Here is a 54,231-nt window from a genome sequence, read left to right on the forward strand (position 1 = left end):
ATTAAAGATAGTGTACTCGCCCTGCTTTCTCCTTCCTCCTCCTCCTCAGTCTTCGTCGTCGTGCGTCCGTCGGCATTGGGCGAAATCCGACACTGTCTGATATGAATAAAGGTACACCTTATAGATATAAGAAGGCAGCTGACGCGCTTCGCTTGTCTACTCATTTTCTCTCTACACGCGAGCGTATAGCAGAGAAAATCGAGCTCAGACTTTATCTATTGAGGGTCTGGTATAACGTAATTTTAAACCCCACTCACAAACATTTTCTTGTTATGGGAATTCGGCTATCCAAAGCATAAGATATTGATCTAACAGCAGCAATTGACGTTAATTCACATCACTATAAAAAAATACTTATGATTATTTCGAAAAAAGAAACCCTAGTACAAAAGCACTAGGGTTTGCATATAGAACCAGTTAAGGAGGTAAACATGACTGACTTGTTAACGGCACTATTCCAGTTGCTAACAACAATCATTAAAGCATTCTTCATGTAATGCATCAAAGCCCAGTCTCGTACACTGGGCTTTTTAACAAATCCATATAGGTGGTTATCATCATGATATTAGAATTAAGACTTAAAAATAAATTGCGCATTATACAAATTATATTACGGGCTTCGATGGTAAAGCGATTCTCTATCCTAGTCATCACGGCCAGCGTTGCACTGACCGGATATTGCCAAGTCTTTCGCCCACCCTTGACGGCTCTCAGGCCAAAGGCAAACCCTCAACATAATTTATTGTCCATAATACGCACTTTAGTATTATTAATTTCATTAAATTCAATGGGATAAAAATCACCATAAGTATTATCCCATACCATCAATTGCATCAGCTTGCCGTTTTTTATGATTAATATAGTCAGTTTTATCTAAGTACAGCCGCGAATGAAATTGGCAAACGTTTCTAACGTGACTATTGTCTACCTCAAACTTACGGGCTATCTCGCAGAAATTTAAACCCGCCTCGGCTAGCTCTCTAATGAGCTCAATATCCTCGTTAGAAAGCTTAACTGTTGGTGCCGTCTCTGCGATTTTTCGAAATGACACGCCAAGTTTACCAGCGCGAACCTTAACCGATTCTCGACTACGGCCAAGAACCTGAGCAACTTCAGCAAATGACATTTTGTCTTGCGTCGTCGTCATTCCGTCGCTTGGTCGTCATGGAATGTCACGCAGTGGCGTGAAAGTCGCACACTGAGGCGCGAGATAGTCCCAAAATGCGTTGAGTGAAACTGCCGCGCGGTGTCGGCATGATGAGAACGGCTTAGCGTTCTTTCCGCTTGGCTGCTCATTTTCTCTCTACACGCGAACGTAGCGTATAGCAGAGAAAATCGAGCCTATTAAAAACAAAGTCTTGTTGATGACATTCGACATACATCCACTAACATCTTGTTTTTATTACAGCAACTGGCGTTATTTTTAGTCGAGATAAGAAAAGCAATATAGTCACCACTAAGCCCTGAAAAGGTTTCAGGGCTTAGTGGTCAACGTGATAAAGGAGAACGGTATGTTAAAGTTGCTAACAGCAATAGTTAAATTGCTTACAGTCATCATCGAAGCATTTTTAAGCAGTAGGGAAAACACCTGAATTCGTATTATCCGACATTATATTACGGGTTCATTTTTGCAGAACGACTCAGCAAGCTGCCCACGTTCTGCTGCAAATGAAGTCGCCAGTGCTGACGCAATGGTACTGACGACTGCCCCTCAACATAATGACGCGCCACATAATGCGCACTCTAATTTATTAACCATCATAGCAATTGAAACCATACATCCAAATTTCCATTTCACAGTGAAATCACACCTTACTCATAACTCTGCTGCATTGATTTGTATCCGTATGTATTTCTCTGGAACTTTATATTTAAATTTTTTGCCTATCTTGATTTTAGATTTTGCTTTCGCGCAGATTTGGTAATCACCGTTTGTCCCAACGCCTACAATTTCTGCATAACTTTGAACATGCTTCATTTCGATCATCACGTCACAATATCCATCAAGCTTAGATCTATATTTTTTAAGAGCTTTAAGCGTTTGCTGTTTTATTGATTTCGCGACAGGATTACTTTCTGAATCGTCGGCATAACCCTTTGAACAGAAAACTACTATCACTAACGAAATGATAACTACACAGATTTTTTTCATCGTCGAGAACCTTTACAGAGATTTCCATCATGATATCAGCGAGTTATAAATGGACGATGTGTAAAGTTAATCGTTTCGACGATGTTCGTTTTTTAATGAAAACAATCTGTAACTTAAGAATGGCAGACTCAATGTGACTTCTTGGTTCGTTGCTCTTTTGTATGAAATCCCTGATGAGGAAAAACATTGCGAATACGCTGTTGAATTTTTTTAGGTACGTCTTTAGAAAAAACCAACTTAACACCCGTTCTCTGCTGGTAAACTTTTAGTTCGCCGCTCAAGTCTGTCTTTTCAGCAATCTCAGTCACATTATGTTTAAAACTTGGAGGGAAATGACCTTTAACTTGTGCTACGACACCATCTTTGAATTTAACTCTCAATATAGGCCGATCAACAGCGACTAACCAAAAGATAACTGCAGCAGCAGCCAGAATGACATACAACATTTTTATCTCCTTTCTTATTCAGACAGTAATTTACTTAAATCTTCTTTTAAACTTGAGACGGTTCTACTCGCTTTTTCGCTACGAGATGCTTCACTTAACAGGTATTCAATCGCGTCAGACAAAGTGCAACCAAGCTCATTGGCTCGATATGATAGTTTTTCCCACACTCGATAATCGAGATCGATAGATTTCTTTCTGGTGTGTAGTTGCTCGGCATTAAAGTGGCGTTTGCGTTTGGCTCTAATTGCTTGCTTGAGTTTATTACTCAGTTCAAGTGACATGTGCTGATCAATCCACCCAAGAACCAGATTGGGTTCATGCTCTATTTTTTTTAACTGTGCAATTGCAGCTAGAGCTTCACTTTTGTCTACATAACGAGTGATTGTTTCGCCATCCTTCCACTTATTAATTAAGTATTGCCACTTCCAACCCGATTCCAAATTTTCAAGCTGTTGATATTTCATAACGTAAAATCCATGCCAAGTTAGGGTGACAGCGTAACCCACCATCGTTCAGAGTTCAATTTTGGGATTCAAAAAAGCGAACAAGATCAAGCATAATAATGGAGCTGTTAGACATTGCTATTTTTCTATATAATCTGGCTTCTTTTAATAAACACTAGATTTCAATGACTCAAAATATTTGGCGTTCAGTCACACCTCAGTATGATCAATTCCACTCGCAACTAGCTCAGTACCCTAGTCTATCTCCGGTAACATTACTCGACACACAGCCCAGACTAGCAACCGCTATTCAGCAGTTTGTTCAATTGAAAGGTTTTACACGAGTGATGTTGATCAACGCGCCAGATAACTCAATCTATCGTCAATTAGTCAGTCAAAAACTTCAAGTAATAAAGCCCAACTCGCACGTTATTTGCACAGAGTCCCTCGATATGGGGACTATCTTTGGCCAATACCGCGCTGAAAATGGGCTTATCACCAGCGAAATTCCTGGTTTATTGGATAAAGCCAATGGTGGTTATCTTCTGATCTCCGCTAATATGCTGTTGGCTAATCCTAAAATGTGGCCATTATTAAAAGCGGCAGTATTAGGCGAAGATGTAAGCCCCATTAATTGTGATGCTAAATCACCACACCCCTCACCAATCTCTAAAAGATATGAGGTCAAACTGATCATTTTAGGTGATAGGAACCAGTTAGCCGATGTCGACTATTTGGATGCAGACGTCCACTCAAGCTTTTGTTTCTACACCGAATTAGAGTTGGACCTGAAAATTGATGAACAATCGATATTGACCTATCTCGCTTATTTACGTTGGATATCTGAAGAATACCAACTCCCTACACTGACTGAAGATGCCATTCCTGCTCTTATGACCGCAGGTGCCCGTTTCACGGAAGATCAACATTACACGCCGTTATGTGTAATATGGCACAGAACACTCATAGAAGAAGCGGCCTTAGAGTCAAATCAGTATCCGATTACTAAATCTCATATCGAAAGTGCCTTAGACAAACGCTATTATCGAGAGTCTTATCTGCAGCAACGAGCACTCGACGATATACTTGATGGACAAGTCATTATCGAAACTCAAGGCGAACAAGTCGGCCAAGTCAATGGATTAACGGTGATCGATGTTGCTGGCCATCCTCTTTCCTATGGTGAACCAGCTCGTATCTCATGCGTTGTGCACTTTGGTGACGGTGATATTACCGATGTCGAACGCAAAGCCGAGCTCGGTGGTAATTTGCATGCAAAAGGCATGATGATAATGCAAGCCTTTGTAAGCAGTTCAATGAACCTTGACGCACCGCTTCCCTATTCTGCTTCGGTTGTCTTCGAACAATCATACAGCGAAGTGGATGGCGACAGTGCATCACTAGCCGAGTTATGTTCTTTAGTAAGCGCTTTATCTGAACATCCCATTAACCAACAAATCGCTGTGACAGGTGCGGTTGATCAATTCGGGCGAGTCCAAGCTGTTGGCGGGCTAAACGAAAAAATTGAAGGCTTCTACCATGTGTGTAAGCATCAGGGATTCACGGGTGGACAAGGCGTCATTCTACCAAGAACAAATCTAAAACATCTTGCGCTTCATAAAGATGTAGTCAATAGCATTAAAAATGATGAATTTCATATTTGGCCAGTCGCTACAGTTGATGAAGCCGTACCGATCCTTATGGGTGCGTCATTCAGAGGCGATGACGAAGAAAGCATCATTAATAAAATTGCTCAACGTATTGAAAACTTTGAAAGGCATGACCAATCACACAGTATTGCAGAGCGCATTAAAAACTGGTTTGTGTAGCACTGATCGGAGTTGTTTAGCGTACACGTGTTCCCTAATATGCACCCTATCAAAAATTGGAGTAACTGATAATGCAGAATAAACGAGATTCATATAATCGTGAAGACTTACTAGCCTCTAGCCAAGGTGAGCTTTTTGGGCCTGGCTACCCTCAATTGCCAGCGCCAAATATGTTGATGATGGACCGCATCACCAAAATGTCAGAAACCGAGGGCGAGTATGGTAAAGGCCTTATTCTTGCTGAGTTAGATATTACTCCTGATCTATGGTTCTTCGATTGCCATTTCCCTGGCGATCCTGTAATGCCTGGCTGTTTAGGTTTAGATGCGATGTGGCAATTGGTTGGTTTCTTCCTTGGCTGGGTTGGTGGCAAAGGAAAAGGCCGAGCATTAGGTGTTGGTGAAGTTAAGTTCACAGGTCAGATCCTACCAACAGCAAAAAAAGTAACTTACGAAATCACGATGAAACGGGTTGTTAACCGTAAACTTGTAATGGGCCTAGCTGATGGTCGCGTTCTTGTCGATGGCAAAGAGATTTACGTTGCAAAGGATTTAAAAGTAGGTCTTTTCCAAGATACTTCTGCTTTTTAATGACGTTAAACTATTCATAAGCGACTCTATGAGTCGCTTTTTTCTCATTAAAATACTTAGTTATAGTGCTTTAGAGTGGCTTAAATACTAAAAAGCCCCTTCCGGGGCTTAAATCCTTTTGCATGTATGTGGGAGTTTATTTGTAGAGACCAGCTTGTTTGTCATCTCTGGCATCGCGCCAACCACCTAGCCAATATGAACGAGCGTCCGTTTGTTGATAAGGGCAAGCCTCTACGGAACGTCCGTTTAAGCCAGCTTTATACCCATGAGACTGTGCTCTTTCAAGGCGATCACGCTTTTGTCTCTTCATCATAGTGTAGTCCTCATACAGTAACTTGTGTCTTACATACAACTATTAAATCTACATGGCATATCTGTTACGCCACAATTAAGAATTGCTCAAAAATTCGACTTTCTCAAGTTACAAAAAAGGCGCAGATTCTAAATTGTGAACTTGCGCCATTCTTTACACTATTTAATTATTTTCTGCGGAACCCAAAGAGAGCAAGTAGTGTCAGAGTAATCCACCCCATACTACCGCCTTTACGTTCAACGGGTGGAAGTGCCGTGCTGCGGACTTCAATATCGCTAGCCGCCGCGCCAGCAATCGGGATCAGTTTAATCGCGACAACGCTTTCACTTCCAGAAGTACAGTATGAGTTATGGGAGAAATCGTCATAGCCACCAGTACATTTAAATGCACTTGCTGCAATCACACCATCATCATTGATATCTGAGGCTTCAAAAATACGGAACTGGTTATTATGTTGTGAGTAAGCCCCACCATTGGTTAGATCATCTAACCACCAACCTTGGTTCTGGAACAACGCCATTCTTGCTGCATTACTCCCTGTACCGTTGAAAGGATAGATAAAGCCACGATGACGACGTTGTTTGCCTCCATCTTCACGACCTTTTTCTGCATCGATTTGACCGACAATTTCATTGAAATTGTTGATCGCTTTCACTTCACCGCCAGCACCAGTAAAGAAAATTCCACCTGATAGATAGTTAGCTACAGGCGTTCCGCTATTGGCATCCGACACAAAAATACGGTTTGCTGCTGCGCCGCTTTCAGGTTTATCGCCTCGACGTTTTGTTTCACCGATCACGATTAAATGGTTATTAATATCTGTCGCTAATGAGTTGGAGTAAATCACATCTCCATCCACTTTCAGTTCTGTACCAGTAATAACCTTACTACTCCACATATCATGCTTAGGAGTTGTTACGTCGTAACTTGCATTAGGATAGAATACTGTTGCTTGCATTCTAAACACATTATCATCGCGATAGGTATTAAAACCAGCCATAACTGGCTTGTTAGCGTAACTGCCAGATGTAGGAACAGCAGCGCCTCTTACACTTGCTTGTGCAGAGTATCCGCTACGGTTTGCTTCAACATCACCGACCCACCCTGTTACACGGTAACCCGTCGAGATAGATGCTGTATCCCACATATAAGCTTGCGTTGCAAATGCAAAATTTTGACACTGACGAGTTAACTGTGGATCGAGACCATCACTCACACAAGTGTTAACATCGCCATTGTAGTCTTTGTTATCATCATCACCATTACCCGTTAAATAAGGGCTAACTGATGCACTACCAACCACAAACTTATGGGTACCGTCACTGAATACATCATAAGCGAACGTCCGGCCCATTTTTTCAACAATTTTATTATTTGTGTCTTTGACAATTGTGGTGTCTGTTGGTGGATTTAAAATATTGCCATGATAAAAACCACGTTGACGGTAGCCTAGAGCGTAATTACTCCCAGACTGGGTGTAACCGCTGCTCGTAATACCAAAAGCAGAAGTACCGTCTAACCCAGTTAAAACGGTATTCTGAGTATTTGCAATAGAGCCAAAAGTCAAAACAACTTGCGATGAATTAACAAAGGCCGCTGCATTTTGTAGATAACTACCATTATCCCAAGCATCACGCTCACGTTTCAAACCGCCAGTTTCAACATTGTTGTACTCAAAACCATGCCATTGCTTATCAGCCCATGCCTCACAAGTAGAATAACCGAGTTCGTTAGAGCAATAGTTTTTGAGATCATCAATATCCTGATAAACAAAACGATTATCCATTTTGAATGGCACTTCATCACGATAGGAAATGCCATCAGAACCATTGAGCGTATCGCCACCAAACGCAAAAGTATTACAGCTATTTTCGGCCGTAAAACATCCAAGAGGATTTGCTGAAAGGTTATCTTTTTGTATTGCCCTTCCATAATATTCATTAGCGACTAAGTTACCGGGTGTCACTTCTACAATTTGGTAAAGTGCAGCATGAGCTTGAGTGGCAGCCAGAATGCTGGCCGCAATTACGGTGATTTTAAATGTTTTACTACTCATTAATAATCTCTAACTTTCCTGTTGCATTGCTTCGAGCTCTTCCCAGCGCTCGAAAGCAATTTCAAGCTCCTGCTCTTTCGCAGTTAACTTATCTAAAACGGGCTGTGTTTTGTCTGCTGATTGCATGAAAAACTCAGGATCGTTCACTTGCTGTTGAAGCATTTCAATATCATTCTCAAGTTGCTCTAACATTGCGGGCAACTCATCCATTTCTCGCTGCAGTTTATAAGATAACTTTTTAGGTTTTGTCTTAATTGGCGCTGTTTTGAGAGTTTCCTCAACCACTTTTTCTTTATTGCTGACATTTTCAGCAACTCGTGACTGCAAAACCTGAGCTCTTTGTTGCTGAGCATCGTGATAGCCTCCAACAAATTCTTCAATTTTGCCATCACCTTCAAAAATCCAACTCGTTGTTACAGTATTATCAACAAATTGACGATCGTGGCTGACAAGCAGCAATGTGCCTTGGTAGTTGGCAAGCAAATCTTCTAAAAGTTCCAAAGTTTCGATATCTAAATCGTTGGTTGGTTCATCTAAAATCAATAAATTATTCGGTTTGAGGAAAATACGAGCAAGCAACAGTCTGTTTTTCTCACCACCAGATAGCGCTTTTACTGGCGTTCTCGCACGTTTAGGGGCAAACAAGAAATCTTGTAAGTAGCTTAATGCGTGCCGTGGGCGCCCAGCCACCATCACTTCTTGTTTTCCGTCAGCTAAGTTGTCAATTACCGACTTCTCAGGATCGAGGATCTCACGGTACTGATCAAAATAAGCAACTTCAAGTTTGGTACCGCAATGTAATTTGCCACTCTGAGGTTGTAAATCACCCAACAGCAGTTTCAGCAGCGTACTTTTACCGCATCCGTTAGGGCCAATAAGTGCAATGCGATCACCACGCATGATATTGAAACTGAAGTTCGAGACAATGTTTTTGCCATCAATGCTATAGCTAATATCCTTCGCTTCGAAGACAATTTTTCCTGAACGCGCAGCGTCATCGATTTGCAAGTTTGCTTTGCCCTGTACCTCACGGCGATCATTACGCTCTTCTCTTAGCTTCTTGAGTGCTCTTACGCGCCCTTCGTTACGAGTACGACGCGCTTTGATGCCTTGGCGAATCCAAACTTCTTCTTGGGCCAATTTCTTATCAAACTCGGCATTTTGCATCTCTTCTACGCGCAAGGCTTCTTCCTTGGCGACAAGGTACTGATCATAATCACCAGGAAACGAGCTGAGTTTACCGCGGTCAAGATCAACAATGCGTGTCGCCATTGAGTGGATGAACGTCCGGTCATGCGATACAAAGATGATCGAGCCTCTAAAATCTTTCAAAAAGCCTTCGAGCCATTCGATGGTGGTTACATCAAGGTGGTTAGTCGGTTCATCAAGCAAAAGGACATCAGGATCACACACTAGTGCTCTTGCAAGAGCCGCTTTACGCTGCCATCCACCGGATAAATCCGTTAGTTTGGTGTGACCATCCAGTTTCAACGCCGCCAGAACATTTTGGATACGTTCTTCAAAACGCCATGCCCCTGTATGCTCTAGCTGCTCTTGAATACGAGATAACTTATTGATATTACTTTCACTTGGATCGATAACGATGAGATCTAAAAGATCTTGATAGATCTTTAGATACTCACCAACTTCCGCTAATCCACCAGCAACATAATCAAAAACGGTGCCAGCTTCATCTCTAGGCGGATCTTGTTCTAATCGAGAAACAACAACATCTTGTTCTATCTGCATTTTTCCGTCGTCCATGATGATTTCTCTCGCAAGAACTTTCATCATAGTCGACTTGCCTGCACCGTTTCGGCCGACGAGACAAACTCGTTCATTTTCTTGTAATGCGAAATCTGCATGATCGAGTAATGGGTGGTCACCAAATGCTAATTGACCGTTATGGATGGTAATTAATGCCATTATTTTCTAACCAATGAAGTAATGTTTGTTGGTCAAAGGGCCAGCTCAGTTCGGATTCTTGGTATTTAAGAACCGGAATGGTGACCCCGTAACGAGAGAAGAGCGCATCATCAAATGCAATATCAACAAGTTGTACTTGTTCAGCAATGTTTGCCTGCTGAACAAGCTGAAATGCCATCTCACAGAGATGGCATCCTTCAGTACTGTAAAGCGTGAACAACTTCATTCCCTATTCACTGCGTGCATGGGAAATGGTCCAGCAGTTGTGGATCTGCTTATTGCGTTCAAAATCCAGTGGCAATGTTTGCGCTGAAATATTTTGAGCAACTAAACCAAGCTCAGCTAACGCTTCTAAATCCATTTTAAAATGTCGTTTATTGTTTGAAAACACAATCGTACCTTCTGAACGTAGGATACGTTTTAAATTTTCCATCAACTTAATATGATCGCGTTGTACATCAAATGTGTGTTCCATACGTTTGGAATTTGAGAATGTCGGCGGATCGATAAATATCAAATCAAATTGTTCTTTTGCAGTCTCTAGCCATTGCACACAGTCAGCTTGTTCAAAGCGATGCTGGTGTCCAACTTGATCGTTGAGCTTTAAGTTGTCTTTAGCCCATTCTAAATAGGTTTTAGACATATCAACCGTCATGGTTGATTTTGCTCCACCGCAAGCGGCATGAACGGTTGCAGAGCCAGTGTAAGCAAATAGATTGAGGAAGTCTTTACCCTTTGCCATTTGCCCTAAGCGACGACGCGTCAATTTATGATCAAGGAATAAACCCGTATCGAGATAATCATGTAAATTGACAATCAGTTTAACGCCATACTCGTTCACTTCCATTGTCTCAGAAATTTGCCCTAATTTTTGATATTGAGAGCGCCCTTTCTGTTTTTCACGAACTTTGAGTACCACTTTATTTGCTTCTGTTCCGGTGACTTGAATCGCGGCACGAATGATATCTGTTAAACGGCGTTTCGCCTTTTCTTCTGGAATATCCTTAGGTGCGGCGTATTCTTGGATCACTAGGTGGTCGAGATAAACATCGATCGCAACATTGTATTCAGGCAAATCAGCGTCATAAATACGATAGCAATCGAGTGATTCACGTTTCGCCCACTTACCAATTTTCGCAATATTTTTCTTTAAACGATTCGAAAAATCAGGAGCAATCACCGATTCTTGAGAAATAGACGCTCCCGGCTCTACCGTGCGCAATGAAATTGAGTAGTTCTTTTGGTGACAAGGTAACGCACCGTTATTTAACTTAAACTGCTTTTCAGCGCGCATACGCAAACAACTGAGTAATTCGTCAGAGCTTGAGAAAATCGACGCTTGGCAACCGCCAAATTCAGCCTTTAATTGCCCACCAAATGCCGTGTATAAAGCAATCAAACCAGGATGTGTACCTAAACGTTCACCATAGGGTGGATTACAGATAACTACACCATCCTCAAACCCTTCAGGACGTTTGATCAGTGCCGCATCACCTAGCTGGAAGGTAATCAGTTCTTCAACCCCTGCGCGGCGAGCGTTATCTTTCGCGGTTTGCAGCACTCGTGCATCGTTATCAAAACCAAAGAACTTACAGTCAACTTTCTTGACACCACGTCTTGCTTGAACATTGGCCTCTGATTTTATTTGCGCCCACAGTTCTGCATCAAAATCCTCTAAAGCTTCGAAACTCCACTTTGGACGCTTGAGACTGGGGGCCATACCAGCAGCTATCATGGCCGCCTCAATGAGCAAAGTACCAGAACCACACATTGGGTCGAGCAGTGGCTTCGCTTCACTCCATCCACTACGCAAAATAATAGCCGCTGCTAATGTTTCACGAAGTGGTGCTCGCCCCGCTTCGGTACGGTAACCGCGCTGATGTAAACCACCGCCCACCATATCAATCCCTAAAATGGCTTTATCTTTATGCAAGCGCACATGGACACGAAGATCTGCATGATCTTTATCGATCGAAGGGCGCGGTAAGTTCTTTTTGGTGAAACAGTCGACAACCGCATCCTTTACTTTCATCGCGCCGTACTGACTGTTGCGGATTTCGTTATTTGTGCCGTTGAAGTCGACAACAAACTTTTTCGAACTATGAAAATGATTAACCCAGTTCACTGAACTTGCTGACAAGTAAAGATCCATATCATTTTGGCAGGTAAATTCAGAGAGGACGCGAACAAATCTTGATGCTAGACGGCTCCACAAACAACAGCGATAAATCTGCTCTTTCGACGCTTTAAATTTTACCCCGGCCTGCACGGGTTTTGCGTCCGTAATCCCTAATTTGGTTAGTTCTTCAACTAATAGGTTCTCAAGACCGTTTGAGGTAACCGCTAGATATTGATTCATACTGCTCTTTTACTGATAAAAATGACCACGCATTATACCTGACAATCCCACGCTTGAGTAAAACAAAGTGTCTCTTTCACCTTCTCAACCATTCAATTGCTTAACTACTCGCCAATTTTACAAATAGACAAGCTTCGAGCATTGCAAAAACATCTCACTAGATATAGCAAGACCTACGGGATAAGTGAGTATTTATTCACTGCATAATTGGACTATACCAGATTGATTTTTGTAGTGTAAATTAATTACAAATGAGCTAAAAATGGGAATATGTCGGCCATTTCTAGCAATGTAGACACTGTTTATAACGTCACTTTTGAAGAAAAAAACATCAGAATTCTGAACAAATCTCACATTTAAGATCGAATTCAGACGGATAGGATTGAGTTGGGGAAAAGCTCTAGGCAAAAAAAAATCGGCTATTAAGCCGATGGGAAATGAAACAAAGGAACGAAACGTTGTGCTATTAGGGAAAAGTTAACTCACAAGAGCAACGTGCTCTTCGAGCAAAATATGATTGGCGCAAGCCATACGGTCATGCATAACCTTAATGACCTGTCCGAATTCCAGCTGTTTGGAACCATTCAGTATGAACGCATCCAAATCGACTAAGGCGCAAAGACTAGCGCAGTCCCCTACCTCAAGTACGATGAAATAACCTTGGCTGTAGCCGTTGACCAACCGAACAATGTCACCTTCACTCGGTTCAAAACCGTAGCCTTGATGATCAAAAAACCAACTTTTAGGCTGGACAGGTTTATGAAAACGCTTAGCGGCAACACAATAGAGTGCTAATTCGGCTTGTCTTGGCTCACTTAAACCTAAATAGGCAATTTGCTCTTTGTAGGTTTGGAAAGCACTCGCATCATCGACTGAAAAATGATTCTCAGCAAAAGCACAATCGACGAGCAGATTACGGTAAAGATTGGTCTTAAAAACCATCTCATCACCAAGGTACAACATCAGGCAGCTTTCGCTATCTGAATAATACCAACTCCATTTGTCACTTGGTTTAAGCATCGTTCCACTCTCTAATTTTAATGAATTATCAAACTATTAGGTAAAACGCTTAATTACCTTTGCCAGCTAGTGAATGTAATTTTAAGAACAGAAATATAAAAAAAAAGAGGAAATGAATAACTCATTCCCTCTTACTTTGACCCAGTCACTTTTTATTTTTCTGAGTAAATACCTTTAAATCGCACTTATTTACAGGTTCTTGACAATATCTCTCACTAAACCTGGGCCGTGGTAAATGAATCCTGAATAGACTTGTACTAGTTTCGCGCCCGCCAACATTTTTTCTTTTGCAGCGATACAAGAATCAATACCACCCACTCCAATAATGGGCAGCTTATCACCCAACTCTTGGTACAAGCACTTAATCACTTCAGTACTTCTTGATTGAACAGGACGGCCACTTAACCCACCCGCTTCATTCGCGAATTTCATACCTTCCACCAGCGACCGATCCAATGTGGTATTAGTCGCGATAACGCCATCAATATTATGCTTGAGTAACGATTGGCAAATTTGTTTAAGTTCGTCATCAGAAAGATCGGGAGCGATCTTTAATGTTAACGGAACGTATTTATTATGCAGCTTAGCCAATTCAGATTGCTTCGCTTTCAGTACGGCAAGCAAATCATCCAATGCCTCACCATATTGTAACGTTCGTAACCCAGGAGTGTTGGGGGATGAAATGTTCACTGCTATGTAACCAGCATATGGGTAGACTTTCTCCATACAAATAAGATAGTCATCTGCCCCATTTTCAATCGGTGTATCTTTATTCTTTCCAATGTTGATACCGATAATGCCGTCATATTTAGCTTTCTTAACGTTCTCAACTAGGTTGTCGACACCTAAGTTGTTAAAGCCCATTCGATTGATAATACCTTCCGCTTGGATCAAACGGAATAAACGCGGTTTATCGTTACCAGATTGAGGACGTGGAGTCACGGTACCAACTTCGACAAAACCAAACCCCATTGCACCAAAAGCTTCTATGCATTCCCCATTTTTATCTAGGCCAGCGGCCAAACCTACAGGGTTTTTAAAAGTTAAACCCATGCATTCGACTGGGCGATTGGGTAAGTGTTGACGATAGAAGAGATCAAGAGGAGTGCCTGTGAAACGTTTAAAGTTTTCAATGGCGAGATCATGTGCCTTTTCGGCATCAAGTTGAAAAAAGCCAGTCCTGGCTAAGCGGTAGAGCATTGTGCCTCCGAAATAAAAAGCCCCGTATAAACGGGGCGTTATTATTTACTCATTTGCCGCACAATTCAAATTTAAAAGTACTAATTCTCTTAATGCTACTGAGAATTTTGCAAATTCATGTACTGCACCAACTTTAAATTCGTTGAGGATACTCTCCCAGCGCATTAAGGATACTTCATTACTAGCAATCCATTCATCCAGTGCTTTTATTACATCGAGTTCTTCTGGCGCACAAGTACAATTCAATACTTGCGCAGTAAGTTGACGCTGCTGCCAGTCTAAATCTTCACGGAATGCAGCGCGAGCTAGTGCTTGCCAGTTGTTATCCACCGCTTGACCGTTAATCTGTTTCAAGAACCAGTGCAGTGATAAACGATCACCCAAGTTAAAGTAAAGCTTAGCTGTCTGAGCAACGGTCTTACCTTTATCACGAGCCACTGTGGATATATCCAGTGCTGAGTACAGGCTTGATAAACGAGCAACGTAATTCGCCAGTTCGGAGTTAATGCCTTTATCAATCCAGACTTGAGCCATGGCATTATGCTCTGCAACCTCTTCAGCAACGAGCATATTGTCTAGTTCAGCGGAAACGGCATTGACGTCAGTTTGATAAAGCGCAATCAAATCTTTGACCGATTGTTTGCCTGAGCGATTACGCAGCAACCAACGAGATAAGCGGCGTAAGGTTCGGCGTACTAAGAAAATCACATCGTACTGTGCATCGGCTTCTGCTTTATTGTCGAGTAAACGAACCTGCTCAAGAACACGGCCTAAGCCATAGATTTCTCTTGCCGCAGTGTAAGCATTGGCAATATCGACAACATTCGCACCAGTCTCTTCTTGAAGACGGGTCACGAAATTACATCCCATTTCGTTCACCATCTGATTGGCCAGAGCCGTAGCAATGATCTCTGCACGAAGTGGATGCTGTTGCATGTGCTGAGAATAGTTACGACGTAACTCCGTAGGGAAATAGTTGATCAACTGCTGCGAATGGAATTCATCGTGTGAAATCTCTTCACAAGCCAATTCCTCTTTCAACACCATTTTGCCGTATGCCACTAATACAGATAGCTCCGGACGGGTTAATGCAAATCCCTGCTTCTCACGCTCAAGCAAAGTTTCATCATCTGGAATGTATTCCAATGCTCGGTCAAGGTGCCCTGCTTTTTCCATAGCATGGATGAAACGAATCTGCTCTTTAACTAACGATACACCCTGTTGCTCAGTGACAGAAATAGCTTCAGATTGAGCGTAAGCATCTTCAATAACGATGCCTCCTACTTCGTCTTCCATCGACTCTAAGATCTGATTACGTTGTTTGACGGTAAGATCACCATTCGCCACCAAGCCATTCAAGAAGATCTTAATATTAACTTCATTATCCGAGCAATCGACGCCGCCAACGTTATCAACAAAGTCGGTATTAACACGACCACCAGTTAATGCATACTCAACACGTCCAAGTTGAGTCATACCTAAGTTACCACCTTCACCGATCACTTTTGTACGAAGATCGCGTCCATCAATTCTTAGAGCATCGTTAGCACGGTCACCTACATCAGAATGGCTCTCTTTCGATGATTTAACATAGGTGCCGATGCCGCCGTTCCACAAAAGATCCACTTCCATTTTCAAGATCATTTTAATCAGCTCATTAGGCGCAACAGAAGCCTTCTTAGTGCCGATCATTTTTTGAATTTCAGGCGTTAAGGTGATCGATTTCGCTTTGCGAGAGAAGATGCCACCACCTTTTGAGATCAACTTTGCGTTGTAATCTTCCCAGCTAGATCGTGGCGTGTTGAATAAGCGATTGCGCTCTTCCCAACTTTTTGCTGAATTTGGTGTTGGATCGATGAAAATATGCAAATGGTTAAACGCTGCTTGCAAACAGATGTGTTTAGACAGCAGCATACCATTACCGAACACATCTCCAGCCATATCGCCGATGCCAATCGCTGTGAAATCTGTGGTTTGGCAGTTAATGCCCATCTCACGGAAGTGGCGCTTGACTGACTCCCATCCCCCTTTTGCTGTAATCCCCATGGCTTTATGGTCGTAACCATTTGAACCACCAGAAGCAAAAGCGTCACCTAGCCAGAAATTGTATTCTGCTGACACTGAGTTAGCCAAATCGGAAAATGTTGCTGTCCCTTTATCCGCGGCTACAACTAAGTAAGGGTCATCTTCATCATGACGAACGACATTCTTAGGTGGAACGACTTCACCTTCAATAATATTGTCGGAAACATCGAGTAATGCACGAATAAAACGTTTATAGCAGCGTTGTCCCTCGGCAAAGATCTCATCACGCGTGGTAAACATGTGCTGTTTCTTACACACAAAACCACCTTTTGCTCCCACAGGAACAATAACGGTATTTTTTACCTGTTGCGCTTTCACTAACCCTAGAATCTCGGTACGGAAATCTTCTTGGCGATCAGACCAACGTAATCCGCCACGTGCTACTTTACCACCACGTAAATGAACACCTTCAATATCAGGCGCATAAACGAAGATTTCGAAAGCCGGCACAGGAGCTGGAATTTCAGAAATCTCTTTCGGTTTCATTTTTAAAGAAAGCCAAGGTTTGATCTGATTGTTTTCATCCAGCTGGAAGTAGTTAGTACGGATCGTTGCACTGATCATCTCCATATAACGACGAATAATACGATCATCATCCAAGCTATCAACACGATCTAACTCTTCAGTAATAGCGTTAATAAGATCCGTTTGCCCTTTTTGAGCCCCTTTGTGTTTAGGATCAAACCGCTTTAAGAATAGTTCCACCAGCCCTTTTGCTACATCTGGATAATGGCTGAGTGTATCTTCAATATATTGTTGACTGAATGGGAAACCCACTTGGCGCATGTAACGCGCATAAGCACGAAGAATCGAGACTTCGCGCCCCGTTAATGAAGCACCGAGTACTAGTCGGTTGAAGCCATCACTCTCTAATTCACCAGCCCAAATAGCCGCAAATGCTTGTTGAAAACGATCTCTCGCTTCTCGAAGATCGACACTCTTATCGCTCTTATGCAGCATTGAGAAATCTAAGATCCAATACGTTTGACCATTTAACTTGCGTACTTCATAAGGTGACTCTCCGATCACCCTCAGCCCTAAGTTTTCCAACATCGGCATCACATCAGAAAGATGGATTGGCTCGTCACGGTGATAGAGTTTTAACCGCACCGCTTTTGAATCGGCCGCTTCTTCTTGTGGGCGATAGAACAACATGCCGAGTTTGTGCTCTTCATCTAATGCTTCCAATCGCTGGATATCATCCACCGCTGAACCCGGCATCATGTCTTCTTTGTAAGAGCGAGGGAATGCACGCATGTATTCTTTCGATAATGGCAGCCCTTTACTCTCTCCAAAGTTTGCTACGATCGCATCTGATAAACGATCATCCCAAGTTGATGATGCTTCCATTAAATTTTGCTCTACCGTTTTTACATCGACATCCATGTTGTTATTATCAACACGTACGATGTAGTGTGTTCTTGCCAATGGGCTTTCTGAAAAATAAGTGGTGAACTCAACATCTTGCTCACAACCAAAGTACTGTTTGAAAATTCGTTGCGTTTGGCGGCGAAGCTCGGTGTTATAGCGCTCTTTGGTCACATAGACCATACAGCTGAAGAAACGACCAAACGGGTCTTTACGAACAAACAGACGCAGCAAATCCCTATCTTGCATTTGCACTACGCCCATCCCAACTTCTAACATCTCTTCTTCACGTGCTTGCAGTAACTCATCACGAGGATAGTTTTCTAGAATATTGTGCAGCGCTTTATAGGAATAGGAGCCTGCACGATAACCGCTGGCTTTTAGAATACGTTCTACTTTTTCGCGGATCAGCGGAATAGTTTCGACACTTTGGTTATACACTGCCGAGGTATATAGACCAGTGAAACGATGTTCACCGATCACTTTACCTGCTTTGTCGAACTTTTTAACGCCGATATAATCGGTATAAGCTGGGCGGTGGATACGTGATTGGGTATTGCCTTTAGTGACAATCAATAAAAAAGGCTTTTTGGCTTCAAGGCGCGCGGAATCAGGAAAGTCAGATAATTTTACGCTGCGCACACGTTTTGAATCAGAAAATAAACCCAACCCTTTTTCTGCTGTTGGTCTCAGTTCAGTATCGCCTTCGACCGTCACGAGGTCGTATTCTTTGTACCCCATGAAAGTGAAATTATGATTTCCCATCCACTTTAAGAATTTGATGGTTTCTTCGTAACGATCACTTTCTACAGGAATGAACTCTTTTTGTGTCTCCAATTGCGCAATCACTTGCACTAGTTTTTCTGACATTGGTTGCCAGTCTTGCACCACTAAAGCTGTATCGCTCAGAATACTAAGCAACTCATTTTTCAACTGTGTCATCGCTTCTTTGCTGCTAAGGCGGTCGACTTCAATATGAAAAAGAGATTGCAGAACACCCTCACCTTGGTTTACCGAAGTAATAACACCGTTATCGGTGCGCGAGATTTGCGTTGGACCATTGAGCATGAGGTGTGACGATAAATCCAAACGGCTGAGCGCCATTTTAATGGAGTCCACAAGAAACGGACTATCAGGGATTACTATTTCAACAATCGTGTGCGTTGACTGCCAACCTTGGCGGCTTACTGTCGGGTTAAATACCCGCATTGAACGCTCCTCCGGGTTTTTCTCGTTAATATGGTGCCATAGGCTAACTATCGCACCATATAAGTCAGATTCATTACGTTCAGTCAGATCATCTTTCGAAATGTTACTAAATAGATGTTGAGCAAGTTGGGTCACGAGCGGTTGATGAGCAAGATCGAGTTTGTCTTGAATCAGTTTGTACACTTTTTCAAGCAGAACTGGCACTAAAGTTTCACGCGCAGTCATAGTAGACTCCAAGATTATTATTTTTGTAGGGTATGCGGTAAGCATAGCGCTTACCATTGGTAATGCTTGCTTTATTGTAAAAGCTTTATTGACAAATAGTTAACAGTTTTAGGGCAGGTCTGAGGTGAAATGTTTGAGAATGTGATTAAGATTCCTATTTAAATATCTAGAAAATCAGCGGCTCACAGAGTTTCTAACTTTACAAACTTGTTATTTTGGTCAGTTGTCAGCCGAAATCGACCTTTTACTCCAATTTGGCTAAGAAATGGACGAAATCGAGACGCGGGTAGCTGAAGGCGTAAACCTTGATCTGTGTAGACTTGTACAGAGCTTGCTACACCAGAATAGTGCGCTAAGTAAGTTTGATAAGAAATATTGAGAGTAAAATAGTATTGCTTCATAGCCGTTAACCAAAATAGAGCGAGGAGACGTATCTATCACCTCGCTCTTAGTAGAGTTAAGATCCTTAAGATTCGAGCGCTTTTGTTACTTTTTCAAAGAGATCTCGAGCTAAATTATCCATTGACTTCAAAGTCTCCAACTCCGATTTCATCATTGCTTGACGAGTTTCATCGTAGAGCCTGAATTTAAGTAAAGGATCAATTAAACGCGACGCAACTTGGGGGTTACTATCATTGAGTTCACGCAGTATCTGCCCTGCAAAACGGTATCCCTCACCCGATTTTGCATGGAAGTTAACTGGGTTTGCACTGAGGAATGAACCAATTAAACTGCGGGTACGATTTGGATTTTTTAAGCTAAATGCTTCATGTTTCATGGTTTGTTGAATAGTATCCAAAACACTTGGCGCGGGGTTAGTCCCTTGCAGTGCAAACCATTTATCCATCACCAATCCATCGTGTTTCCATTTATTGCTGTAATCATCCATCAGTGCTTGACGGCACATAAGCTGTGCACTATTCGCAGCGCTCATAGCGGCGATGGTGTCAGTCATGTTGTTGGCGCTGTGATACTGAGCCAGCACCAAATCATTGCCTTGGTCGGTATAAGCTAAATAAGCAAGGCAAGTATTGCGCAATGCTCGTTCACCAATTGCACTGTGTTCAATGCTGTATTGTGTCTGTTTTAAACTGTGGTAAACCGCATTGAGCTCATCTTGCAATGCGTTAGCAAGCTGTACTTTCATCGCTTTAAGTACGGTCGCTATTGCATCAACATCCACACGTTTATACCAACCTGAAACCTCATTATGGCTAGGCAATGAGAGCATTTCCGCAATAAAAGCAGGCTCTAGAGCCTCACTCAGTAACACACCACGGAATGCATCAACTACCGATTCAGGCAAATCCGCCGCCTTACCCGACTGCACTCCAAACACATTGCTACGGATATATTTGGCTAACAACATTTGGCCTGCATCCCAGCGAGCAAATTCGTTGCGAGCATTGACCATCAAGAAGATCAGCTCATCATCACTGTAGTCATACTCCAGTTTCACTGGTGCTGAAAATTCGCGCAACAAGGAAGGGATCGGTTTCTCTGGCACATTTTCAAACACGAAGGTCTGCTTAGCCTGTGTTACGTTCAGTACATTAGAGATTCGCTTTCCGTTACATTGTAACTCAATTACATCACCATGAGCGGTGTATAACTCAACATCAAAAGGAATATGCAGCGCTGCTTTCTCTTTTTGCTCGTGCGTTGGTTCGGTTGTTTGCTCTACGGTTAAGGCATAGGTTTTCTGTTGTGCGTCATATTCAGTGCTCACTGAAACAATCGGTGTACCAGATTGGCTATACCATAAACGGAATTGGGTAAGATCGACGCCTGAAGCATCTTCCATCGCTGCTACGAAATCTTCGCAGGTAGCGGCAGTGCCATCATGACGCTCAAAATAGAGCTTCATTCCTTTTTGGAAATTCGTTTCACCCAATAACGTATGCATCATACGAATCACTTCACTGCCCTTTTCATAGACAGTTAATGTATAGAAGTTATTCATTTCTATCACTTTATCGGGACGAATTGGGTGTGACATTGGGCTGGCATCTTCCGCAAATTGTGGCCCGCGAATAATGCGCACATTATTAATGCGATTCACGGCTCTCGACCCTAAATCAGACGAAAATTCTTGGTCACGGAATACCGTTAGGCCTTCTTTTAAGCTTAATTGGAACCAATCACGACAAGTGACGCGGTTACCAGTCCAGTTATGGAAATATTCGTGGCCAATCACCGCTTCAATACCTAAATAATCAGTATCGGTAGCGGTTTTTTCATTGGCTAGCACAAACTTAGAGTTAAAAATGTTGAGGCCTTTATTCTCCATCGCACCCATGTTGAAAAAGTCAACGGCAACGATCATGTAGATGTCGAGATCATACTCTAAGCCGAAGCGTTCTTCGTCCCACTTCATTGCGTTGATAAGTGATGTCATCGCATGAGAAGCGCGGTCGAGGTTACCTTTATCAACAAAAATTTCGAGGGCAACATCGCGACCGGACTTGGTTTTATATTGATCACGTAATACGTCAAAATCACCCGCAACGAGAGCAAATAAGTAAGCAGGTTTCGGATGTGGATCTTGCCACTTCACCCAATGACGCCCTTCTGTAAGATCGCCATGTTCGATACGGTTACCGTTACTTAATAAAAATGGGTAATCTTTTTTGTCAGCAATCACGGTCGTTGTGTATTTTGCAAGAACGTCTGGACGATCGAGGAAGTAAGTGATGCGACGGAAACCTTCCGCTTCACACTGCGTACAGAACGCACCACCCGATTTGTATAACCCTTCTAGTGCGGTATTCGCTTCAGGGTTAATCAGTGTCACGATCTCCAATTCAAACTCTTGAGGTAATGATGAGATCGAGAGCCCGCTTTCAAGCAGCTGAAAATCTTGCCATTCGGTGCCATTCACTTTGAGCGATTTCAGCTCAAGGTTTTCACCATCCAGCACCAATTGGTTATTCTCTTTTTGCTGCTTAACGTGAGAAACGGCAGTCACTGTGGTGTTGGTATCAAAGAGATCGAATGTTAATTCGAGATCCGTAATGGTATGTGATGGAGATTGATAATCTTTGCGATACTTGGCTTGGGGTGTATGAGCCATGTCGGAATCCTTGTTGACGGAGTGAAATGTGACGTTTTTGATAAACATTCAGTAAGATGGCTATAGATCTAAGGCTTGTTATCATTAATAACAACCCCTCAAACCGAAAAACGAGGCATTTTAGACAAATACCCCGTTATTTCGCTGACAATTTACCCATATATCAACAGATTTCACTCATTGCCTTTCTTATGATGAAGATTGCAAGACTACGGATTTACTCGCGCTAAAACAGCCGACATGGAACCATTCTCCACTTCTAAAGTTAACATATCGCTAACAAGCGTATAGCGGGTATCATGTTCTCCGTCTTCATAAAGGAGCACCAAATGATCACCTTCTGTGTAGTACACTCCTTTATGGATCGATTCGTTACCATTAGCACCACTTACTCTGAACATAAATACAAAATCCGGCTGTAAAACGAGATCAAGTTGGTTAATGTCGGTTGCTATCGCATCTTCACCAAATATCCGTTTGCTAGACCACACCCCTGCCAACGCATTTGGTAAAGCTTTAGTGAACATAATGCCGTTTAAGTTGAGCATGTTGTGGTTCACTTTGTATTGATAAACTTGAGGTTGCGATGAATTAAGCCCCAAAATCAAGCTGTTATCGCTGGCGTCAAATTCACCTTCCCAGTGCTCCACATTGTAATTTTTCTTTTGAATATCGATCTTGAAACGATAATTCGATTCCAAGGTCAGTTTAATAGAACGAAAATCATCGGAAGAAGTGTCAGGATTGGGGTTAAGTAGGTACCAATCACCAAGTAAAAAAGGGAGATCAAACTGAGTTAAGTCTTGATGAGTCTGCGTACCACTACTTTGACTTTGTGCCGCACTGGTGCTGATAAGAACAATGCAGGTAAAAATGATGCTTATCCATTTCATAACACGCTCCTCGCTTTTTTCTTAAGCTTAGAACCGGTTGTACGATAAAGCGAAATGTTTGATCTGTATCACGTTATTTATTTGGTTTAAATAAGATCAAAAAAGCGAGCACTAAGACTCGCTTTTCATTGATACGGGTTGCTAATTTAGCATATCAACAGTGATCGCCACTGCTTCTTCTAAATAAACATCTGGAGTTTCATAATCTTTAGGCACATCTTGCAAGGTTTTATAGGGCTTCAAACCATTGGCGGCTTGTCGCATGTTAATCCGCGCCAAACGCAATTCATCTGCCTTGTCACTCTCTTGCTTACGCACAGATTCATTGAGAGAAATTGTGTTGTCATCTTTCTCCGCTTTATACTTTGCAATATCCTCGTTAATGAAGCCGAACTCCATATCGTTGGCAATACGAGCTTGATGCTGTGCAGATAACTTAGCAATCAGTTTTTCATTAGCTTGTAACTTGTCGTATTTAGCTCGCTCAATTTGATCCCAAGGAAGCGCATTAGGTTCAACGCTCTCACCGGTATCTTTTGCTTCAATCGCAGTGGGTAACGCAATATCAGGCACCACACCTTTATTCTGCGTACTACCACCATCAATACGATAAAATTTCTGAATCGTATATTGAACGTAGCCTAATTCTTTATCAAACAAGTCGTAGATATGATTCAACGAGCGATGCTGTTGAACCGTTCCCTTACCGAATGAGTTTTCGCCAACAATGATCGCTCGTCCATAATCTTGCATTGCCGCTGCAAAAATTTCTGAGGCTGATGCGCTGTAGCGATTCACCAATACCGTCATAGGACCCTGATAACTGATTTTTCCATCCGTGTCACTATTAACGTTTACTCGTCCATAGCTATCGCGAACTTGCACAACCGGACCGCTTTCAATAAATAAGCCGGATAATGCCGTCGCTTCCGTTAATGCACCCCCACCGTTATTACGTAAATCGACGATCACGCCATCCACTTTTTTCTGCTTCAGTTCAGTCAGCAATTTGTCCGTGTCTTGCGCTAAACCGACATAGAAGCTAGGGACTTCAAGCACGCCGATTTTCTTGCCATTTTTCTCGATGATTTTTGATTTAACCGCTCGATCTTCTAAACGAATTTTGTCTCGAACAATAGTGACAACGTGACTTTTAGCGTCTTTACCTTCCGGCAAAACTTGCAACTTCACCTTAGTGCCTTTCGGGCCTTTGATCAGTTGTACGACATCATCTAGACGCCAGCCGATAACATCAACCATCTCTTTGCCATCTTGGCCCACACCAATGATACGATCGCCTTCACCCAACTGCTTGCTATTTGAGGCAGGACCACCCGCAACTAACGAACGAATGATGGTGTAGTCGTCGGTCATTTGCAGTACAGCACCAATCCCTTCCAATGAAAGATTCATTTCTGATTGGAACTGCTCGGCATTACGTGGAGAGAGATAACTAGTATGCGGATCAACTTCACGCGCAAAAGCATTCATATAAAGCTGAAATACATCTTCGCTGTGGGTCTGAGACAGACGTTTGATCGCGTTATTATAACGCTTGCCTAGCGTTTCTTTAATTTCCGGCCACTCTTTACCCGTAAGCTTTAAGTTCAGTGCATCATATTTGACACGTTGCTGCCATAACTTATCGAGCTCGGTTTTATCTTTCGGCCAAGCTGCTTTTGAGCGATCAAGTTCCATCGATTCATCGGCTTCAAATGTAATTTCTTTGTCGAGCAGAGAAAGCGCATATTGAAAACGCTCAAAGCGCTTTTGCATTGATAAGTTATAAACATCAAATGCAATTTGGTTATTGCCAGCCTTGAGTTGATCATCAAGTTGTGTCGACCACGTATGAAAGGAATCAATATCGCTCTGAGTAAAGATATTGCGGTTGTAGTCGAGCAGTTCGAGATAACGATTGAAGATAGCTTGCGAGAAATCGTCATTCAAGTTGAAGTGTTTGTAATGAGAACGAGTAAAACGGGAAGTCACACGCTTACTCGCCGTTTCATGCTGCATTTCTGGGGCAAGAAGAGGTAAATCTTCTTTGCTAAGAGTGGCTTCTAAGGCCTGAACGGATGACGCTGCTAGCCATAGGCCAGCAGCGATCAACGTTAATTTTGAACGGCATTTCATGCGTAGGAATTTCTCCTTTATGCGCGCAAGTGCTCCGCTTTCACAACCATTTGTAGGCCGTTGACAAGTTGAACGCGCACATCTTCCTTATTAACTTCAACAATGGTCGCAGCCATGTTTCCTTTACCCATGTTTACGTTCACTTGTTTGCCAGTGATCATTTCATCAGCATTTAAAGCGCGCGTCTCGACAGGTTTTTCAGCTTTTGGCGCTTTCGCTTGAGGACGACGAGCTTGTGCTTGAGGCTTTTTCGCTTTTGGCTGCTTCGCTTTTGCCTCTTCGCGTGCTTTTTGTCCTTGCTCTTTACGACGAGCCTGTACTCGAGCTTTACTTTCTGCCAATGCGGCTTGTGCGTGCTCTACATGTTCTTCTTCTAACTCTCCACATGGGTTGCCATCAAGGTCAACACGAGTTGCACCTAGTTTAACACCATGTAGATAACGCCATGACGACGTGTATTGTCTTAACGCAGCACGCAGCTGTGTTTTACTTACTTTTGAGTCTTCGTTTAGGCGTTCAGCAAGATCTTGAAAAATACCAATTTTCAAAGGCTTTGCTTCACCTTCTAAAGTAAAGCACTTAGGGAAACATTCAGCAATGTACGCAATAACTTCTTTGCTGTTTTTTAACTTTTCAGTGTTTTCCATGAGGATTCCTGGTTTATGCGGTCTTTCCGCGAGGCATTAAGATAAATATGTTCGGTATTATAGTGACCTAAATGCGAAAAACCACAGGCAATGACCAATTTATGCCTTGTTAGCGTGTGAATTGAGCAGCTTTTCTATCTCAATCATTAATTCTGCCATCCCTTTCTCATCAATTTCAGAAAAACGGCCAATTGTTGGGCTATCAATATCCAATACTCCCACCACTTGGCCATTGATAGAAAATGGCACCACCAACTCAGAATTGCTCGCAGCATCGCAAGCAATGTGACCAGCAAACTCATGGACATCATAAACACGTTGTATACGGTTAGTCGCCGCCGCAGTACCACACACACCTTTTCCTAAGGGAATGCGTACACAAGCTGGTTTTCCTTGAAAGGGACCGAGAACCAGTTGCTCTTCTTTTATTAGGTAAAAAACCACCCAGTTAAGATCTTCAAGCTCCATGTTAAATAAGGCGCTCAAATTGGCAAGATTAGCGATTAAATCCGTTTCAGATTCAACCAGTGCCACCGCCTGCTTGGTAAGACGGCGGTATTCTTCTATGTTCATATAAACTCAACGACCTTTTGAAAACGGAAGACATCTATTTTTGAACAGCGTACAATTTCTCACACGATAAATAGGATGCATTCTCATCATAATGACTAATTCCAATGATACTATTAGCCGCTCTTGGGTAATAAAACAAGTAAAAAAACATCGACCTACACTTCTATTTGCCAATGCGATCGCGGTTATTGCAACGCTGGTTAGTGTCCCTATTCCACTATTAATGCCATTAATGGTCGACGAAGTTCTGCTGAATAAACCCGCTTCTGGTTTGGCGATGATGAACACTATTCTACCGACATCGATGCAAAACCCAACAGGCTATATTGCGCTCACGTTATTGCTAGTAGTCTTGATGCGTAGCGTCAGCCAAGCGCTCAACATACTTCAAAGCCGTCAATTTACTTTGGTGTCCAAAACCATCACTTACCAAATGCGCTGCAAAATGATTGATAAATTAGGACGGATAAGCATCAGGCAGTACGAAACCAAAGGCAGTGGTGGTATTAATGCTCACTTAATCACCGACATCGAAACCATTGATCAATTCATAGGTAGCACACTCAGTAAATTTATCATCAGCCTACTGACCGTGTTAGGCACAGCGGGTGTTCTACTCTGGCTTGAGTGGCGTTTAGGGCTGTTTATTTTATTGGTCAACCCGATTGTGATTTACTTTTCACGTAAACTCGGAAGCAAAGTCAAATATCTGAAAAAGCGAGAAAACCAAGCGTATGAACGCTTTCAAAATCGGCTAGTCGAAACATTAGATGGCATTTATCAATTGCGTGCCGCTAATAAAGAGCGAGAGTTTCTCAATGAACTCAAACAGCAAGCCAACCAAGTCCGACAGAATGCAGACAAATATGCATGGCAATCAGAGGCTGCAGGGCGCGTCTCATTTCTCCTGTTTTTACTTGGTTTTGAGCTATTTAGAGCGGTCGCGATGCTGATGGTGGTCTTTAGCGACTTGACCATAGGGCAAATTTTCGCCGTTTTCGGTTATTTGTGGTTTATGTTAGGCCCAGTGCAAGAGCTGCTGAGTATTCAATTTTCTTGGTACAGTGCAAAGGCGGCCTTCCATCGCATTAATGATCTGCTTGCACTGGAGGAAGAGCCTCGCCCTATTTGCAAAATTAACCCATTCACAGATAACCGCCAGGTCGATGTTGAGGTTTCTCACGTTAATTTTGCCTACGATAGTGAAAAGAGTGTGCTCAACGATCTCTCGCTCACGATTCCGGCGGGTAAAAAAGTGGCGTTGGTTGGCGCAAGTGGTGGTGGGAAATCCACGTTGATCCAACTGTTAATTGGTGTGTATCAGCCCAATTCCGGGCAGATCCGTTTTAATGGTGCGACCACTGAAGAGATAAGTTTTGATATTATTCGCGATAACATTGCCGTGGTATTACAACAACCTATACTATTCAACGACACCTTAAGGCATAATTTGACCCTCGGCGGTCAATATGCAGAAGAGGAATTATGGCAAGCGCTGCATATTGCACAACTGGATGATGTGACTGCGAATCTCAGTGACGGTTTAGAAACGCTAGTTGGCCGAAATGGTATTCGCTTGTCGGGCGGACAACGTCAACGTTTAGCCATCGCTCGGATGGTACTGAGCAATCCTAAATTTGTTATTTTGGATGAAGCAACATCCGCGTTAGATACGGTAACTGAAGCGGCATTGCACAATGCTCTGACTGGATTTTTGAAAGGTCGAACTACTTTAATTGTTGCGCACCGCCTTTCGGCAGTGAAACAAGCCGATATGATTTACGTGCTGGAAGATGGTCAAGTTAGCCAAATGGGTACGCATCGAGAATTAGTCGAGCAAGATGGGTTATATCAGACCCTTTATGGAAATCTCCAATCCTACGTTTAGTGATTGGGTAACAATAAATTAGGATGATTGTTTGTCTCAACATTCAGCGCTTATTCAACATTCACAATCACCTAACGGCGTGAGGTTGTGTCACGGCTGTGAATTGGCCGTTGATCTCGTCGAGGTTGAGCATGGAAAAAGTGCCTATTGTCCACGCTGCGGTACCCAACTGTACCGCGGTGGATCTCCCTCTTTGTCTGGGGATTTAGCCGTTGCCATCACTTGCTTGTTACTGTTTATCCCCTCTCATTTTTTTGAATTCATCAGTATTCGCTTGGTTGGGGTGATGATCCCCGCCACCTTGCCATCCGGTGTCTTTGCGCTGGCTGAAGAGGGCTTTGGAGCGCTCGCTTTATTGGTGCTATTTTGCAGCTCTATTGCGCCACTTTTAGTGTGTGGTTCCGTAGTGACCGCTCATATCGCCTTGCGTTATCGATGGTTTTATCTACTGCGTGGCTCACTGATCATTATTCAGCGATTAAAAGCGTGGGTAATGATCGATGTTTTTTTAGTCAGCGTGGCGGTATCTTGTTTTAAACTTCAAGATTATTCCGACATTTTTATCGGTGTGGGGCTGTATGGTTTAGTCTTGCTGCAACTGGCAACCGTATTGTTAGCGACTCGAGTTAGCGTAAGGCGCTATTGGCAAGCGTGGCAGCCAGAGAATCAATATGCCTTCGAGCGTAAAGAGGTGCATTGCCACCATTGCCATCTTTCACAACCAGAAAATACGCACTGCGTGCGTTGCGCGCAAAAATTATATCACCGGAAACCCAACTCGATACAACGAACTTGGGCCTATTTAATTGCAGCAAGTGTCGCTATTTCCCCCGCGAACCTGATTCCAATATCGATTTTAATTACCAACGGACAGCGATTAGAAGACACCATCTTCTCTGGTGTTGCGTCACTGATTAATAGTGGTATGGTCGGAATTGCAATCATCATTTTTGTGGCCAGTATAATCGTGCCTATTGTAAAAATATTCGGCCTGACCTATCTATTACTGGCGATTAAATTTAAGCGAACGGTTTACCACCGTCAGAGAATGAACATTTATTTCGCGATTAAATGGATCGGCAAATGGTCGGTAATGGATCTGTTTGTCATCTCAATTATGTTGACACTGGTTGATCGCGGTCAAATTCTCGACTTCACTCCCGGTTATGGAGCCGTTGCCTTTGGCTTGGTGGTTGTACTCACCATGCTCGCCACGGAAAGTATGGACCCAAGACTCATCTGGGATAATTACCCAGAAATCGCAGACCAAAACGAGCCTTCACATGAGTAAACAAATTTCAAGCCAGCCCTCACACACTCCCGATGTTAAGCGAAATAGGGGCATCTCACCTTTGTGGATACTACCCATACTCACCATGGCGCTCGCAGGTTGGTTAGTCGTTAAAGCCATTCACGATGCTGGCGAACGAATCCAGATCTATTTTTCGGACGCACAAGGCTTAGTCGCAGGGCGAACAACAATTCGCTACCAAGGGCTCGAAGTCGGCATGGTAAGAGATATTAAACTGTCCGAAGGATTAGAAAACATCTATGTGGAAGCCGATATTTATCCAGAAGCTACTCAGTTACTCAATGACAATACCCGATTTTGGTTAGTGAAGCCAACGGCCAGTTTATCTGGCGTTTCAGGTTTAGATGCATTGGTTTCAGGAAACTATATTGCGATTCAACCGGGTAACGAAAATAGTTCAGCTGAACACGATAAAGTGTTTAGTGCTTTAGATGGTGCACCTTCTGATCTACTGCCTAATCAAGGGCTTATCATTTCGCTAAAGGCTCGCGATCTCGGAGGTATTTCTGTTGGCTCACAAATCGTCTATAAAAAAATTCCGATTGGTGAAGTGTTTAACTACAAACTCGATGACGATGCAAAGTCGGTACTCATTCAAGCCTCGATAAAAGACGAGTATCGCCACATTATTACCAATGAAAGCCGTTTTTGGAATGTCAGCGGTGTTGGTGCAAGCATTGGCTTTGAAGGTGTTGATGTCCGCTTAGAAAGTTTAAGTGCATTAATCGGTGGTTCAATTGCCGTCGATTCACCGGACGGTGGGGAGCCTGTTGAACAAAATACCCAATTTAGTCTCTATCGCGATTTAAAAACCGCAGGGCGTGGTATCCCTGTGAAAATCACCCTACCCGATCAGCATAATATTAACCAAACCGGTGCCCCCATCATTTACCGAGGAATAGAAGTCGGCCAAATCACGGAATTGCAGCTCAGTAAAAGTCACCAACAGATCATCGCCTCTGCCGCTATCCAACCGGCTTTTAGTGATATGCTCAATTCGGGAAGCCGTTTTGTGTTGGAAGAGGCCAAAGTCTCACTCTCTGGAGTTGAGAACATCGGTAATTTGATCAAAGGGAATTACTTGACACTCATTCCTGGCAAGGGCGAAAAGGCCAGAAGTTTCACTGCAATTCGCCAATTTGAATTTAATCAGTCACAAGCAAAATCGATTGCTATCAAACTTACAGCGGAAAGCTCATATGGCTTAGATGCGGGCAGCCAGATTTTGTATCGAGGTATCGCGGTAGGTTCAGTAATTGACGTAAAGTTGCAGCAAGACAGTGTTGTGCTCAATACGCTGATTGATGAAGAGTACTCATCACTCATACGCTCACAGAATCGTTTTTACATTACAGGCTCGGCCACCGCGGAGCTCACCGAATCAGGCCTTAATGTTTCGATCCCTCCTGCCAAACAACTGCTCGCCGGCTCAATCAGTTTCATCAGCGAAGGCGCTGAAAATGCGAGTAATGAATACCCGCTATATCAAAGTAAATCCTTAGCTGAGCTTGCAAAATATAATCAAAGCGGCTCACAGACACTGACTCTTTTTGCCGACGAGCTTCCTCCCATCAATCCGGGCAGCCCGCTCCTATACCGTAACCTTCAAGTAGGCAGTGTTTTTGGCTTTAAGCTTACTAAAGAAGGTGTGAAAATCGAGGTCAAAATAGAGAATCAATATCGCCATCTGATTACGAATCAAACTGTTTTTTGGAACCGTTCTGGCGTCGAAATTAATGCAACACTTGCAGGCGTAAAAGTCAAAGCCGCTCCTTTAAAAACTTTAATTCAAGGAGGCATTGCATTTGATTCGTTGCAAGGCATTGATAACAAAGATCAGAATTTGTGGAAGCTCTATGACAGCTACGATCAAACACGTAAGGCGGGCCAAGAAATCATCTTAACGGCCGATTCATCCTTTGGCATTACGCTAGGAACATCCATCAAATATAACAATATCACTGTGGGAGAGGTTGTTTCTGTAACACCCGATTTCAAGACAAACCAAGTTACACTCCAAGCGAGAATTGAGCCTAGCTACGCATTAGGCATTGCCAGAAATGGCTCTCACTTTTGGGTAGCGAAAACTAAGATTGGCTTCAATGGTGTTGAAAATCTGCAAAACTTACTCAGTTCCAGCATTGAGGTCCAACCTGGGTTTGGCGATGTGCAGTATCAATTTGAACTAGAAAAACAGCCACAACAAGCACTCGGTATTGAATTCACCTTACAAAGTGAAACACGAGGATCAGTGACTGAAGATAGCCCGGTTCTCTACCGTGAAATGGAAGTGGGCAAAGTAACCCATGTTGCTCTAGGAGACTTTGCAGACCGCGTCATGTTTACCATTGAAATCCAAAAAGAGTTCGCTTATCTGGTTCGCAGCAATAGCGTGTTTTGGAACACTTCTGGCGTCGATGTATCCATCGGTTTATCTGGTGCAAATATAAAAGCAGGCACGTTAGATAGCATCATGAAAGGCGGAATTACATTTGCCACTCCAGAGCAAAAACAGCTACAGCCTATCGCTAAACAAGACCAAGCATTTTACTTATATCCTGAAGCCAAACCAGAATGGCGCCAATGGCGAACAGCCATACCAAAACCTTAAAGGGTTAACCTTGATTCTTATAAAATGCAGCTGATCGGCTGCATTTTTTATTATTTTGATCTCATCACGATTCTTATATAATCCGGCCTCAACTCCCAGACGAGATACTGCTTTGCACGCCAATATAACCCTACCTGAACCTTTTCTTGCGACAATTGAAGCGATACTGCCCACACATCTAACGATGAGTGATTTTATTGCAGCTTGCCAGCGTCCTTTGCGTAAAAGTATCCGAGTCAACACGCTAAAAATCTCTGTTGATAGCTTTTGTCAACGCGCCGTAGAAAAAGGATGGGCTTTATCACCAGTGCCTTGGTGTAACACGGGTTTTTGGATTGAAGCCGATGAGTCTGTCGTACCTTTGGGTAACACAGCCGAACATATGGCAGGGCTTTTTTACATTCAAGAAGCCAGTTCTATGATGCCAGTATCCGCTCTTTTCACTGGCGGTGAATCGTTCAATTCAGTACTCGACATGGCGGCGGCTCCGGGTTCAAAAACAACGCAAATTGCGGCGTGTATGGAAAATGAAGGCGTATTAGTCGCCAACGAATTTTCAGCCAGCCGTGTTAAAGTGCTGCATGCTAATATCGAACGCTGCGGTGTACGTAACAGTGCACTGAGCAATTTTGATGGTCGAGTCTTTGGCGGTTGGTTACCGGAACAATTTGATGCGGTGTTAATAGATGCGCCATGCTCAGGAGAAGGTACCATCCGTAAAGATCCTGATGCGATGAAAAACTGGAGCAAAGAATCTGTATTGTCGATTTCCACAACACAAAAAGATTTGATTGAAAGTGCGTTTCAAGCTTTAAAGCCCGGCGGTGTGATGGTCTACTCAACCTGTACATTGAGCACAGAAGAGAACCAACAAGTGTGCTTGCATCTAAAAGAAAAATATCCACAATCAGTTGAATTTGTTTCCCTTAGCTCATTGTTTGAGGATGCAAAAGCAGCTATTACAGACGAAGGGTTCTTGCATATATTCCCTCAAACTTATGATTGTGAAGGTTTTTTTGTTGCAAAAATCCGTAAACTTAGCTCTGTACCCCACCCTGAAGTCAACAAACGCTTAGGTCAATTTCCTTTTGCGAAAGCCAACCTTAAACTCACACAAGAGATCGCGGATCAACTCATGAAAACGTTTGAAGTTGTGATCCCCGATGATACCAGTGTCTGGCTACGTGATAATGATGTATGGTTATTTCCAAACGCACTGGAACCTATGCTCGGCAAATTCCGCTTCTCTCGCATGGGGATAAAAATCGCTGAAACACATAAAAAAGGTTATCGCTGGCAACATCAAGTCGCTACATCATTAGCGACTGGTAACGAATCAAACTGTATCACACTATCGATTGAAGAAGCGCGAGATTGGTACATGGGCAGAGATGTCAGACCAGCACTACAAACTGGCACTGGCGAAGTGCTGGTTAAACTCGGTAACGATGTGATTGGCCTAGGAAAATGGGTAGGAAACCGCATAAAAAATGGTTTACCAAGAGAACTCGTTAAAGATAAAAATTTGTTTTAACACGCCCCAAAATAGGACAAAAATCTAGAAAACACGCGCACTTCTAGCGATAACAACTATACTTACAGGGAAGCATAAGTACGACTATTTTAATGATTAGCGTAGGCTCAAATGAGCCATTCCCCTAGGCCCAAAAACGGAAAAGTTTTGGGCCTTTTTTTATCGTCAAGGAAAATAAATTGCAACAGGAGGTGGACGCCTCAGCTATACAAGATGAATTCCATCTTCCCCAATGGTAATTTTTCCCTGCTTGTACAAACCACCAATACTCTTCTTAAAGGTTCCCTTACTGGTACGGAACATCGAAAAAATAGCTTCTGGTGTCGATTTATCACTTAATGGAAGAAAACCACCCTTTTTCTCAAGTAACTCTATGATCTTAGTGCTTAGCTCATCCATTTTTGCTACGCCAATTTTTTGCAGAACTAGGTCAATTTTTCCATCTTCACGGATATTTTTGATATAGCCTTTTAAGGTCTTACCAATAAACAACTTACCAAACACATCTGATGGGAAAATCATCCCCCAGTGCTCACCATTGATGATGGCCTTGTATCCGAGTTCTGAGTGTTCTGCAATTAATAGATCAACTTGCTGATTCTGCGTATAGTTTGCAGGGGTTTTGTCCAGCCACTTGTTGAATTTAGTTGTGCCTACGATGCGGCCGGAAGCCTTATCAGTGTAGACATACACTAAAATCATTTGTCCTTCTTTAAAACGAGCACGCTGTTCGCTGTAAGGCACCAATAAATCTTTACCCTTCAGACCCCAATCAACAAAAACACCAGTGCTATTCACACCCTGAACTTTCATCAATCCCCACTCGCCTACTTTTGCAATCGGTTTTTCAGTCGTCGCGGCAAGTTGATTGTCTGAATCGAAATACAAAAATACGTCTATTTTCTGCCCCAATTCAACCCCATCTGGGGTAAATCGTTTAGGCAGTAAAGTGGTTCCAAAATCTTCAGCATCCAAAAATACGCCGAAATCAGCAATCTTCACGACTTCTAAACTGTTTATTTGACCAACGTTAATCATTTACTATGTCTCACCTCAATTTTGCAGAGATTATACGTGATCTCTGTTATCCTTTCCTGCATTCAAGGGAAAAATAAGCATTTTTTCAGGAGCTTTCTTTGGTTAATGTCGATAAGCAAGATACCATCACGCTTAAAATTTCACATGCCATGTCTCAGAGCAAAGAACTTGATCTAGACATTTACCTATTCATTCCCGGTGATTTAGGTCTAACACCCGAAATACTTCCTGAATCTGACTTTTACTATAGCTTCATCCACCAAGAGCGTGCGTATTACAGTGATAAAACGTTACTGCCCTTAGTGCACAGCCGACTTGCACAGCGAGGCCATCTCTCTTCTACTCAGTATCGAGTCAGTTTGAGTTTATTTGCTTATCAGTATGTTATCGCTCTAGATAAAGCTGTAGTACAACTCAATACGACGAGTGACACCGTCACATCAGATGAAGTTGATAGTGTCATTGAACTCTCTTTAGATATTTTGAAAAAATTGCGCCGCAGCATTCCTTATGAAGAGAGCTTAAAACGCTATTACGCCAATATTGATAACTATTTATCTTGGTATACTGAGCAAAAGTTTCTTTCCCTAGTCGCACACATGAACCGCGATGGTGAATATAAAACCATCAAAGAGCGTCTAATTACACTGGTTGAAAAAGAACAGGCACATCGTAAACTTAACAATTACAACTCGGCAAAGGCAGGGGAAGACATCACTCGGCTGAGTAACAAGATGCGCCTACTACGCCGTTTAATCGAGCATCCCATTGTGCTTAATGAACACGTCACCTCTTTAGGTAATAACATGAAGCGTGCCGTAAAAGGCATCGCGACTGGGCTTGTAATGCTGTTTGTCACCGTCATCGCCATTACAGCTCGCGACTATTGGGGGGAAATCACCGCCTCTTTTATCATCGCTATGTCGTTTGTTTATGCATTACGCGAGATCTTTAAAGATGACTTACGCGATATGCTGTGGCGCTGGATCCGTAAAGGAAAACCTAAATGGAAGCGTCGTTACATAGACCCAACGACCGGAAAATCTGTAGGTTACAAAATTGAATGGCTTGATTATACCAACCTGAGTAAATTACCAGACAGAATCAAAACAATTCGAAAGAAACGCATTGTTCAAAGGGAGGAACAGGTACTTCACTATCGCTCAGAAACGGCCATGTCAACCTCACGCTTCATGAGTGGCTATGAGGAAACACGCGAAACTTTACACATTGATCTACGCCCGATTACCCGTTTGATGGACAAAGGCTCTAATCGCATTTATCAGTTAAGTGGTGGTCAAGTGAGTCGAGAAACCGTAGAAAAACGGCACTTGCTCAACTTGATTATCAAAGAAGATAACCATAAAGAAGAGCCCCGCTACTACCGTTGGAAAATTGTTTTAAATAGAAATAAGATTGTCGACATTGAACCGATAGAATTAATCGAGTAGTCTCTAATTCAGCCTTATTTACCAATACGCTTTAACGATAAAGTAAGATGAAACTCCGCCATAGGCTCGTCACCATGCAACGAAGGACAGGTTGCAATGATCTTTACTGTCTGATTGACTCGCTCTCCGGTCGCGATAGTTTCATCAAGCATACTGTCTATTAGGTGGCCATCATGGCAATGAAAATGAACATCCGCCTCCGGCCTTTTTAAAAACTCCGCACTAACCGCTTTAAACGCCAACGATACTTTGGAGCCACGCTGTTGTGCTTTATGCATTGCCATAAAACCGCCCGCTACGTCTGCACCAACGGCTAACACACCAAAATACATACTATTTAAATGATTTTTATTGCGACGTTTAAGTGGAATTCGAATTTCTACAGAGTGTTCGTTTAGCACTAAAATCTTTGGCCTGCAGGACCAAATCAGTGGCACTTTTAAAAAACCAAACAGATTTAAGTAAAGATTCGCTTTTGTTAATGGGGAGAGCATGAGGCTTGACCTTTTCAATATAGTTGTCGGACCAGTTCAAGGTATACGCCGCGAAATGTCAATAAGTTGTTACAGAAAGTTAGGGTTGAGCGCAGCTATTCTGCGCTCAAATCAGATCATTACATTTTTACCACAACATCAGCCTGAACACTTTCAGCTAAGTGCTCCTGTAGCTTTGGATAGCTTGCGAGTGCTTGGGTAACGACCAAAATCGGCTTATTCGCATGACGTGCCGCTTTTGATGCTAAATCGAGCAGCGTGATGACCGCCTCACTCTCTGGATTAAACAAATGGGAAAGTTCGGGATTCTCTTTATCAATGCCTAAGGTGTATTGTGTTAAGTTATCGATGTTGATGACCACACCATCAAAATAGTGCATCAAACGCTCTGCCAACAATGCCGCTGATGGAACATCGCAAGAATAAAGCACTTTCAAACCATCTAAACTCCGAGGTAAAGACTGCTCTGCCAGTCGGTCAATGATCGTCGCCGCATCACTTAATGTTCGAACAAATGGCACCACAATTTCGATGTTCAATCCTTGCTTGCGCAATGCCTTGATCACAGCGCATTCATAACTAAACGCTTTTGCATACTGGTTGGAAGAAAAACGCGATACACCACGCACTCCCATCGCTGGGTTAATTTCATCCGTTTCAACACTTCCACCGATCAACGCTTTATAAGTGTAACTATCTGCATCACTCAAACAGACACGAATCGTAGTGTGATTTTTTTGAACCGCTGCCACGACTCTATCAACAATGGTTGACGTAAAATGCTCCGCCACCGCTTTGTCATCAAGAATGGATTGCAAAGAGCCTTGCTCAAGTTCAGTTAGATTCGCAAAATGTTGCTCAATCGAAGGATGATAAAACAACGAATCTAAAATAATGTCGGACAGCGATACATACAAATGCTGGGCATTTCCACTTGATTCAATTGCCGCTGGAAGGGCATCACCTAAGATCAACTGAGGGTGGATCGTATCATGTTGTGCCAAACTCATTCATTACTCCCTACATTTTTAATTATCTTGCTCAGGAAAATACCCATAGCCGAGTATTAATTCAAGTAAAAGTAAATATTTATGGCGAATTTATGAATAAAATTTCACCTTACGGATGATAAGCAATAAGTTTTCCGTTTTGGAGTTTATTCCTATTGCCAATTCCGTTATCTTTACCGCTTCGCAATAAGAGTACAGGCTTTACCATGCCATTAAAAACAGATGAATTAAGAACTCAAGCCTTGGGCCCAATGCCGACTCCGGCAGAGCTTGGAAATGCGCATCCGATCACAGACGACGTAGCAGAGCGCATCGCAAACTCACGCCGTCAAATTGAAAATATTCTGACTGGTCACGATGATCGCTTGTTAGTCATTGTCGGTCCGTGTTCGGTACACGACACTGAAGCAGCAATGGATTACGCTCAACGTTTGAGTGCGATCCAAGACCAATATAAAAATGAACTGTTTATCGTCATGCGTACCTATTTCGAGAAACCACGCACCGTTGTGGGCTGGAAAGGTTTGATTACGGATCCCAATCTGGATGGTTCATATGCACTGGAAACAGGGCTCAATAAAGCACGGAAATTATTATTAGATATCAACAAGCTAGGCCTTGCTACTGCGACTGAATTTTTAGACATGATTACCGGGCAATACATCGCAGATCTCATCACGTGGGGAGCTATTGGTGCGCGTACTACGGAATCTCAGATACACCGAGAAATGGCGTCTGCACTGTCGTGCCCTGTCGGTTTTAAAAATGGCACGAATGGCAACATCAAAATTGCTATTGATGCCATTCGAGCGGCCCAAGCATCGCATTATTTTTACTCACCGGATAAAAATGGCCGTATGACCGTTTATCGTACCAGTGGTAACCCCTTTGGCCATGTTATTTTACGCGGTGGTGATACAGGGACAAACTATGACGCTGACTCCGTATCTGCAGCCTGCGAGCAACTGATCGAATTCGGCTTAGCCCCGCGCCTCATCGTAGATTTTAGCCACGCGAATTGCCAAAAGCAGCATAGAAAACAGATAGATGTAACGGCCGACATCTGCACACAAATACGTACAGGTAAGGATTTCGTTGCTGGTATTATGGCTGAAAGCTTCATTATCGAAGGTAACCAGCCAATGCATGACTTAAAGAACCTCACCTATGGTCAATCGATTACCGATCCATGCTTAGGATGGGATGACACAGCAACTATGCTGGATATGCTGGCACAAGCGATCACTGACCGCCGTAACTTAAAGTAAATACTAAGCAATAGATAAGGAAACACCATGCCTTCTTTTGATATCGTTTCAGAAGTCGATACTGTTGAACTTCGTAATGCTGTCGATAATGCAAACCGAGAGCTTTCTACTCGTTTTGATTTTCGTAATGTAGAAGCTGGATTTGAACTCAAAGATGAAGTTGTAAAACTGTCTGCAGAAGATGATTTTCAATTGGGTCAAATGATGGATATTTTACGTGGCAACCTCGCGAAACGAGGTGTTGATGCCAAAGCGATGGAAGCGAAAGATTCCGTACATTCCGGCAAGCGCTGGTTTAAAGATGTCCAATTTAAACAAGGACTGGACTCGTTAACCTCCAAGAAAGTGGTAAAAGCCATTAAGGATGCCAAGCTCAAAGTCCAAGCATCCATTCAAGGTGAAAAAGTAAGAGTAACGGGTAAAAAGAGGGATGATTTACAATCAGTGATCGCTCTAATGCGTGAATCGGATATGGGCCAGCCATTCCAGTATGACAATTTCCGAGACTAACAGCACCACGAATAAAATATCAAAGCCACCTCATTAGGTGGCTTTTCAATCACTGATAACTGTCATTTACAATGAATCGATTCCTTCCTTCTGACTTCGCTTGGTATAACGCTTGGTCTGCACTCTCCATTGCACTCTGCCACGACAACGCCAACTTAGACACCGACTTCTCAGCAATTGCTCCAATGGAAACAGTTACAGGAACCCGCTGCCCTGCCCAGTAAAATGATGTTTGTTCGACTTGAGCACGAATTCTCTCCAAGACTTCTTTAATATGAGCTTCTGGTGCACTAATGATCATCACAAACTCTTCACCTCCCCACCTCATAAGTAGATCTTCAGGTCGAAGCTGCTGTTTCAGAATGGTAGATAATTCCCTTAACACTTCATCCCCCGCTTCATGACCATACTGATCATTTATTTTTTTGAAATAGTCGACATCAATTATGGCTAATAAATGTGGTTTATTATTAGTTGTTTCTTCCTGATAAGAAAACCAAGTATCAAGATATCTTCGGTTATACAAATCCGTGAGTGGGTCATGTGTAGATTCAACTTCTAACTTTGCATGATCCTGCTGTAAAGTTGAGTGTTTGATTTTAAATTTTTTATACTTCCGATAACTAATTAAAGATAAAAAGCTAATAATAATAAATAACAAAAAATACAACCATTCCCTAAATTCCTGAGCTTGTATCTGCAGCTTCTGTATATCGTTCTTAGCACTTAATAGCAATAATTCTTGTTCGTCGAGTTTTCTGTCAAATTGATTTTTTAGACTCAATGCCTCTTTTTCTCTAGACTGAAGGATAAGTTTTTTTTCTAATGTTGCCATTTTCTTATATTCAAACAATGCTTCATCATACCGACCTTTTTGTTCATAAATTCTTGAAATAATATCAGTAGCATATATTATCCTTGGCACATTATTGTGATCTGTATAAATTCCTACCGCTTCTTTGGCGCTCAAGATAGCCAATTCTAACTGAGTTTTTGCAAGGTAGACTTCCGCTAAACTCTCTTGACAGTATGCGGTAAATAAGGGATTAGACTCTTCCCTAGCAAGAGATAAACATCGAATCATAATATCTAAGGCATCTTCTGTCTCACCTTGATTTAATAAATTATCGGCTAAGTTAACCATAGTCTAAAACTGCAACTGTTTAGAACCTGTTTTCATCGCTCTATCAAAAGCAAGTTCAACATTGCGCTGCTGAGATTCTTCACGTCCTAGCGCTGTATCTATCACACTGGCATTAGTATATAAAATAGCTTCGGTGAGTGAGTTAGAGAAATTATTATTCTGGTATACTTTCAAAGATCTCTTACTATATATATCAGCGTTTTTCCAATCCTCCGTATGAATATACACAGTCGATATATTGTTTAGAATTATGCACATTTGTATAGCATATTTATTCCTATCAAATAATTGATAAGCAATTTGATAATATTTTAAGGCTTTCTTTAAATTGGTTTGATCAAATGAAATATTACCCAATAAATTATAAACTCGCCCTTTCAACCCATTATATCCAATACGCTCAACCATCTCTAGAACATCATTGAGTAAGGATTCAGATTGAATTAATTGTTGTGATGAATATAATTCCTGTGCTTCATAAAAATAAGCCTCCGCAATAATCCAGTCTATATTGTATTGACGACCAATAGCCAATGCTTCCTCAGTAACTAGAGGAGTAATTCCCGCAAATTGTATTAAATTATTTTGTGAAAATATATAGAGAGCTTTTGCCTGAGGTGACCACCACTGTCGCCAATCCGTAAAAGAGTTTTTGATAACTTCAGGACGCTCAAAAGAATCATAATATAAATTGAGAAATGAGGCATCGCTTTTATTAATATTACAGCTCAAATAATCATCTGCACAGAACTCAGCTTCTTGCAGCTTTGAGTGACATTGTAACGACATAAAAATAGAAACCAAACTCACAATGCTAACCACAAGGAAGGATTTGAACGAACGTGGCATCGATTTATACATAGTACATAAGCTCTTCAGTTTTGAGTCATCTTCGTTTTATCAGGCTCGGTCTGCAACATAATCCGATAAAACAATAACCTATGGCACTATTTTTACAACATTAAGTCTTTCCCCACAAGCAAAGCGTACTCTGCTCTGTTTCTAGGTAACAAAATACATATTCTTTTGCGATCAGACTTTGCTTGCTCAAGCTTTTCTGCAAGTTGCGCGGCATTCTTAAAACTTTCCCTTTCAGCATCACGGCGAACAAGATCAATCAATTCAAAAGGAGAATGTTGTTCATAAAAAACCACCTCTGCCCTTTGCATGTAACGCAGCGCTTTAATCGGCAACATTTCAACATCATCGCCACAGCTTATCCATGTACATTGTGCTGATTCTTCTATAGGTACTAAGAGAGCTTGTTGGTATAAACGCTCTAATTCTTCACGGCTTACTGCATTTTCTGTTTTGGAATCACTTAAAAAGGCTTCCCAAAACTTTCTTCTAGCACTGACAGAATTGAGTGATTGTTTAATTGAATTTCTCTTGGAGGCAGCGAAATCAGCAAGCAACGAGAGATTTTGCGGAAGAACCGCTTCCAATGTTTCTCGGATATTTCTCACCAACACTGGTGATGCACCACCACTGGATATTGCGATCTGAATTCGCCCACGGTTGACCATCGATGGCGTGATAAAATCACAGTATGGTTGATCATCGACAACATTGACCAAAACACCTGTCTTTCTTGCATCTTTATGCACTTGGTGGTTAAGCGACGGATTATCCGTTGTGGCCCATACCTGCCAGTATTCTTTCGTTAATAGTTCTGATGAATAAAAGTTTTGAACCCATTGGCAACGATTCTGCTCTACCAGTTCCAAAAGATAACGTTCAATCTTAGGTGATACGACGGTGACTTGAGCCCCAGCTCGAATCAATGCTTCTACTTTTCGACAGGCGACTTCGCCCCCACCCACAACCAGCACTGGTTTGCCCAATAAATTCAAAAACAGAGGAAAATACTGCATTTCATTCCATGAATAATCTAGATAACTATTCGCTTGATGCTACCAAAAATAGGGCATCTGCGACACTAATTAAATGTAGCCAAATAATTATCAACCAAATTTTCGCCATTAGACAGTTGAAAATCCTGACAACACACTAATGATACAATTGTTAATTTTACGTTAAAAGAAAAATATACTGCTTCTATTCTGTTGCCCCACTATTGAACACGGTTGCACTATTTACAATCTTGCAACATTTGTTCATTCTAGCTGCAGCTTAGGTTTGTGAATCTAATCAAAAATCTTTCAAATTACTAATTTGAGAAAATACAAATCATTACCTACGCTTATAAACGGTTGATTTGTAAATGTGCGATTGCATGCAAATACAACTTGGAAAGCTACATAACAACATTTTTAGTACGTTGTATCAGGTGTCACCTGGTTTAACATGGATCATACAGGAAGGATACAAATGGCGAATAAACTCACTGTTCTTGCTTCTGTTGTAGCAGCTTCTACTGCCATGATGGCGACGACAGCTTCAGCAGCAGATAGCACTTTAGATAAAGTACTTTCGCAAGGTTTTATTACTTGTGGTGTGAGCACTGGTCTACCAGGCTTTTCCAACCCGAACTCAAAAGGGGAATGGGAAGGCATTGATGTTGAATATTGCCAGGCACTTGCCGCAGCAGTTCTTGGTGACAAATCGAAAGTAAAATATGTTCCACTCACAGCAAAAGAACGGTTTACCGCCCTACAATCAGGTGAAATCGATGTTCTTTCGCGCAATACAACCTGGACGCTCCAACGCGACGCAGCACTCGGCCTTAATTTTGTCGGCGTAAACTATTATGACGGTCAAGGGTTCATGGTGAAAAAAGACCTAGGAGTGAAAAGTGCAAAAGAGCTTGATGGGGCATCGGTTTGTGTCCAATCCGGTACAACTACTGAGTTGAACTTGGCGGACTACTTCCGCAACACGGGCATGAAATACAAACCTGTGGTATTCGATACAGCAGCGCAAACCTCAAAAGGTTTTGACGCGGGCCGTTGCGATGCTCTAACAACCGACCAATCTGGTTTGTATGCGCTACGTTTGAACTTAACTGATCCTAACGTCGCGGTTGTATTACCTGAAATCATTTCTAAAGAACCACTTGGGCCCGTTGTTCGTCAAGATGATGACAAGTGGTTTAACGTGGCGAAATGGACTCTCAATGCGATGGTTAACGCAGAAGAGTACGGTATTACCTCAAAAAATGCAGATGAAATGCTTAAATCTAGCGATCCTAATATCAAACGCATACTTGGCCTGGACGGTCCTAAGGGTAAAGGTTTGGGCATTCGCGATGATTGGGGATACCAAATTGTAAAACAAGTCGGTAACTATGGTGAAAGTTTTGAACGCACTGTAGGTAAAGGTTCTCCACTACAAATCGCACGAGGTGCGAATGCGTTGTGGAATGCTGGCGGCTTTATGTACGCTCCACCACTTCGTTAATAGTCACACAATCCCAAATAGGCGGTTTTAACCGCCTTTTTGGAAAAATGGATTTGAGGTTATAGTTGTATGAAACCTACTAAAACTATTGCGGCTAGCTCAGGGGCTCCCTCGGCTAAAAGCGCAAATTTGTTCTACAATCCTACTTTTCGTTCAGTCGCCTTTCAAATTATTGCTGTTCTCGTTCTGTTTTTTTTCTTTTACACCATTGTGACCAATGCACTTTCTAACTTAAGTTCTCGAGGCATTGCCACGGGGTTTGACTTCCTAGATCAAGAAGCTGGCTTTGGGATTGGCCTTACTTTGATCGAATACAATGAAACCTTTAGTTATGGACGAACTTTTATCATAGGTTTGCTCAATACCGCGCTAGTTTCTTTTTTAGGCGTTGTATTTGCCACCCTTTTAGGTTTTTTTATCGGTATTGCCCGTCTCTCTTCTAACTGGTTAGTCAGTCGACTTGCTGCTGTGTATATAGAAATCTTCCGTAATATTCCTTTATTACTGCAAATTTTCTTTTGGTATTTTGCCGTGTTACAGGCTCTACCATCGCCTAGGCAAAGCATGCAGTTAGGGGATTCTATTTTTCTCAATGTACGTGGTCTGTTCTTCCCTGCTCCCATTTTCGAAAGTGGCAGCACATTTATCTTTATTGCCTTTCTTGCTGGCTTACTAACCACCTTAATTATTGGCATTTGGGCTCGAAACAAACAGCGTTTAACAGGTCAGCAGACGCCTATGGGTAGAATTGCGGCTATCTTGTGCATTCTACTTCCTGTCATTGTGTACTTTGCTATGGGCCGTCCAGTGTCAGCAGAGTATCCACAACTGCAAGGATTCAACTTCCAAGGTGGCATCAGTATTATCCCTGAGTTAGCCGCACTGCTGATTGCACTAAGTATTTATACGGCCGCATTTATTGCCGAAATTGTCCGTTCTGGCATTAATGCGGTGAGCCATGGTCAATCCGAAGCAGCAATGTCATTAGGATTATCTCGTTCAAAAACATTAAAACTCGTGGTCATTCCTCAAGCGCTGCGCATCATCATTCCACCACTCACCAGCCAATATCTGAACTTAACCAAAAACTCATCATTAGCGATGGCGATTGGCTACCCTGATTTGGTTTCTGTTTTTGCCGGCACAACGCTCAATCAAACGGGTCAAGCGATTGAAATTATTGCGATGACTATGGGTGTTTACCTCACTCTCAGTTTAACGACATCGGCATTAATGAATATCTATAACCGTAAAGTTGCTTTGGTGGAGAGATAAGATGAAAGTACATCAGTTTCAACCTAACTTGCCACCGCCAGCCAATACCGTTGGCTTCATTGGGTGGCTGCGCAAAAATCTTTTTAATAACGCACTCAATTCCATCGTTACACTGATCTTAGGGTATTTCGCCTTCTGGCTTGTTTGGCATACTGTCGATTGGGCGATTATTAATGCCGATTGGGTAGGCACACAACGTAGTGATTGCACCCGGGAGGGGGCGTGTTGGGTGTTTATTAGCGTACGCTGGGATCAGTTTATGTATGGATTTTATCCAGAAGCTGAGCTCTGGCGACCTCGCCTCTTCTATTTCACTCTTGCTATTTTTAGTGCGTTGCTCGCCTATGAAAATACACCGAAAAAAACGTGGATTTGGTTGTTTTTTGTCAACATCTACCCATTTCTTATCGCGGCGTTACTCTATGGAGGCTTTTTCGGCCTAGAAGTGGTTGAAACGCATAAGTGGGGAGGCTTATTAGTTACGCTGATTATTGCCTTAGTTGGGATTGTTGTTTCGTTACCGATTGGCGTTGTACTGGCGTTGGGCCGACGTTCCGAGATGCCCATTATTCGCAGCCTATGTACCGTTTACATCGAGGTTTGGAGAGGTGTGCCACTGATTACAGTTTTGTTTATGGCATCCGTTATGCTGCCTCTGTTCCTCTCGCAAGGCTCGGAAACGGATAAATTGGTTAGAGCATTGATTGGGGTGGTCATGTTCAGTTCGGCTTATATGGCAGAAGTGGTTCGTGGTGGTTTACAAGCGATACCTAAAGGTCAATACGAAGCCGCCGATGCGTTAGGTTTAAGTTACTGGAAAAAAGTCGGTTTGATTATTTTGCCGCAAGCACTGAAGATCACGATCCCATCTATCGTTAATACCTTCATTGGCCTATTTAAAGATACCAGCTTAGTACTCATTATCGGGATGTTTGACGTGCTCGGTATTGGACAAGCTGCCAATACCGATCCGGATTGGTTAGGCTTTTCTACTGAAAGTTATATATTTGTCGCGTTAGTGTTCTGGGTGTTCTGCTTTTCTATGTCTAGATATTCGATATGGCTTGAAAACAAACTCCATACTGGTCACAAACGATAACTACAAATCAAGGACGTATTATGACGCAGCAACGCAACCTCGCACCTTCTGAAGAAATCATGATTCAGATTAATGATATGAATAAATGGTACGGTGAATTTCATGTACTAAAGAACATCAATCTTACCGTTAAAAAAGGCGAAAAGATCGTTATTTGTGGCCCTTCAGGCTCAGGAAAATCGACCATGATTCGCTGTATTAACCGCTTGGAAGAGCACCAAAAAGGACAAATCGTCGTCGCGGGCAACGAACTGACGGAAGATCTTAAAAATATTGAAGCCGTGCGACGCGAGGTCGGTATGTGCTTCCAACATTTCAATCTTTTTCCACATTTAACCGTGTTAGAAAACTGTACACTCGCTCCAATTTGGGTAAAAAAGATGCCTAAAGGAGAAGCTGAAGCGGTTGCGATGAAGTATTTGGAACGCGTAAAGATTCCTGATCAAGCCGACAAATATCCCGGTCAACTTTCTGGCGGTCAGCAGCAACGAGTTGCGATTGCACGCTCATTGTGCATGAACCCACAGATTATGTTATTTGATGAACCAACATCTGCACTTGACCCGGAAATGGTACGGGAAGTATTAGATGTTATGGTTGAACTCGCAGGAGAAGGCATGACGATGCTTTGTGTTACCCATGAGATGGGCTTTGCTAAAGAAGTGGCCGATCGCGTTATTTTCATGGATGCTGGTGAGATCATTGAAGAAAATAACCCTGTTGAATTTTTTGAAAATCCTCAATCCGATAGAACGCGCAATTTTCTCTCTCAAATTCTCCATCATTAATGGATTAACGACCAACAAAGAGAGAGGTGAACATCACCTCTCTCTTTGTTTATGAGCATAGACACATGGTGTTACACATTCTTTAACATCTAAGTGACTATTTTTATTAAAATTTACACAAAACAAATACGATACAGGGCTTGCTTTTTAGCTCATTCAGCCCCATAAATGTACAAACAAACATAAACCCTTACGAGGAAGATTATGAACAGCCCTATGTTTACTCGCTCAGCTAGCTTAGAGAGCACACTACAAACTAATAAAGTGTTGAAGAATACTTACTTCTTGCTTTCAATGACTCTTATCACTAGTGCTATTGCTGCGATGGCAACAATGGCAATGCAGATTTCACCATTCATGGCACTCGCTATGCAGTTGGGAGCAATCGGTATTCTATTCTTCGTGATGCCTAAAGCCATTAACTCTTCTTCTGGTATAGTGTGGACATTTGTGTTCACCACATTAATGGGCGGTGCTCTGGGCCCAATGCTTAATCACTATGCGGCAATCCCGAATGGCTCTAGCATTATTGCTCAGGCACTCGGTCTTACTGGCCTTGTTTTTATGGGCTTATCCGCTTATACCATTACGACTAAAAAAGACTTTTCGTTCATGAGAAGTTTTTTAATGGCAGGCCTCATTATTGTCATCGTTGCGGCGATTATTAATATTTTTGTTGGTTCTACCGTTGGCCAACTTGCGATCAGCAGCATCGCGGCGCTCGTGTTTTCTGGTTTTATCCTATTTGACACAAGCCGCATCGTACGAGGTGAAGAGACAAACTACATTAGTGCTACCATCTCAATGTATCTAAATATCCTGAACTTGTTCACAAGCTTATTGGCTATTCTAGGCATTATGAATGACGACTAATTCACGTCGACATTTTGTCCAAACGAGCCCGCAAGCCACAGCTTGCGGGCTTTTTGCTTTCTAAACAGTTGAGATCACACATTCACTACGCTACCCTAAACGCGGATTTTTAATCGAGTAATAAAGATGTTTGAATACAATGGTAAAACCGTCGAAACTGATGCTCAGGGTTACCTCCTAGACCATACCGAATGGGAAGAAGGAATGATCCAGACACTGGCCAGTCAGGAAGATATCGAGTTAACAGACGCTCATCTAGAAGTCATTTTGTTCGTGCGCCACTTTTATGAAGAGTTTAATACTTCACCCGCAGTGCGTATGTTAGTCAAAGCGATGGAAAAAGCGCATGGTCCGGAAAAAGGCAATAGCAAATATCTGTTCAAACTCTTTAAAAAAGGCCCGGCCAAACAAGCAACTAAACTTGCTGGGTTACCAAAACCTGCCAAATGCTTGTAGTGCGAAACTAAGCCCCCAAGCAACTTAACCATACAAAATACAAAGCGGTGCTACTTTTAAAGTATTTCGAATCCGCTATATTTTTCAGTATAAGAAAGAAGTGACTCACGCGACACCAACATTACTTTCGCCGTTTTGGGGCCTTGTTGAAGCCACTGATAAAACTGCTCCAAATTTTCACTATTCCCAATGGCGATGACTTCAACCTCGCCGTTATGTAAATTTTTAGCATAGCCTGTTAAGCCTAGCTTTAGTCCTTGATGAGCGGTGTGATAACGAAAACCAACCCCTTGGACCCTGCCTGTCACGATAAACTTGTCGCACTGTTGAGCCATTTGGATCCCTCTCTTTATGTTTAAATACTCAATCATTTATCTACTAAAATGCGTCGTTCACTATAATGAAAGAAATGACAATGGGTTAATTTGATGTACATCCCATAGACACTCTCCCCAAACAATTTCCTTTATTTACGTATGACGCTCGCTCTTTGTTTGCTTTCCATTACCTTTTCTATGAAAATACGCCCCCATTTTGAATATTCATCGAGTAATGTATGACAGCTGCAATCTATCTAGTCAAAGGCCGTGAAAAATCTTTGCGCCGTAAACATCCATGGGTCTTTTCCCGAGGGATCAGCAAGGTAGAAGGTGAGCCTAGCCTTGGAGAGACCGTCGACGTTTATACTCATGATAATCAGTGGTTAGCAAAAGCAGCCTATTCCCCTACTTCTCAAATTCGAGCTCGCGTCTGGAGCTTTGAGAAGCAGGAGATCAATGTCGATTTTTTTGTGAAACGGCTCGAAGATGCACTGTTAGTTCGCCAGGAGATTATTGAACGAGATGGTCTTACAGGCTTTAGGCTGATTGCAGCAGAATCAGATGGGTTGCCCGGTATTACTATCGATAAGTATCAAGATTATCTAGTATGCCAACTGCTTAGCGCAGGGGCTGAATACCATAAAACAAATATTGTTAAAGCGCTGACAATCGTTTTCCCAGAGTGCCATGTTTACGAACGTTCAGATGTTGCCGTTCGTAAAAAAGAAGGTTTAGAAGAGCGCATGGGCGTGCTGCATGGCGATGAGCCGCCAAAATCAGTCATTATCGAAGAAAATGGCGTAAAAATTAGCGTCGATATTGTTGGTGGACACAAAACAGGCTTTTACCTAGACCAACGTGACAGCCGCCAGAAATCAATAAAATATGTGAAGGATAAAGATGTCCTTAACTGTTTTTGTTATACCGGAGGCTTCGGTTTGTATGCTCTTAAAGGCGGTGCCAAACGTGTAATTAATGCCGACGTCTCACAACCTGCATTAGATACCGCCAAATACAATGCAGAGATCAATCAATTCGATATCTCCAAAAAACGCGCTGTATTTTTAAATGCCGATGTTTTCAAATTATTGCGAGAATACCGTGATCAAGGAACGCTGTTTGATGTGGTGATTATGGATCCACCTAAGTTCGTATCGAGTAAAAATAACCTGATCTCCGGTGCAAACGGTTATAAAGACATCAATATGTTGGCAATGCAAATTTTAAAACCGGGTGGCACTTTACTCACCTATTCATGCTCTGGCCTTATGGGCACCGATCTCTTCCAAAAAATCATTGCCGATGCGGCGCTCGATGCAGGTCGTAGCGTTAAATTTGTTGAAAGGTTCGAGCAAGCCGCTGACCACTTAACAGATTCAGCCTACCCTGAAGGGTTTTATCTAAAAGGGTTCGCCTGTAAGGTGTTGTAAGCCGTATTTTATAGGCAGCAAGAAAAACCGGAGCTCTAATCAAGCTCCGGTTTTCGTTATTTTAGTCCTTTAAATGGTTTAGGTTATCCATCAAGCTACTGGTGATATCCGCAGCTGACGCACCATCAAAGTCCACGGTCAATGTTTGACCCGACTTGACAATCGTTAGGTGCGATTCATGTTCATTTCCTGTAACACGGATAGATACATCGTCCGCAACACCTTGATGATCTGCACCACCCAGTCCATCAAGCAATGCTGTGATCTCATCTTTGGTCATGTCTTCAAACAAATCGGAAAAATCTAACGAATCCCCTTCCGAACGATGGAAGTCAGTAACGCGGTCAGTCGCGGTTTCCATCTCAACCCATTTAAAGATATCTGCACCATCACCACCAGTAAGGATATCATTGCCTAAGCCGCCAATTAGAACATCATTCCCAGCACCACCATCTAGAATATCATTACCAGTACCACCGCGAAGGCCATCGTTCCCTTCGCCACCGTAGATATGGTCATTACCCGAGCCTCCAAAGAGGAGATCTGTACCTCCTTGGCCGAATATACGATCATCGCCACCACCGCCATGAGCTATATCGACGTAAGCATTACTAGCTCCCGGGATATTGAGTGCGCTGTCTTCGTTATTGGCATCTTGTAGCCAAGAGCCATCAAGCCCAGTCCCAAAACGATCCAAAAGATCGGAAGCCGCCATCTCTTTTAGATGAGCCTGTGTATGATTATCCAAGCCGTCAACATGACTATCACCAAGATAAATAATGTCATCTCCTTTTCCGAGATAGACATAATCACCACCATCGCCTACATCCACGACTAAACCTTTTTCAACATGATCGTGATAAGTCACCGACGATGAACCGGCACCCGATGTTGACCACTGCACTTTTTGATTTGACGTAGTGGTATCGTATAGCTGTATCGAATCAATGCTATTTCCTTCAGCTTTAATGTCGTGCCCAACAACAAATGTTAGTGAACTTGAGCTTGTATCCCCATCGTTATCTTTTAATGTATAGTCGAAAACCAATTGGGTATCCGATGAAATAGTTGCCCCAAAGAACTGGTAACTGCCATCATCCAAATCAATAATTAATGAGTGTTTATCATTAATATAAATTGACAAAGTATTGGTTGTAGGATCAAAACTATGGGTCAGAGATGAAGATGTCCCCATAACTGATATCGATTGGCCATCGAATAAATAGGTAACATCGCTGATAGTAATACTCGCTATCACTCCCCCATCAGCTCCCATCCCATAACCATCAACAGGTACAAGAATATTCCCGCCGATAGGTTGAATGACAGATTGTAATAAAATAGGGGGAAGCTGAGTCACGTCAGACACTACTATAGAGCCTGTATCTACATTTAAATGGCCATCATAAGCAACCTTATCTAATTCTCCTTGCGGAACATTATTCCCCATACCATAAGCAAGAGAGGTGATTTTGTTTTCTTGTAAATGACTAACCCAACTATCAAGCTCATCTTTCTCTATGGTGTTAAAGTTTTTCACACCATTTTTCCAATCGTATCCTTCGGGTACACCATCAGATAAGAAATAACTCACATTGCTAGCGCCACTTAATGGCTCACCATAACCGAGACCAGACCATTGATTCTGTGCCAATTCAATAGCGTGATCATAATCTGTACCTCCAGAAGCCGTTAGGCCCATTATGTAGTTTTTGGCTTGTTCAACCGTCATCCAGTAAGAAGAACCATTATGGTAAGGAGAAGCTGTTGCATTAAATAACAGTAATTGGACCTGAGTCTGACCAATAGCTTGATATTGATCTAATAACTGTACCGCTGATTCTTTCATCACTTGAAGACGAGTTTTACCGTTGCCAGCCTCCCAAGCCATAGAACCCGACACGTCTAAAATCAACTGAACATTGGCGCCTTGTTTAGTCTCTGATTCTAAGACATGCAAAATGTCTCTTGCTAACGGCGCATCATCTTCAATGACGAGAGTAACAACACCAGTACCGATTGCTCCTGCCGCATTTTTCGCTTCAAGTGGGATCTCGATAGCTAAATGATCTTCACCTGCCTTATCTGGATGATCGATAGGTGCATGTAACACACTATTTACTTTACCTTGATCATCTAACGCAAACTCGACAACCTTATTACCATTTGCAGAACCAGTGAGCATCTGTTTATCTGACGATAATGACCAAGTGATTGCAACACCATTAGATGTGTATTGATCACTCGGTAGACCAATGGACAATTGAGTAACGTTGGAAAGACTTAACTGACCATCAACTGAAGCTTGGTTAGTCGTATCTTGTGAACCAGTGACGGATGCGTCATCTGCTATACCGCCTTGTAAGCCTTCTTCAGAAACATTGAGCGTCAATTCACCAATAACAGGCGGAGACACAGGCTTGACCGCAAAACCAAGCACAGCACTGTCACCATCGGCATCAGTAACTTTCACTTGGAAATCAATATCTCCATCACCTAACGGCGATTGTATATTTTGATACTGGTAAAACTCCCATTTTCCCGTTGTCGGTGTAAACTCGAGTTTGAAGACTAAATGCCCTTCTGCATCTTTACCAGTCAGAGTATTTGCTCCTACTAATCCAACAGTAATGTCAGAGCCAGTAACCGTTTTGAGTGTCGCAGATTCATCCAGGCCAACTAATTGCAGTGCCCCTCGACCATCGGCCCCCCATTGCGGTTCAACGACACCAGAACCATAAGCAATTGGCTGCGGCGCATCCGAACCAAGAAACTCGATATTTTTAACGGTAAAGTCACTATTATCTTTATGATTGAACGAGTTACCATTATCAGTAGCTTTGATAACCATCGTATCAAAGCCACCCTGCTGCACAGAAAAGTCTTTAGCGTAATCTCCACGGTTTTCATCAGAGGTAAAACTTTGAGTTGCAATCAACTTCCCATCTCGCCAAAACTCAACAATCCCACTTTCACGCTCACCACCAAACATTTTACTAAACTCAATTTTCGCACCATAAGCTACCGTGTTAGGATCGAGTTTAATAACCAACTCTTCGGATGCAGAGCTGCCATCAGAAAACTTCCGAAAATCAACTTCATTAGCAAGATTATGGTACGGAGAACCCTTACTACTAACGCCGATACCTTCGCTGTCACCATTAATATTTGCACTAACTAACGTGGATGATAAAGCTGAAGAGAATCCTTTTGCAGTAATAGTAAATTGACCACCGTCAATCGTGGTCCTATTACCACGGTAACTCGTTAGATCAAACTGGCCAGTTAACACATCAGGGATGTCAGTTGCTGTGGCAGCAACTGGATCCATCGCATGGTCGCTAGGTGCATCGTCTTCAATGATGATAGATAGTTTGCTTTCCGTTGTGGCTTGCCCATCTGAAACAAATACGCCGAGATCTAAACTCAGTGTATCTTCTTGGGAGCCATCTGGATGGTCGACAGGGTTGAGTAAAGTGACTGTATAGTTCCACTCGCCCTTGCCACTTGCATTAGGAGCAGTAAGCTCGATTTCAATAACGGATTTAGAATCACTCCCAGATGTAGAGCCTATGAGCTTGTGATTTTGAGCATCCCATTCCCAAACGACTTCCATACCTCCCGACGTGATGCCCTCCGGGCCCGAAAGAGTGATCTCTACGGAATCGCTATCTACATCATCAATTGTGATGGTGCCAGATGCCCTAATTGCGTCGCTTGTATCTGAGGATCCAATATCATCTTGAAGCCCACCAGATAAGCCTTCCTCGGAGAGAGGCGCAATGCTTGAGATTGCGATGCTTGGCGCGTCGTTCGCACCATTGATG

General features: G+C 42.5%; 43 protein-coding genes. 16 read left to right on the plus strand and 27 right to left on the minus strand.

Annotation, left to right across the window (positions count from 1 at the left end; translation table 11 throughout):
* Positions 1-811: 811 nt before the first annotated feature.
* The 5 genes from PL85_RS12950 to matP form a co-directional block, all read right to left on the minus strand.
* Complete coding sequence (locus tag PL85_RS12950) at positions 812-1,147, minus strand: hypothetical protein (protein WP_115339763.1); 336 nt, start codon at positions 1,145-1,147, stop codon at positions 812-814.
* Positions 1,144-1,296 carry a hypothetical protein gene (locus PL85_RS12955; RefSeq protein ID WP_176428338.1) on the minus strand — a complete coding sequence of 51 codons (153 nt, stop codon included), beginning with the start codon at positions 1,294-1,296 and terminating at the stop codon, positions 1,144-1,146. The genes PL85_RS12950 and PL85_RS12955 overlap by 4 nt, the downstream gene beginning before the upstream one ends.
* 520 nt (positions 1,297-1,816) lie before the next feature.
* Complete coding sequence (locus tag PL85_RS12960; protein WP_013856900.1) at positions 1,817-2,152, minus strand: hypothetical protein; 336 nt, start codon at positions 2,150-2,152, stop codon at positions 1,817-1,819.
* Positions 2,153-2,280: 128 nt separating this feature from the next.
* Complete coding sequence (locus tag PL85_RS12965; protein WP_013856901.1) at positions 2,281-2,598, minus strand: DUF3634 family protein; 318 nt, start codon at positions 2,596-2,598, stop codon at positions 2,281-2,283.
* A 14-nt stretch (positions 2,599-2,612) separates the two neighbouring features.
* On the minus strand, positions 2,613-3,062 hold the full coding sequence (matP, locus tag PL85_RS12970) for a macrodomain Ter protein MatP (RefSeq protein WP_088721165.1): 450 nt from the start codon (positions 3,060-3,062) through the stop codon (positions 2,613-2,615).
* Positions 3,063-3,226: 164 nt separating this feature from the next.
* Between matP and PL85_RS12975 the strand changes: the two genes are divergently transcribed.
* Positions 3,227-4,870: a S16 family serine protease gene (locus tag PL85_RS12975; RefSeq protein ID WP_115339762.1), complete on the plus strand. Its 1,644-nt coding sequence runs from the start codon at positions 3,227-3,229 to the stop codon at positions 4,868-4,870.
* Positions 4,871-4,941: 71 nt separating this feature from the next.
* Positions 4,942-5,460 (plus strand): bifunctional 3-hydroxydecanoyl-ACP dehydratase/trans-2-decenoyl-ACP isomerase, encoded by a 519-nt coding sequence (fabA, locus tag PL85_RS12980; protein WP_013856904.1) that lies wholly within the window; start codon positions 4,942-4,944, stop codon positions 5,458-5,460.
* Between the two features lie 136 nt (positions 5,461-5,596).
* On the opposite strand, the gene rmf is transcribed toward fabA, so the two are convergent.
* The 14 genes from rmf to PL85_RS13050 all read right to left on the minus strand — a co-directional run bounded on the left by rmf (position 5,597) and on the right by PL85_RS13050 (position 26,543).
* Positions 5,597-5,770 carry a ribosome modulation factor gene (rmf, locus tag PL85_RS12985; protein WP_010320553.1) on the minus strand — a complete coding sequence of 58 codons (174 nt, stop codon included), beginning with the start codon at positions 5,768-5,770 and terminating at the stop codon, positions 5,597-5,599.
* Between the two features lie 169 nt (positions 5,771-5,939).
* A complete protein-coding gene (locus tag PL85_RS12990; protein WP_115339761.1) occupies positions 5,940-7,829 on the minus strand; it encodes a DUF3466 family protein in 1,890 nt (629 codons plus the stop codon).
* A gap of 9 nt (positions 7,830-7,838) precedes the next feature.
* On the minus strand, positions 7,839-9,755 hold the full coding sequence (locus PL85_RS12995; RefSeq protein WP_017041963.1) for an ABC transporter ATP-binding protein: 1,917 nt from the start codon (positions 9,753-9,755) through the stop codon (positions 7,839-7,841).
* Positions 9,733-9,981 (minus strand): glutaredoxin family protein, encoded by a 249-nt coding sequence (locus PL85_RS13000; protein WP_013856908.1) that lies wholly within the window; start codon positions 9,979-9,981, stop codon positions 9,733-9,735. Before PL85_RS13000 ends, PL85_RS12995 begins: the two co-directional genes overlap by 23 nt.
* Positions 9,982-9,984: 3 nt before the next feature.
* Positions 9,985-12,114: a bifunctional 23S rRNA (guanine(2069)-N(7))-methyltransferase RlmK/23S rRNA (guanine(2445)-N(2))-methyltransferase RlmL gene (gene rlmKL / locus PL85_RS13005; protein WP_115339760.1), complete on the minus strand. Its 2,130-nt coding sequence runs from the start codon at positions 12,112-12,114 to the stop codon at positions 9,985-9,987.
* Positions 12,115-12,591: 477 nt separating this feature from the next.
* Positions 12,592-13,134 carry a cell division protein ZapC gene (locus tag PL85_RS13010; protein ID WP_010320557.1) on the minus strand — a complete coding sequence of 181 codons (543 nt, stop codon included), beginning with the start codon at positions 13,132-13,134 and terminating at the stop codon, positions 12,592-12,594.
* A gap of 189 nt (positions 13,135-13,323) precedes the next feature.
* Positions 13,324-14,334, minus strand: a complete 1,011-nt coding sequence (pyrD, locus tag PL85_RS13015) for a quinone-dependent dihydroorotate dehydrogenase (protein ID WP_013856910.1) — start codon at positions 14,332-14,334, stop codon at positions 13,324-13,326.
* Between the two features lie 45 nt (positions 14,335-14,379).
* Positions 14,380-19,221: an NAD-glutamate dehydrogenase gene (locus PL85_RS13020; RefSeq protein WP_115339759.1), complete on the minus strand. Its 4,842-nt coding sequence runs from the start codon at positions 19,219-19,221 to the stop codon at positions 14,380-14,382.
* A 182-nt stretch (positions 19,222-19,403) separates the two neighbouring features.
* Positions 19,404-19,622, minus strand: coding sequence for a DUF2835 domain-containing protein (locus PL85_RS13025; RefSeq protein ID WP_013856912.1), 219 nt, complete (start codon positions 19,620-19,622; stop codon positions 19,404-19,406).
* Positions 19,623-19,687: 65 nt separating this feature from the next.
* Complete coding sequence (gene pepN / locus PL85_RS13030) at positions 19,688-22,294, minus strand: aminopeptidase N (RefSeq protein ID WP_064625167.1); 2,607 nt, start codon at positions 22,292-22,294, stop codon at positions 19,688-19,690.
* 209 nt (positions 22,295-22,503) lie between these two features.
* On the minus strand, positions 22,504-23,187 hold the full coding sequence (locus tag PL85_RS13035) for a hypothetical protein (RefSeq protein ID WP_064625165.1): 684 nt from the start codon (positions 23,185-23,187) through the stop codon (positions 22,504-22,506).
* 141 nt (positions 23,188-23,328) lie between these two features.
* Positions 23,329-25,323, minus strand: a complete 1,995-nt coding sequence (prc, locus tag PL85_RS13040) for a carboxy terminal-processing peptidase (protein WP_017041969.1) — start codon at positions 25,321-25,323, stop codon at positions 23,329-23,331.
* A 17-nt stretch (positions 25,324-25,340) separates the two neighbouring features.
* The gene (proQ, locus tag PL85_RS13045; RefSeq protein WP_017044692.1) at positions 25,341-25,970 is read right to left on the minus strand and encodes an RNA chaperone ProQ; all 630 of its coding nucleotides are present in this window, start codon (positions 25,968-25,970) and stop codon (positions 25,341-25,343) included.
* A 99-nt stretch (positions 25,971-26,069) separates the two neighbouring features.
* The gene (locus PL85_RS13050; protein WP_115339758.1) at positions 26,070-26,543 is read right to left on the minus strand and encodes a GAF domain-containing protein; all 474 of its coding nucleotides are present in this window, start codon (positions 26,541-26,543) and stop codon (positions 26,070-26,072) included.
* 91 nt (positions 26,544-26,634) lie between these two features.
* On the opposite strand from PL85_RS13050, the gene PL85_RS13055 reads away from it, so the two are divergent.
* The 4 genes from PL85_RS13055 to rsmF all read left to right on the plus strand — a co-directional run bounded on the left by PL85_RS13055 (position 26,635) and on the right by rsmF (position 33,888).
* Positions 26,635-28,431: an ABC transporter ATP-binding protein gene (locus PL85_RS13055; protein WP_064625163.1), complete on the plus strand. Its 1,797-nt coding sequence runs from the start codon at positions 26,635-26,637 to the stop codon at positions 28,429-28,431.
* A 31-nt stretch (positions 28,432-28,462) separates the two neighbouring features.
* Positions 28,463-29,722: a paraquat-inducible protein A gene (locus PL85_RS13060; RefSeq protein ID WP_115339757.1), complete on the plus strand. Its 1,260-nt coding sequence runs from the start codon at positions 28,463-28,465 to the stop codon at positions 29,720-29,722.
* Positions 29,715-32,354, plus strand: coding sequence for an MlaD family protein (locus tag PL85_RS13065; protein WP_115339756.1), 2,640 nt, complete (start codon positions 29,715-29,717; stop codon positions 32,352-32,354). The genes PL85_RS13060 and PL85_RS13065 overlap by 8 nt, the downstream gene beginning before the upstream one ends.
* Positions 32,355-32,466: 112 nt before the next feature.
* A complete protein-coding gene (gene rsmF, locus PL85_RS13070; RefSeq protein WP_196360465.1) occupies positions 32,467-33,888 on the plus strand; it encodes a 16S rRNA (cytosine(1407)-C(5))-methyltransferase RsmF in 1,422 nt (473 codons plus the stop codon).
* A gap of 204 nt (positions 33,889-34,092) precedes the next feature.
* On the opposite strand, the gene PL85_RS13075 is transcribed toward rsmF, so the two are convergent.
* Positions 34,093-34,926 carry a CvfB family protein gene (locus PL85_RS13075; RefSeq protein ID WP_115339755.1) on the minus strand — a complete coding sequence of 278 codons (834 nt, stop codon included), beginning with the start codon at positions 34,924-34,926 and terminating at the stop codon, positions 34,093-34,095.
* Positions 34,927-35,024: 98 nt separating this feature from the next.
* On the opposite strand from PL85_RS13075, the gene PL85_RS13080 reads away from it, so the two are divergent.
* Complete coding sequence (locus PL85_RS13080; protein WP_064625154.1) at positions 35,025-36,377, plus strand: hypothetical protein; 1,353 nt, start codon at positions 35,025-35,027, stop codon at positions 36,375-36,377.
* A 14-nt stretch (positions 36,378-36,391) separates the two neighbouring features.
* Here PL85_RS13080 and PL85_RS13085 read toward each other — a convergent pair whose 3' ends face one another.
* Both PL85_RS13085 and PL85_RS13090 read right to left on the minus strand, forming a co-directional pair.
* Entirely contained in the window at positions 36,392-36,871 is a 480-nt protein-coding gene (locus PL85_RS13085; protein ID WP_115339754.1) for a DUF4442 domain-containing protein, read from the minus strand.
* 119 nt (positions 36,872-36,990) lie between these two features.
* Positions 36,991-37,881 (minus strand): putative PEP-binding protein, encoded by an 891-nt coding sequence (locus PL85_RS13090; RefSeq protein ID WP_010319067.1) that lies wholly within the window; start codon positions 37,879-37,881, stop codon positions 36,991-36,993.
* Positions 37,882-38,087: 206 nt separating this feature from the next.
* Between PL85_RS13090 and PL85_RS13095 the strand changes: the two genes are divergently transcribed.
* Positions 38,088-39,149, plus strand: a complete 1,062-nt coding sequence (locus tag PL85_RS13095; protein ID WP_026028005.1) for a 3-deoxy-7-phosphoheptulonate synthase — start codon at positions 38,088-38,090, stop codon at positions 39,147-39,149.
* A gap of 27 nt (positions 39,150-39,176) precedes the next feature.
* Positions 39,177-39,659 carry a YajQ family cyclic di-GMP-binding protein gene (locus PL85_RS13100; RefSeq protein WP_094131840.1) on the plus strand — a complete coding sequence of 161 codons (483 nt, stop codon included), beginning with the start codon at positions 39,177-39,179 and terminating at the stop codon, positions 39,657-39,659.
* Between the two features lie 49 nt (positions 39,660-39,708).
* Here the strand turns inward: PL85_RS13100 and PL85_RS18860 are convergent, their stop codons facing one another.
* The 3 genes from PL85_RS18860 to PL85_RS13110 form a co-directional block, all read right to left on the minus strand.
* Positions 39,709-40,803: a tetratricopeptide repeat-containing diguanylate cyclase gene (locus PL85_RS18860; RefSeq protein WP_234826563.1), complete on the minus strand. Its 1,095-nt coding sequence runs from the start codon at positions 40,801-40,803 to the stop codon at positions 39,709-39,711.
* A 3-nt stretch (positions 40,804-40,806) separates the two neighbouring features.
* Positions 40,807-41,613 (minus strand): tetratricopeptide repeat protein, encoded by an 807-nt coding sequence (locus PL85_RS18865; protein ID WP_234912780.1) that lies wholly within the window; start codon positions 41,611-41,613, stop codon positions 40,807-40,809.
* A 143-nt stretch (positions 41,614-41,756) separates the two neighbouring features.
* Positions 41,757-42,677, minus strand: coding sequence for a precorrin-2 dehydrogenase/sirohydrochlorin ferrochelatase family protein (locus tag PL85_RS13110; protein WP_017044682.1), 921 nt, complete (start codon positions 42,675-42,677; stop codon positions 41,757-41,759).
* A gap of 457 nt (positions 42,678-43,134) precedes the next feature.
* Between PL85_RS13110 and PL85_RS13115 the strand changes: the two genes are divergently transcribed.
* From PL85_RS13115 to PL85_RS13140, 6 genes are all read left to right on the plus strand, one after another.
* Positions 43,135-44,163, plus strand: a complete 1,029-nt coding sequence (locus tag PL85_RS13115; protein ID WP_026027113.1) for an amino acid ABC transporter substrate-binding protein — start codon at positions 43,135-43,137, stop codon at positions 44,161-44,163.
* Positions 44,164-44,232: 69 nt separating this feature from the next.
* Positions 44,233-45,438, plus strand: coding sequence for an amino acid ABC transporter permease (locus tag PL85_RS13120; RefSeq protein WP_088728833.1), 1,206 nt, complete (start codon positions 44,233-44,235; stop codon positions 45,436-45,438).
* Between the two features lies 1 nt (position 45,439).
* Positions 45,440-46,537 (plus strand): amino acid ABC transporter permease, encoded by a 1,098-nt coding sequence (locus PL85_RS13125; RefSeq protein ID WP_026028006.1) that lies wholly within the window; start codon positions 45,440-45,442, stop codon positions 46,535-46,537.
* 20 nt (positions 46,538-46,557) lie between these two features.
* Positions 46,558-47,325: an amino acid ABC transporter ATP-binding protein gene (locus PL85_RS13130; RefSeq protein ID WP_013856933.1), complete on the plus strand. Its 768-nt coding sequence runs from the start codon at positions 46,558-46,560 to the stop codon at positions 47,323-47,325.
* A 204-nt stretch (positions 47,326-47,529) separates the two neighbouring features.
* Positions 47,530-48,198, plus strand: coding sequence for a Bax inhibitor-1 family protein (locus PL85_RS13135; RefSeq protein ID WP_010318447.1), 669 nt, complete (start codon positions 47,530-47,532; stop codon positions 48,196-48,198).
* 126 nt (positions 48,199-48,324) lie between these two features.
* Positions 48,325-48,654 (plus strand): TusE/DsrC/DsvC family sulfur relay protein, encoded by a 330-nt coding sequence (locus PL85_RS13140; protein WP_064625147.1) that lies wholly within the window; start codon positions 48,325-48,327, stop codon positions 48,652-48,654.
* A gap of 56 nt (positions 48,655-48,710) precedes the next feature.
* Here PL85_RS13140 and yccX read toward each other — a convergent pair whose 3' ends face one another.
* The gene (gene yccX, locus PL85_RS13145) at positions 48,711-48,989 is read right to left on the minus strand and encodes an acylphosphatase (RefSeq protein WP_064625145.1); all 279 of its coding nucleotides are present in this window, start codon (positions 48,987-48,989) and stop codon (positions 48,711-48,713) included.
* A gap of 221 nt (positions 48,990-49,210) precedes the next feature.
* On the opposite strand from yccX, the gene PL85_RS13150 reads away from it, so the two are divergent.
* On the plus strand, positions 49,211-50,404 hold the full coding sequence (locus PL85_RS13150) for a class I SAM-dependent methyltransferase (protein WP_047689509.1): 1,194 nt from the start codon (positions 49,211-49,213) through the stop codon (positions 50,402-50,404).
* 61 nt (positions 50,405-50,465) lie between these two features.
* On the opposite strand, the gene PL85_RS13155 is transcribed toward PL85_RS13150, so the two are convergent.
* The coding region (locus PL85_RS13155) for a VWA domain-containing protein (RefSeq protein ID WP_194573181.1) at positions 50,466-54,231 on the minus strand (3,766 nt) is incomplete at its 5' end.

This window comes from Vibrio anguillarum (assembly GCF_001989995.2).
GTDB lineage: Bacteria > Pseudomonadota > Gammaproteobacteria > Enterobacterales > Vibrionaceae > Vibrio > Vibrio anguillarum.

Bases quoted from the DNA above. Each gene is read 5' to 3' on its own strand.
- PL85_RS13020 (WP_115339759.1), bottom strand. From the start codon at position 19,221: ATGACTGCGCGTGAAACTTTAGTGCCAGTTCTGCTTGAAAAAGTGTAC.
- PL85_RS12995 (WP_017041963.1), bottom strand. From the start codon at position 9,755: ATGGCATTAATTACCATCCATAACGGTCAATTAGCATTTGGTGACCAC.
- PL85_RS13095 (WP_026028005.1), top strand. From the start codon at position 38,088: ATGCCATTAAAAACAGATGAATTAAGAACTCAAGCCTTGGGCCCAATG.
- PL85_RS13150 (WP_047689509.1), top strand. From the start codon at position 49,211: ATGACAGCTGCAATCTATCTAGTCAAAGGCCGTGAAAAATCTTTGCGC.
- rmf (WP_010320553.1), bottom strand. From the start codon at position 5,770: ATGAAGAGACAAAAGCGTGATCGCCTTGAAAGAGCACAGTCTCATGGG.
- PL85_RS13140 (WP_064625147.1), top strand. From the start codon at position 48,325: ATGTTTGAATACAATGGTAAAACCGTCGAAACTGATGCTCAGGGTTAC.
- PL85_RS12955 (WP_176428338.1), bottom strand. From the start codon at position 1,296: ATGAGCAGCCAAGCGGAAAGAACGCTAAGCCGTTCTCATCATGCCGAC.
- PL85_RS13115 (WP_026027113.1), top strand. From the start codon at position 43,135: ATGGCGAATAAACTCACTGTTCTTGCTTCTGTTGTAGCAGCTTCTACT.
- PL85_RS13125 (WP_026028006.1), top strand. From the start codon at position 45,440: ATGAAAGTACATCAGTTTCAACCTAACTTGCCACCGCCAGCCAATACC.
- PL85_RS13130 (WP_013856933.1), top strand. From the start codon at position 46,558: ATGACGCAGCAACGCAACCTCGCACCTTCTGAAGAAATCATGATTCAG.
- PL85_RS13065 (WP_115339756.1), top strand. From the start codon at position 29,715: ATGAGTAAACAAATTTCAAGCCAGCCCTCACACACTCCCGATGTTAAG.
- PL85_RS13000 (WP_013856908.1), bottom strand. From the start codon at position 9,981: ATGAAGTTGTTCACGCTTTACAGTACTGAAGGATGCCATCTCTGTGAG.
- PL85_RS13055 (WP_064625163.1), top strand. From the start codon at position 26,635: ATGACTAATTCCAATGATACTATTAGCCGCTCTTGGGTAATAAAACAA.
- PL85_RS12990 (WP_115339761.1), bottom strand. From the start codon at position 7,829: ATGAGTAGTAAAACATTTAAAATCACCGTAATTGCGGCCAGCATTCTG.
- proQ (WP_017044692.1), bottom strand. From the start codon at position 25,970: ATGGAAAACACTGAAAAGTTAAAAAACAGCAAAGAAGTTATTGCGTAC.
- PL85_RS13135 (WP_010318447.1), top strand. From the start codon at position 47,530: ATGAACAGCCCTATGTTTACTCGCTCAGCTAGCTTAGAGAGCACACTA.
- rlmKL (WP_115339760.1), bottom strand. From the start codon at position 12,114: ATGAATCAATATCTAGCGGTTACCTCAAACGGTCTTGAGAACCTATTA.
- matP (WP_088721165.1), bottom strand. From the start codon at position 3,062: ATGAAATATCAACAGCTTGAAAATTTGGAATCGGGTTGGAAGTGGCAA.
- PL85_RS13075 (WP_115339755.1), bottom strand. From the start codon at position 34,926: ATGATTAACGTTGGTCAAATAAACAGTTTAGAAGTCGTGAAGATTGCT.
- PL85_RS13090 (WP_010319067.1), bottom strand. From the start codon at position 37,881: ATGAGTTTGGCACAACATGATACGATCCACCCTCAGTTGATCTTAGGT.
- PL85_RS13085 (WP_115339754.1), bottom strand. From the start codon at position 36,871: ATGCTCTCCCCATTAACAAAAGCGAATCTTTACTTAAATCTGTTTGGT.
- PL85_RS13035 (WP_064625165.1), bottom strand. From the start codon at position 23,187: ATGAAATGGATAAGCATCATTTTTACCTGCATTGTTCTTATCAGCACC.
- PL85_RS13110 (WP_017044682.1), bottom strand. From the start codon at position 42,677: ATGCAGTATTTTCCTCTGTTTTTGAATTTATTGGGCAAACCAGTGCTG.
- PL85_RS13050 (WP_115339758.1), bottom strand. From the start codon at position 26,543: ATGAACATAGAAGAATACCGCCGTCTTACCAAGCAGGCGGTGGCACTG.
- PL85_RS12965 (WP_013856901.1), bottom strand. From the start codon at position 2,598: ATGTTGTATGTCATTCTGGCTGCTGCTGCAGTTATCTTTTGGTTAGTC.
- PL85_RS12960 (WP_013856900.1), bottom strand. From the start codon at position 2,152: ATGAAAAAAATCTGTGTAGTTATCATTTCGTTAGTGATAGTAGTTTTC.
- PL85_RS12950 (WP_115339763.1), bottom strand. From the start codon at position 1,147: ATGACGACGACGCAAGACAAAATGTCATTTGCTGAAGTTGCTCAGGTT.
- PL85_RS13025 (WP_013856912.1), bottom strand. From the start codon at position 19,622: ATGAAGCAATACTATTTTACTCTCAATATTTCTTATCAAACTTACTTA.
- PL85_RS13100 (WP_094131840.1), top strand. From the start codon at position 39,177: ATGCCTTCTTTTGATATCGTTTCAGAAGTCGATACTGTTGAACTTCGT.
- yccX (WP_064625145.1), bottom strand. From the start codon at position 48,989: ATGGCTCAACAGTGCGACAAGTTTATCGTGACAGGCAGGGTCCAAGGG.
- pyrD (WP_013856910.1), bottom strand. From the start codon at position 14,334: ATGCTCTACCGCTTAGCCAGGACTGGCTTTTTTCAACTTGATGCCGAA.
- PL85_RS18860 (WP_234826563.1), bottom strand. From the start codon at position 40,803: ATGGTTAACTTAGCCGATAATTTATTAAATCAAGGTGAGACAGAAGAT.
- pepN (WP_064625167.1), bottom strand. From the start codon at position 22,294: ATGGCTCATACACCCCAAGCCAAGTATCGCAAAGATTATCAATCTCCA.
- PL85_RS13010 (WP_010320557.1), bottom strand. From the start codon at position 13,134: ATGCTTAAACCAAGTGACAAATGGAGTTGGTATTATTCAGATAGCGAA.
- prc (WP_017041969.1), bottom strand. From the start codon at position 25,323: ATGAAATGCCGTTCAAAATTAACGTTGATCGCTGCTGGCCTATGGCTA.
- PL85_RS13120 (WP_088728833.1), top strand. From the start codon at position 44,233: ATGAAACCTACTAAAACTATTGCGGCTAGCTCAGGGGCTCCCTCGGCT.
- PL85_RS12975 (WP_115339762.1), top strand. From the start codon at position 3,227: ATGACTCAAAATATTTGGCGTTCAGTCACACCTCAGTATGATCAATTC.
- fabA (WP_013856904.1), top strand. From the start codon at position 4,942: ATGCAGAATAAACGAGATTCATATAATCGTGAAGACTTACTAGCCTCT.